General features: G+C 47.5%; 40 protein-coding genes (1 of these 40 running past the window's edge). 32 read left to right on the plus strand and 8 right to left on the minus strand.

Annotation, left to right across the window (positions count from 1 at the left end; all coding sequences use genetic code 11):
* Positions 1 to 798: 798 nt before the first annotated feature.
* Positions 799 to 7,764: a chitobiase/beta-hexosaminidase C-terminal domain-containing protein gene (locus ACX93W_RS17820; protein ID WP_459393727.1), complete on the plus strand. Its 6,966-nt coding sequence runs from the start codon at positions 799 to 801 to the stop codon at positions 7,762 to 7,764.
* 104 nt (positions 7,765 to 7,868) lie between these two features.
* Positions 7,869 to 8,537, plus strand: coding sequence for a phosphorylase family protein (locus ACX93W_RS17825; RefSeq protein ID WP_459393728.1), 669 nt, complete (start codon positions 7,869 to 7,871; stop codon positions 8,535 to 8,537).
* Between the two features lie 271 nt (positions 8,538 to 8,808).
* Here the strand turns inward: ACX93W_RS17825 and ACX93W_RS17830 are convergent, their stop codons facing one another.
* Positions 8,809 to 9,723, minus strand: coding sequence for a poly(ethylene terephthalate) hydrolase family protein (locus tag ACX93W_RS17830; protein ID WP_459393729.1), 915 nt, complete (start codon positions 9,721 to 9,723; stop codon positions 8,809 to 8,811).
* 211 nt (positions 9,724 to 9,934) lie between these two features.
* Here ACX93W_RS17830 and ACX93W_RS17835 point away from each other — a divergent pair, with 211 nt between their 5' ends.
* The 3 genes from ACX93W_RS17835 to ACX93W_RS17845 all read left to right on the plus strand — a co-directional run bounded on the left by ACX93W_RS17835 (position 9,935) and on the right by ACX93W_RS17845 (position 15,485).
* The gene (locus ACX93W_RS17835; RefSeq protein WP_459393730.1) at positions 9,935 to 10,504 is read left to right on the plus strand and encodes an SF0329 family protein; all 570 of its coding nucleotides are present in this window, start codon (positions 9,935 to 9,937) and stop codon (positions 10,502 to 10,504) included.
* A 301-nt stretch (positions 10,505 to 10,805) separates the two neighbouring features.
* On the plus strand, positions 10,806 to 13,298 hold the full coding sequence (ligD, locus tag ACX93W_RS17840; protein WP_459393731.1) for a DNA ligase D: 2,493 nt from the start codon (positions 10,806 to 10,808) through the stop codon (positions 13,296 to 13,298).
* A gap of 288 nt (positions 13,299 to 13,586) precedes the next feature.
* Complete coding sequence (locus ACX93W_RS17845) at positions 13,587 to 15,485, plus strand: leucine-rich repeat domain-containing protein (RefSeq protein ID WP_459393732.1); 1,899 nt, start codon at positions 13,587 to 13,589, stop codon at positions 15,483 to 15,485.
* Between the two features lie 110 nt (positions 15,486 to 15,595).
* Here the strand turns inward: ACX93W_RS17845 and ACX93W_RS17850 are convergent, their stop codons facing one another.
* Positions 15,596 to 16,261 (minus strand): hypothetical protein, encoded by a 666-nt coding sequence (locus ACX93W_RS17850; protein ID WP_459393733.1) that lies wholly within the window; start codon positions 16,259 to 16,261, stop codon positions 15,596 to 15,598.
* A 201-nt stretch (positions 16,262 to 16,462) separates the two neighbouring features.
* Between ACX93W_RS17850 and ACX93W_RS17855 the strand changes: the two genes are divergently transcribed.
* Genes ACX93W_RS17855 through ACX93W_RS17865 form a run of 3 tightly spaced genes read left to right on the plus strand, consistent with a single transcriptional unit; the run spans position 16,463 to position 20,155 of the window.
* The gene (locus ACX93W_RS17855; RefSeq protein WP_459393734.1) at positions 16,463 to 17,383 is read left to right on the plus strand and encodes an ABC transporter permease subunit; all 921 of its coding nucleotides are present in this window, start codon (positions 16,463 to 16,465) and stop codon (positions 17,381 to 17,383) included.
* The gene (locus ACX93W_RS17860; protein ID WP_459393735.1) at positions 17,380 to 18,348 is read left to right on the plus strand and encodes a carbohydrate ABC transporter permease; all 969 of its coding nucleotides are present in this window, start codon (positions 17,380 to 17,382) and stop codon (positions 18,346 to 18,348) included. The genes ACX93W_RS17855 and ACX93W_RS17860 overlap by 4 nt, the downstream gene beginning before the upstream one ends.
* Positions 18,349 to 18,391: 43 nt before the next feature.
* Entirely contained in the window at positions 18,392 to 20,155 is a 1,764-nt protein-coding gene (locus ACX93W_RS17865; protein WP_459393736.1) for a type 2 periplasmic-binding domain-containing protein, read from the plus strand.
* Positions 20,156 to 20,273: 118 nt separating this feature from the next.
* Here ACX93W_RS17865 and ACX93W_RS17870 read toward each other — a convergent pair whose 3' ends face one another.
* Complete coding sequence (locus ACX93W_RS17870) at positions 20,274 to 21,098, minus strand: helix-turn-helix transcriptional regulator (RefSeq protein WP_459393737.1); 825 nt, start codon at positions 21,096 to 21,098, stop codon at positions 20,274 to 20,276.
* Positions 21,099 to 21,385: 287 nt separating this feature from the next.
* Positions 21,386 to 22,912, minus strand: a complete 1,527-nt coding sequence (locus ACX93W_RS17875; RefSeq protein WP_459393849.1) for a carboxylesterase/lipase family protein — start codon at positions 22,910 to 22,912, stop codon at positions 21,386 to 21,388.
* Positions 22,913 to 23,230: 318 nt separating this feature from the next.
* Here ACX93W_RS17875 and ACX93W_RS17880 point away from each other — a divergent pair, with 318 nt between their 5' ends.
* The 13 genes from ACX93W_RS17880 (at position 23,231) to hemG (ending at position 39,714) form a co-directional block, all read left to right on the plus strand.
* Positions 23,231 to 24,973: a sensor histidine kinase gene (locus ACX93W_RS17880; RefSeq protein ID WP_459393738.1), complete on the plus strand. Its 1,743-nt coding sequence runs from the start codon at positions 23,231 to 23,233 to the stop codon at positions 24,971 to 24,973.
* Positions 24,970 to 26,607: a response regulator transcription factor gene (locus ACX93W_RS17885; RefSeq protein ID WP_459393739.1), complete on the plus strand. Its 1,638-nt coding sequence runs from the start codon at positions 24,970 to 24,972 to the stop codon at positions 26,605 to 26,607. The genes ACX93W_RS17880 and ACX93W_RS17885 overlap by 4 nt, the downstream gene beginning before the upstream one ends.
* 100 nt (positions 26,608 to 26,707) lie before the next feature.
* Positions 26,708 to 27,508, plus strand: coding sequence for a transglutaminase-like domain-containing protein (locus ACX93W_RS17890; RefSeq protein ID WP_459393740.1), 801 nt, complete (start codon positions 26,708 to 26,710; stop codon positions 27,506 to 27,508).
* A 1,164-nt stretch (positions 27,509 to 28,672) separates the two neighbouring features.
* A complete protein-coding gene (locus tag ACX93W_RS17895; RefSeq protein WP_459393850.1) occupies positions 28,673 to 29,542 on the plus strand; it encodes an ABC transporter permease in 870 nt (289 codons plus the stop codon).
* A 12-nt stretch (positions 29,543 to 29,554) separates the two neighbouring features.
* Positions 29,555 to 30,448: a carbohydrate ABC transporter permease gene (locus tag ACX93W_RS17900; protein WP_459393741.1), complete on the plus strand. Its 894-nt coding sequence runs from the start codon at positions 29,555 to 29,557 to the stop codon at positions 30,446 to 30,448.
* Between the two features lie 72 nt (positions 30,449 to 30,520).
* A complete protein-coding gene (locus tag ACX93W_RS17905) occupies positions 30,521 to 32,056 on the plus strand; it encodes an ABC transporter substrate-binding protein (protein WP_459393742.1) in 1,536 nt (511 codons plus the stop codon).
* A 22-nt stretch (positions 32,057 to 32,078) separates the two neighbouring features.
* The gene (locus ACX93W_RS17910; protein ID WP_459393743.1) at positions 32,079 to 32,948 is read left to right on the plus strand and encodes a sugar phosphate isomerase/epimerase family protein; all 870 of its coding nucleotides are present in this window, start codon (positions 32,079 to 32,081) and stop codon (positions 32,946 to 32,948) included.
* 33 nt (positions 32,949 to 32,981) lie between these two features.
* The gene (locus ACX93W_RS17915; protein WP_459393744.1) at positions 32,982 to 34,073 is read left to right on the plus strand and encodes a Gfo/Idh/MocA family protein; all 1,092 of its coding nucleotides are present in this window, start codon (positions 32,982 to 32,984) and stop codon (positions 34,071 to 34,073) included.
* Between the two features lie 293 nt (positions 34,074 to 34,366).
* Positions 34,367 to 35,281, plus strand: a complete 915-nt coding sequence (locus ACX93W_RS17920) for a GNAT family N-acetyltransferase (protein ID WP_459393745.1) — start codon at positions 34,367 to 34,369, stop codon at positions 35,279 to 35,281.
* 23 nt (positions 35,282 to 35,304) lie between these two features.
* Complete coding sequence (locus tag ACX93W_RS17925; protein WP_459393746.1) at positions 35,305 to 36,081, plus strand: helix-turn-helix domain-containing protein; 777 nt, start codon at positions 35,305 to 35,307, stop codon at positions 36,079 to 36,081.
* Between the two features lie 18 nt (positions 36,082 to 36,099).
* Positions 36,100 to 36,822: a transglutaminase-like domain-containing protein gene (locus ACX93W_RS17930; RefSeq protein ID WP_459393747.1), complete on the plus strand. Its 723-nt coding sequence runs from the start codon at positions 36,100 to 36,102 to the stop codon at positions 36,820 to 36,822.
* Between the two features lie 180 nt (positions 36,823 to 37,002).
* Positions 37,003 to 38,091: a TIGR04053 family radical SAM/SPASM domain-containing protein gene (locus ACX93W_RS17935; protein ID WP_459393851.1), complete on the plus strand. Its 1,089-nt coding sequence runs from the start codon at positions 37,003 to 37,005 to the stop codon at positions 38,089 to 38,091.
* Positions 38,092 to 38,121: 30 nt separating this feature from the next.
* Positions 38,122 to 39,714 carry a protoporphyrinogen oxidase gene (hemG, locus tag ACX93W_RS17940; protein ID WP_459393748.1) on the plus strand — a complete coding sequence of 531 codons (1,593 nt, stop codon included), beginning with the start codon at positions 38,122 to 38,124 and terminating at the stop codon, positions 39,712 to 39,714.
* A 33-nt stretch (positions 39,715 to 39,747) separates the two neighbouring features.
* Here hemG and ACX93W_RS17945 read toward each other — a convergent pair whose 3' ends face one another.
* On the minus strand, positions 39,748 to 40,077 hold the full coding sequence (locus tag ACX93W_RS17945) for a hypothetical protein (RefSeq protein ID WP_459393749.1): 330 nt from the start codon (positions 40,075 to 40,077) through the stop codon (positions 39,748 to 39,750).
* Between the two features lie 212 nt (positions 40,078 to 40,289).
* On the opposite strand from ACX93W_RS17945, the gene ACX93W_RS17950 reads away from it, so the two are divergent.
* The 5 genes from ACX93W_RS17950 to ACX93W_RS17970 all read left to right on the plus strand — a co-directional run bounded on the left by ACX93W_RS17950 (position 40,290) and on the right by ACX93W_RS17970 (position 47,788).
* Positions 40,290 to 41,834: a GGDEF domain-containing protein gene (locus tag ACX93W_RS17950; RefSeq protein WP_459393750.1), complete on the plus strand. Its 1,545-nt coding sequence runs from the start codon at positions 40,290 to 40,292 to the stop codon at positions 41,832 to 41,834.
* Between the two features lie 97 nt (positions 41,835 to 41,931).
* Positions 41,932 to 42,525 carry a YdeI/OmpD-associated family protein gene (locus tag ACX93W_RS17955; protein WP_459393751.1) on the plus strand — a complete coding sequence of 198 codons (594 nt, stop codon included), beginning with the start codon at positions 41,932 to 41,934 and terminating at the stop codon, positions 42,523 to 42,525.
* Positions 42,526 to 42,830: 305 nt separating this feature from the next.
* Positions 42,831 to 45,980 carry a DEAD/DEAH box helicase gene (locus ACX93W_RS17960; protein ID WP_459393752.1) on the plus strand — a complete coding sequence of 1,050 codons (3,150 nt, stop codon included), beginning with the start codon at positions 42,831 to 42,833 and terminating at the stop codon, positions 45,978 to 45,980.
* A gap of 13 nt (positions 45,981 to 45,993) precedes the next feature.
* Positions 45,994 to 46,368, plus strand: coding sequence for a (deoxy)nucleoside triphosphate pyrophosphohydrolase (locus tag ACX93W_RS17965; protein WP_459393753.1), 375 nt, complete (start codon positions 45,994 to 45,996; stop codon positions 46,366 to 46,368).
* A 49-nt stretch (positions 46,369 to 46,417) separates the two neighbouring features.
* Positions 46,418 to 47,788, plus strand: a complete 1,371-nt coding sequence (locus ACX93W_RS17970; protein ID WP_459393754.1) for a hypothetical protein — start codon at positions 46,418 to 46,420, stop codon at positions 47,786 to 47,788.
* Between the two features lie 180 nt (positions 47,789 to 47,968).
* Here the strand turns inward: ACX93W_RS17970 and ACX93W_RS17975 are convergent, their stop codons facing one another.
* The 3 genes from ACX93W_RS17975 to ACX93W_RS17985 are packed head-to-tail and all read right to left on the minus strand — an operon-like array spanning position 47,969 to position 49,898.
* A complete protein-coding gene (locus ACX93W_RS17975) occupies positions 47,969 to 48,652 on the minus strand; it encodes a hypothetical protein (protein ID WP_459393755.1) in 684 nt (227 codons plus the stop codon).
* A gap of 2 nt (positions 48,653 to 48,654) precedes the next feature.
* The gene (locus tag ACX93W_RS17980; RefSeq protein ID WP_459393756.1) at positions 48,655 to 49,524 is read right to left on the minus strand and encodes an ATP-binding cassette domain-containing protein; all 870 of its coding nucleotides are present in this window, start codon (positions 49,522 to 49,524) and stop codon (positions 48,655 to 48,657) included.
* A 5-nt stretch (positions 49,525 to 49,529) separates the two neighbouring features.
* Complete coding sequence (locus tag ACX93W_RS17985) at positions 49,530 to 49,898, minus strand: GntR family transcriptional regulator (RefSeq protein WP_459393757.1); 369 nt, start codon at positions 49,896 to 49,898, stop codon at positions 49,530 to 49,532.
* A gap of 288 nt (positions 49,899 to 50,186) precedes the next feature.
* On the opposite strand from ACX93W_RS17985, the gene ACX93W_RS17990 reads away from it, so the two are divergent.
* The 6 genes from ACX93W_RS17990 to ACX93W_RS18015 all read left to right on the plus strand — a co-directional run.
* Complete coding sequence (locus ACX93W_RS17990; protein ID WP_459393758.1) at positions 50,187 to 50,891, plus strand: ABC transporter ATP-binding protein; 705 nt, start codon at positions 50,187 to 50,189, stop codon at positions 50,889 to 50,891.
* Between the two features lie 2 nt (positions 50,892 to 50,893).
* A complete protein-coding gene (locus ACX93W_RS17995; protein ID WP_459393759.1) occupies positions 50,894 to 53,218 on the plus strand; it encodes an ABC transporter permease in 2,325 nt (774 codons plus the stop codon).
* Positions 53,219 to 53,376: 158 nt separating this feature from the next.
* A complete protein-coding gene (locus ACX93W_RS18000; protein ID WP_459393760.1) occupies positions 53,377 to 54,690 on the plus strand; it encodes an MFS transporter in 1,314 nt (437 codons plus the stop codon).
* Between the two features lie 228 nt (positions 54,691 to 54,918).
* On the plus strand, positions 54,919 to 55,389 hold the full coding sequence (locus ACX93W_RS18005; RefSeq protein WP_459393761.1) for an RNA polymerase sigma factor: 471 nt from the start codon (positions 54,919 to 54,921) through the stop codon (positions 55,387 to 55,389).
* Positions 55,383 to 55,655 (plus strand): hypothetical protein, encoded by a 273-nt coding sequence (locus ACX93W_RS18010; RefSeq protein WP_459393762.1) that lies wholly within the window; start codon positions 55,383 to 55,385, stop codon positions 55,653 to 55,655. The genes ACX93W_RS18005 and ACX93W_RS18010 overlap by 7 nt, the downstream gene beginning before the upstream one ends.
* Positions 55,656 to 56,052: 397 nt before the next feature.
* A protein-coding gene (locus ACX93W_RS18015) for a cadherin-like beta sandwich domain-containing protein (protein ID WP_459393763.1) crosses the window boundary here: on the plus strand, positions 56,053 to 57,671 show its beginning. 6,538 nt of this gene lie beyond the right edge of the window; 1,619 of the gene's 8,157 nt are visible here — the first part of the coding sequence; it begins with the start codon at positions 56,053 to 56,055; its stop codon lies off the right edge, out of view.

A 57,671-nucleotide genomic window follows, 5' to 3' on the forward strand; every position in this document is an offset into this window, starting at 1 on the left:
TACATCATGGTCTACTACAACAGGCAGCGAATCTATACCTCTAATCCAGGGGGCTGGCCCCCAGCTATTTATCGCGAAAGAGTGCTATCACAAGCAGCCTAGTAACGGGATTTCTGTATGAGTATGTTTTCAAACTGCACTTTTATTGACAACTCCAACTAAGGCTGCAGAAAACAAGAAAAAACCCATCACAATTGAAGAATAGCTGAATTCCATTTATGCAGCCTTATGAGCCTTTTAGCGGTGATACATAGGAATCAATATACCTTTCAAGTTAAAGAAACAGTCGTCGGTAAAAAAACTTCGGCTGGCTATTTAGTTTTGTTTGAATACAGATTTGAGTTTTAAACGAAATTTCTGTTGGATGAAAAGTGCTGCTAGACTAAAGCAGCAATAGAATATCTAAAAACTGCTAGAACACTACAATGCCAACCACCTACACTACTACTGCTCTTCTATTATTCACTTCCCTCTTAACTTTCTGTTACAGCATTCTTTCAGAATTCCGACACTATTTTACAAAAGAAAAACTTGTATATTCATGTGATGCAAGTTAACATGATAATAACGTCAAGGGCAATCTTGAATTTTTTGCGTCCATTTTTATTGAAGAATGATAGGAGGTGCCTAGTAATTAAACAAGAAAGAGGGCTTCAAGAAAAGGTTTAGGGCTTAACGCATTGGGTGATGTTCCAATGCTGTTGATGACTTTACCCCAACATGTGAGAAGTATGCGGTGCTGTTGTGTAGAGGTAGCCTATGATCCACTATGAGAGTATAGATTTAGGAGGAATGAAATTGTATAAACTAACTCGAAAAACGGTTTCGGCCTTTTTAGCGATAATGCTGTTATTCATGAGTCTCATTCCAACGGGAATGACCGGGGAATTGAAGGCGTACGCGGCAACCAATGCTGTGGCAAATGAAAATTTCTCGTCGCTCAAAATTGAAGCGACAACGGGCCTTCCTGAGAACTGGAAAGTTAGCAAAGAAGCAAATGTGAGGACAGTTGGCAGCTACAGCACTGCGTCTACTGCTACGGAAAGGCTTGGCGGCAAGGGTTTAACGGGCTCGGCAAGTAATGGTATTTATAACTTTGGAGCAGGGGCAGCAGAAAATGAACCCCGCGCAGTCGGTTTTATATCATCCGGCAGCGCTACGAAGAGTGGCAACTTGTATTATAAATGGACCAATGAGACCGGAAGCGATATCAGCAGCTTTACAATTAGTTATGATGTGGAAAAATACAGAACGGGTAACAATCCCGCAGGCTATTCAATTAAGCTTTATTATTCCCGCAATGGCGAAGAATGGACGGCAGCGGGAGACGAGTTCGATGTTAAGTATGCTCCGGATGCAGTCACTGACGGTGCGGAAATCGTTCCGATAGATAAAGAAATGGTACAAAACCAGGAGACAACCCTTAATTTGTTGAATGGAGAGTCCATTTATTTCGCATGGAACTATTCGGTGACAAGCGGAGCAGTTACGTCGAATGCACAGGCATTAGGGATTACAAATGTACATATAACGGCTCAAAGCAGTGAAGGACCTGCTACGGTTAGCAGTGTCGTCGCTTCGCCGAATGGCGGAGAGGTTGCCAGCGGAACTTCAGTGTCCCTGAGCACGTTAACTTCTGGCGCTACAATTAATTATGTCGCATATAGTCCTGATCTTCTGAATGAGATCGATCGCGGCATCTATTCAGAGCCGTTCGTTCTGAATTTCAATGGAACTGATCCGATCATCATCAAGGCTATTGCTGCGGCAGAGGGTATGACAAGCAGCAATGAAACGACCTTTACCTTTAGACAGGCTAAATCGGCTAATGTTACTGCTGCACCTGCAGGCGGTGAAGTTACGGCAGGCACAGCGGTCGCACTGAATGCAGCATCAGGCGCTACGATTTATTACACAACCAACGGTGATACCCCGAGCACAGATAGTAATGAATATACAGGAAGCATCACGATTCCATCGCTTCCCTATACAATAAAGGCGATCGCCGTGCAGGAAGGCTACGTCGGCAGCGAGGTAGCTACCTTCACCTACCAACAGGCCAAAATGGCCAACGTAACTGCTGCCCCTGCAGGCGGTGAAGTTGCGGCAGGCACGGCGGTTGCGCTGAGTGCAGCATCAGGCGCAACGATTTATTACACAACCAACGGCGATACCCCGAGCACGGATAGTAATGAATATACAGGAAGCATCACGATTCCGTCGCTTCCTTATACAATCAAGGCTATCGCCGTGCAGGAAGGCTACATCAACAGCGAGGTAGCTACCTTCACCTATACTGCTGTTCCCGAGCAGAATTACAGCCTTGACGGCGAGACCGGCACAGCAGTGGAGTGGGCAATATCTGCGGCAAGCAACTTTACCCAGCCAATTCCGGCCACAGGCGGTGACCTGAAGGAAGTATCGGGTCTGAAGCTGTTGCATGGCGGCAGTGAGAGGGTCATTAACTGGGGCTCCAATGGAGCCAACTCCACCGGCTGGGATAATGGCAACGGTACTAAATACTGGACGATTAACACCTCGACCAAGGGAATGGCGGATTTGAACTTGTCCTGGCGAATGCGCTCATCCGGTTCGGGACCAAGAGACTTCAAGGTGCAATACAGCACGAACGGCAGCACATGGAGTGATATTCCCAATGCTGCGATCCAGGTTCCAAATGCAGTCTCTCTGCTGGATGCAGCCAGCCGATTCGAGGTTGCGCTTCCGGAGAACTTATCTAATCGTGAGAACCTGTCTTTCAGATGGGTCATGACTTCCAACCTATCCGCTAGCGGAGGCACCGTCGGCAGTGGCGGTACCCACCAAATCAACAATATTGCCATAACGGGTGCATACGTGATCGGAGCGAATCAGGCCTATGCCGTCACTTCCAACCTGGTCGACAAAGTTCCGCTGCAAGCCGTTGTAACATTTAACTCCAGAACAACCGATGCTGATATTCTGTACAGCACAAATGGAGGAAGTACGTATAACACGGCAGTTGACGGAAAAGTTGCGCTGACGGCTCTTCCGGCTACCCTGCATGTTAAGGCCGTAAAGGATGGCATGGACGACAGCCGTGTGAAAAGCTTCCAATTTACACAAGCCAAGGTGGAAACGGTAAGCACTACCCCTGGTGCGGGAGCTATTCCCTCTAATGCAAATATTACGTTGAAGACCGATCCAACTGACGCTGTGATCACCTATGTCATCACGACAAAAGCCGGTACGGAGGATGAAAGCGTCTTGCCTGAGGCAACCTTCACGGCGCCTATTGCTTTGTCGGAGGAAATGTTCCCTCTCCGCATTACGGCAAAAGCGACGAAGGAAAATTATCTGGAAAGCGACGCTATCACCTTTAATTATTCGGCAAGAAAACCGACTGGCGGAGAGAAAAACTACTTCGGCATGCTTCACGGGCACACGATTAATTCCGACGGCGCAGGAACGTTAGAAGAAGCCTTCGCCTGGGCGCGTGACGAAGCAAAGCTGGATTTCTTCGCTTTGACGGATCACAGCAACTCTTTCGATACCGCGCCTGCGAGCGATAAAGCGGGAACCTATAACCTGGGTGCCTATAACAAGGATAATGCGAGATGGCAAAGTGGTCAAAATGCCGCTGCCGCTGCTGCCGTTCCCGGCGAATTTGTCAGCTTCTATGGATATGAAATGACCTGGTCCGGCGGCCCGGGGCATATTAATACCTTTGGCACGGAAGGTTTTGTCAGCAGGAACAATACAGAGCTAAACAACAAAACCAATGATGCCGGCTTAAGAGCGTATTATGAGCTTCTGAAGCTGCACCCGGAGGCAATCGGACAGTTCAACCATCCGGGCACTACATTTGGCAATTTTAACGGCTTTGCGTATTTGGATCCCGTTATCGATGAGCGGATCAGCCTGATTGAAATCGGCAATGGCGAGGGCGAAGTCGGAAGCGGGGGATATTTCCCTTCTTATGAACAATATAACATGGCGCTTGACAAGGGCTGGCATTTGGCTCCAACTAACAATCAGGATAATCACAAGATGAAGTGGGGCAACTCAAATACGGCTCGCACCGTAGTATACACCAATGACTTTACGCTTCCGGGCATCCTCCTGGGGTTGAAGGAAATGCGTGTGTACGCAACGGAAGATGTCAATCTGGACATTGTTTATACACTAAATGACGAGCAACTGGGAACCATTCTGACCGATGTGCCTGATACGGCAAGATTTAAGGTTGATGCCAAAAATACGGCAGGCAGCAACAAGGTCGCTTCTATTGCCATCATTACAAACGGCGGAACCGAGCTGTACAAACAGAACTTCGGAACGACGGATGCGGTGCTTGATTATGAGCTGCCTAATCCGAAAGCAGGCTATTATTACATCAGAGTGATCCAGACAGATGGCCGCATTGCGGTGACAGCACCGGTATGGCTTGGTAAAGCAGAGAATGTTGGAATCAGCGAATTCACCTCCAGCACGCCAACTCCTGTAACGACGGAGGAGCTTACCTTAACAACCGAGGTGTTCAATAACGAAGATCGCGCCGTAACATTGAATTCGGTCAAATACGAGACGACGGATGGAGATTTGATTGCGAATGTTCCATTAAGTAAATCCATTGCAGCGTCGTCGAGCGAAAAGCATAACCAAAGCTTTATACCGACTGAGGCCAAAAAAATGACGGTTGTCGTGACGGTTAACGTAACGATAAACGGCGAGGACAAGACGTACACCAAAGAGATCGAATTGAATGTGAAGGATATTACGAAGCTGAATTATATCGGCATTGACGCTTCACACTTGAATGAATATGTCGCTGGCAATTACAAGGACAGCATGAAGAACCTAAGCACTCTTGCCATGCAATACGGACTTCGTACCGTAAATCTGACTACCAGTGAAGAATTCATAGCGGCAGCGGCTGACCCAAGATATAAAATGATGATCATCACCGCTCCGACAAGAAGACTGAATCCATCCACGGGCATTACGCATAAGTACTACAACGATGAGGAGATTGCGGCCATTGCAGCCTATGCAAAGCAAGGCAATCCCGTCATCATAACAGGCTGGGCCGATGTTTACGAAAACTATGCCTATGTGACTGCCGGATTGGACAATCACATGGCTGGTCAGCAGAACAAGCTGCTCGCTGCTATAGGCTCAACCCTTCGTATTGCAGACGACCAAGCGAAGGATGACGTAACGAATGGGGGGCAGCCTCAACGACTATACCTTGAGGATCATCACGATTTGATCAATCCGTTACTGGCAGGCATGCTGGAAGGGCAGAAGTTTAGTCAATACGGCGGCTCTACCGTATATGCTGTTCAGGCTGACGGTACTCCAGCCACTATTTTGCCAACAAGCGTAACCCCGATAGTTAGCGGCTTTAATACCACGTATTCAAGCGATGATGATGGGGACGGCTACGGATTTGAAGACAAGGAAACCAAGGTTCCGAGATATGGAGACAGTCCCGATGCAGGAAAAGGTACCGGGAAGGTGCTGCTGGCTGCTTCCGAAGCGGTCCAGCATGACGATGATGTCGTTTCTCAAGTCGTCGTGGCCGGCGGAGCTTTTATGAGCGATTTTGAAATCAAAAATACAGCGCTTGATAATCCGGCTGATGCTTACAGCAATGAAGTGATTGTTCGCAATCTGCTGGAGTCGATTGAGAATGTGACAATTACGCCAATCGCCGATATCAAAGCGGCGGAAGAGGGAACTGAGTTTACAATAGAAGGAATTGCCACGGTCAGCGTATATGATGGAAACAGCGATAACAATACAGGCTTCTTCGATTCCATCTATGTGCAGGATGCATCCGGCGGGATTAATCTCTTCCCGGTTGCAAGTGATGTGCAAGCTGGCCACAAAATACGTGTGACAGGCGTTGTCAGCTCCTACCAGGGAGAGAGACAGCTTGCTGTCAACAGCGTCAGGATTATGGATACTGCCATCCAGCCGGCGGCGCCGCAAGTGCTTACGACGGTCGAAGCTATGGCGCCTGGCAATACAGGTAAGCTCATCGAGACGTCAGGCATAGTCAAGAGAGTCGTGGCTGAGCCAAACGGAACGGTCAATGAAATCACCATCGACGATGGTACCGGTGAAGCGATCGTATATATCAATGCTTATATTACTCCGAATAAGAGCCTTTCCTTCGTCGAGGTAGGAGCTGAAATATCCGTAATAGGATTAGGCTCGATCGGAGAAAACTTTACATCTACAACGGAATTTTTGCCGCGGCTTCGTGTCCGTGACAGAGGAGAAATACAGCTAATCAACGCGTCGAACCTCTTTACGGTGACATTCCAATCCGAAGGCGGCACGGCAGTAGAGGCAGCGACAGGAATTGAACCAGGTTCCACCATCGCGCTTCCGACAGCGCCGACAAGGGCGGGATATGCTTTTGCCGGATGGTATACTGGGAAAAGTGGCACGGGAACGGCCTTTACGGCTGATACGATTGTCACTTCCAGTGTGACGGTATACGCGAACTGGGTAGTGTCCGGCGGGCAAGGATGGTCAGGCGGTCCGATCGTGACTTCGCCGCCAGCTGTGATTAATACATCTACGGATGGACAAACAACGGTCGTAGCCGCAACGGTCAAGCCAACGTTCAATACAGCTACCGGAGAAGCTAAAATAGTTCTTTCGAGCAATGAAGGATCGGCTATTGTCGAAGCAGCGAAGAAAGCGGAGGCGGCTGGACAGCAGTCGGTTGTACAGATTCATGTGGAATCGGCAACTGGTTCACAATCAATCGCAGTGGAGCTGCCAAGAACCGCAATCGATGCATTGGCGAATGATACAAAATCGGCGCTTGTTATTCAGACGGGGTTTGGAGAAGTAATCCTTAACGAGCACGCGCTTCAGACGGTCAGCAAAGCTGCTGATGCAGGGGCGGTAATCATCACCATAAACAAGGTGGACAGCTCTGCCTTTACCGGTGAGACTCAGTCGAAGGTCGGCGACAGACCGGTATTCGACTATACGGTTAGCGTCGGGGATACTGAGGTAACCGATTTTGATGGACCAAATGTAAAGATAATCATCCCGTATGTACTGCGTGACGGGGAGCGGGAAAATGCCGTTGTTGCTTATTACATCGATGGTCAGAACAGGCTGCAAATCATGCGGGGCTTGTATAACTCCGAGATGAAGTCGGTTATTCTGACCGTATCCCATTTTTCCAAATATGGGGTGGGATACAATGAAGTGAACTTTGCGGATGTGGCGTCCGGGTCATGGTATAATGAAGCCGTCGGCTTTATTGCGGCAAGAGGCATTACTGTAGGAACAGGAAACAATCTTTACAGTCCTGCAGACAAGTTGACGCGCGGACAATTTATGGTAATGGTGATGAAGGCATTTGGCATAGCGCCTTCCGCCAATAGCGCAAGCAACTTTGCTGACGCAGGCGACACTTATTACACCGGATATCTGGCTGCCGCCAAACAACTGGGATTAGCAAATGGCATCGGAGGCAACCTGTTTGCTCCGGAGAGAGAAATTAGTCGTCAGGAAATGGTAACCCTGCTGTACAACGTGCTTCGCTCCATCGGCGAATTGCCGAATGCTGCGGTGGAGAAACCGTTATCGGACTTCAGCGATGAAAGTCAGATAAGCTCCTGGGCCAGGGATGCAATGGAATTATTTGTAGAGACAGGGTTGATCATTGGAGATGCCGGCAAGCTCTCTCCTGAGAGAAGCACAACCAGAGCAGAGATGGCGCAAGTCTTCTATAACCTGTTGTCGAAATGATAATGTCCTAAACAATCCGAGGCAGAGGCGAGGGGGAATAACTCTCGCTTCTGTCTTTCTTTCGCTTTAGGGAGCCAACTTACAAAAGGGGAAGGGGCGCTTCGATGAGCGCATTTCTTGATATACCAAAGGAAGGCTGTTTACCAGCCTGCGCAATTCTTACGGATGATCCGATGCGAGTGGAGATGTTTACGGCTCACTACCTGGAACAAGCCAGGTTATATACCCGGCAGCGTGGCATGACAGGTTATATAGGAAGCTACGGGGGGACGGAAATCACAGTACAGGCTGTGGGGTATGGAGGAGCATCACTGACTGCGTATTTGCATGAAATGGTATCGTTGTACAGGGTACAAACGGTTATTTACGCAGGCGAATGTATATCCCGGGAGGCGTCCGTTTTATTGAGGGATTTGGTCCTTGCGCCAATGGCTTATACCTGTAACAGACAAGATGATTCGGCAGCAAATGACGAGATGCTCGCCATATCAACATTGGCAGCCAGTCGATGTTCGCTCTCTGTGCAAGCAAAGGCGGTTCATAGTAATGACCTTTACGGAACACGGGAATTAGAGGCCTGCTGTGCGCAAGCGGGAATAATCGACTTTGCCACGCACGCGCTTTATGACTACGCCAACAAACACGGTATTGCGGCAATATCACTCTTGAGTGTATCAGAGTGCTTCAATGAACAGATCGCCCCTGCTGAGAGGCAGAGTCAGATGCACGGATTGACAAGATTGGCATTTGAGACGGCTGCAATGGCGAATTAGCCACTCTAGTGTTGGATGATGGAAAGCGAGGGACAACATCTGCAATTGCAGATGGGATGTTCCAAGACGTCCTCTTTGTTTCGGATTCCTTTTAGCCGATGGGAATTGTCTAGAAAAAGTCCTGTTTATTGAATGCTCAGACATCTGGAAAAATGATAATCTGGCGGCTTATACGCCTTAAGTGTATGGAATGGGAGTTAGTAGCCGTAACCGGGCGCATTTATGCAAATAAAAAAACGGCAGAAATGCCGTTTTTTCTTATGTATCAGCGTCAGTTTGCCCCCATATTTGCCTGCAAAACATTCTCCCAGTTTGGATTATGCATCATCTCGGAGGCTTCCCCATGAAATGCCCCCATGGCTTCTTGATCATCCATCAGCCGATACCTCATCCAAGCCGTCAAGTAACCTCTATGATTGTTGCCGTTGCCTTCGATTGCTGTATGGGCGGCGCCTTTTGCCATTCCCATCATAACAGGCGTGTCAGCGCCAGTATTTTGCAAGGCTGATTGATTGCTTGATGCCGGTGAAATTAGAAAATCCCGCGTTCCGCCCATAATAAGGAACGGGACGGTTATACGCGCCGTATCGTACACATCCTCCGGATCGCAATATTTCAAATCGGGGAGAGCTATGGATACAACCGTTTTAATCAAGAATCCGCTTTCGTAGTTGGTATGGGCGTTTATGACCCCGGTAGAGCCTTGGGAATGTCCAGCTACGCCGATATTTTCAACTTGTACCCTTTGATAAAACAAGCTGCTTTCTTGCTGGTTTTCATTGCTCAAATAATCAATAGCCGCCACGATTTCTTTGCCTGTTCCTGTTGTTTTGCTATAGGAATCGATGACGATGAATCCCCAGCTGGCCAGATGGGTTAAGAGCTCGTTATAAGGATCCGGCGTGGCATCCGTTCCATTCCCCCACGAAATAATGGGATAGGTTTCGTCTTCGTGAAAATCGGGATAGTAGATTCTAAATAAAGGCTCTCCGATCGTGTCTTCAACTTCCTCGACCTTTACCCCATAGCTCCCTTGCTCTGCGTAACGCTGCTCAATGCTTCCTTCGGCCAGTGGTGGGACATCAGAATGAATAAGTATTTGCATGAAAATAGTAACCGAAATAGCAAGGACAAGGACGATAGCTGACAACCATAACAGCCATTTTCTTTTTTTCAAAACCGACATAGGCGCGACCTCTACGATAGTCTATAGATTTCTCTACCGCTTTCCTTGGGAAAATATGAAACTGAAAAATTATACGTGATATATATCGTTATGTTTCATAAACCCAAAAGCACATGATATTTTGTGCTGTATTTTGTGCAACACTAAAGTATGATGGATAGAAGAACAACTGCCTCAATTGGCATTTACGACATAAAACTTAGGAGGTTCCATGTCCTGGAGTAAAATGAAGCAACAACTGGAGAGTTTTCTCTGTCCTGCGTTAGAGGGAAAAGTGGAGTACCGTGCAACCAGCTACCGTTATTTGCCCGATAAAGCCGGGCAGTGTTATATAACAGTCGATAAAAAGAACATCCTCAATATGAATGATGCAACTACCTCAATCAGATGGTACCAGGCGGAGCTGGAAATCAAGAATGACCCCAATATCCAAATTTCGGTTAGTGATGAAGAAATTGAGACAATTAAAATGGAAACCAAAGGAGCTGTGCCGGAGGAGCGTATAAAAGTGATTGCCAGAGGCCGTAAAATAACTATCCATGCAAAAGAGCTTTTTTTGGCTCAGTCGGCATTAAGCAAATCCAATTTTGCCGTTGTCGCTAACAAGTTTTTATCTACACCGATAGAGGAAAGCCTGGAGAGCCATGATATTTTATTGAATATCCTGGCGCTGGTGGACAGGCGGGTCGGGAAAAAACGAATTTTAAATCTATCCCAAAAGATCAAGTTAAAGCATCCGAGCGTACAGTATTTTTACGAACTGCGGCTGAATACGGTATAGACAAAATTGAGTACTACTTGGCTCTAGACAAGGGGGTAACGCTGAATCCTTTTCCGCAACTGACCTTCAAATCAGGATTTATTGCTTAATGGTGAAGTCCGGGTACCTTTTCGCCTGGGCTTTTTTTGTGCTCCCTTTTAATGGAAAGTTGGAGAGTCTGCCGAATACGATTACCCGACCTATGGAAACAATATCCAAGATGATTTGAAGAATAGAAAGCAGCTACAGGACGGAGTGTGTGGGGGGCCGGGGAGCTTATTCAACTTGTATGGTTCACATGAACAGGAAACGGCGTGATGACATGGCTGATAAGCTTAAGGAGTACAACCAAAAAAGGAATTTTGACAAAACGTTGGAGCCGGAAGGAAACGGCGAGTTTTCGGGGGATGGCTTGAGGTTTGTTGTTCAGCACCATATGGCCAGAAGAGAGCACTACGATCTGCGTCTGGAATGGAAGGGCGTTCTTTTGAGCTGGGCGGTGCCTAAAGGTCCCTCTTACAATACCCGCGATAAGCGGCTTGCCGTTATGGTGGAGGATCACCCGATGGAATACCGGAACTTTGAAGGGACGATTCCAAAAGGACAATACGGCGGCGGAGTTGTGATGTTATGGGACGAAGGCTTTTGGGAGCCGCAAGGCAATGTGGAGAAGGGGCTTTTTAAGGGAGAACTGAAGTTTGTTCTGATGGGCAGGCGGCTGAAGGGGAAATGGGTGTTGGTCCGTCTGAAGGCAAAACCGGGCGAGGATCGGGATAATTGGCTTTTGATCAAGGAAAAGGATGAGTATGTACAATCGGATAGCGGAATCGAGGAGCACAACGCCAGCATCAGGAGCGGGCGGTCAATGGATGAAATCGAGAGGGGCGAGGAGGAAAAAATAACAAGGAATCCCTTCAGCAAAGTGGAGGTGCAGCTTGCAAAACTCGTGCAGTCGGTGCCCAAGGAGGGAGAGTGGCTCTATGAGCTGAAATACGACGGCTATCGAATCGTTGCGTTTGCAGAGGAGAACCAAGTCCGGCTAATGACCCGCAACGGCAATGATTTAACGGGGCGGTTCCATGTCATTGCTTCATCCCTTATGGAGTTGGCTGCTGGCAGGGCGATGGTGCTGGATGGCGAAGTTGCCATAACGGACGAATCAGGCAGGACGGATTTTCAGGCTTTGCAAAACTATATGAAAACATCCGGCAACGTAAGCTTAACCTATATCGTTTTTGACCTTCTTGCGCTGGACGGCGTTGACCTTCGGGTGCGTCGACTAATTGAGCGAAAAGAGATGCTGGAAAATCTGATGGCTAATGCTCCCGGCAACCTTCACTATAGCCGTCATATCGCGGGAAGCGGGAAGGAAAGTTTTGCCGCGGCCTGTGAGGCGGGGATGGAAGGAATTATCGGCAAAAAGGCGGATTCACACTACAGCGGTCTCCGCAATCAGAACTGGATCAAGCTGAAGTGTGATCGAAGACAGGAGTTTGTCATTGGGGGATATGTGCTAACGGACAAAAAAACCAGCGGGGTCAGTTCCCTTCTCCTGGGTGTCTACGAGGGCGATGATTTGCTCTATGCAGGACGTGCCGGAACTGGCATCAGCGAAGCCGAAATGAAAGTGCTGGCGAATAAGTTCGAACCTATCAAAAGAGCGGATGCTCCTTTTAACATCGCGCCAAAGCCCGGTCCCAAAGAAACGCTAACGTGGCTTGAACCCAATCTGGTCGCGGAAATCAAGTTTGCTGAATGGACCAAGGAAGGCCAATTAAGGCAGGCTAGTTTTAAAGGCTTACGAACGGATAAGGAGCCCAAGGACGTCAAACGAGAAACGGCAGGGGACGACTTGCATTCTGAATTTACTGAAGAAGAGGGGGTATCCATGCCGATCACAACAACCCAGACATTCACGAAAAGCAAGACAACATCTGGGGCAGCCAAGTCAATCAATACGACTTCCAAGGCAACAAGCTTGGTAATCGAGGGGGTAAAAATCACTAACCCGGGCAAAGTGCTTTTTGATGATCCTCACGTGACAAAAGAAGACGTAATTCGCTACTACGTAACAGTAGCGGAGCGCATGCTGCCTTACATAAGCCGCAGAATCCTCACCAGCGTGCGCTGCCCAAAGGGCGTATCGCAGAATTGCTTTTACAAAAAACATCCCGGTCCGGAGAGCAAAGGCGTCATCCCTTTCCCCGTGACAAACAGCAGCGGGAAAACGGAGGATTATTTCTACATCGAGGATGCAACAGGGCTGGTATACGAGGCGCAGATGGGAACGCTGGAGATTCATACATGGGGCAGCAGCATCGACGCATTGGAGACGCCCGATATCATGGTGTTTGATCTGGACCCGGACGAAGGAATGGAGCTGGACAGAATACGCCAGGGCGCAAAGGATATGAGAAGCATTCTGGAGGAGCTGTCACTGAAGTCTTTTCTCAAAACGAGCGGCGGCAAGGGATACCATGTGGTGGTTCCTTTTAAGGCGGCTATGAACTGGGAGGCGTTTAACGGTTTTGCCAAAACCGTTGCGCAAGTGATGGAGCAGAAGTGGCCTAATCGCTATACAAGCAATGTCAGAAAAGCCAAACGAGCGGATAAAATATTTATCGACTGGATACGGAACGGCAGAGGCGCTACAAGCATCGCCCCATATTCACTCCGGGCAAGAGCGGGAGCGAGCGTGTCCATGCCAATCGCATGGGAAGAGCTTGATACCATTGCTCCGGGAGGCATCAAAATGCAGGATGCGCTGCGCAGGATTGGCGGCAACGATCCTTGGCGGGATTTTTTTAAGGGATAAATGCCTATAGAAAACAGCTCAAGCGCCGGGCTTCCCTGACCGATGCTTGAGCTTATTTGTTTCCTGACTATTATTTTCTCTTATACCATTTTGCCCAATCGTTTAAGACCTGTGCTCTAGTCAGCATTCGGTCACTGGGCCATAGGGACGTTTCCCATTCATTGTTTTACATAATGAACTTCTCGACACAGAAGGCATAACTTGCTATCTTAAGTAAATCATGCTACCAGTAGTAGTGATGAAACGTATATCATGTCATACAACTGGATAAGTACAGGAGGGTGACCAGTGGCTTTTATACCATTGATATGTCCCAATTGCAACGGACAGATCGAGCATAAAAAAGAGCGAACGTTCAAATGTCCATTTTGTGAAACGGAGCTATTATTGAAGGAAAACAACGTGTATTATGTGGACCAGTCGGTGCATCATTATCATGGGACCGCGCCAGTTCCAACCCGGGGGCCGGCAGCGGCGCCTGCTAAGCCGAAGGTGAAGGCGATGTTGGGGGTCTTGTTTCTCTTCTTCATTATTGCTATTGTTTTTGGTTACTTCGCATGGAACTCGTTATGGACCACGAATCTGACGGGCAATACGGGGCTACCCGGTGCTGGACACGTTGTTCGAACAGAACCGGAGAGTGAAGTACTGCAATCTTTTTTGAAGGATATTTTTGGAAAGACTAATGCCGACCCTACAGCAGAAGAGTTAGCCAGCATTCGCTACTTGTCCGTTGGCAAAATCGACGACAAGTGGCAGTTTACCTATAGTTTCGATGATCCCTTCAGTAATGAGCAAGCGGAGCTGGTGAATTACGCCGTTGAAGATAAGCTGTTGAATAACCAGAGGATCGAACAAAAAGATTTTGAAGCGTTTACTGGTTTGACCGTTCTTAAACTGAATAACGAATATGAAGTTTCCCAAACCAGTGATGTCAGTTTCAGCCATATGGAGGATCTGAAGAGCTACTCCGGCGGATTTAATGAATCATTCCGTGCATTCTCCCAATATTTCGGGGAACCCTCGAAGATTCTGGAGTTAACTACTCAGATTCGAAGCAACGCGGAACTAGCCTTGTTGCTGGAGTTTACACATTTGCGTTCCTTATCCATTACCTATGTGGATGAATCCGTGACGGATTTCCATCTATTGCAGCAGTTGCCCTTGAAGGCGCTGACGATCGAGACAGTGGATAATCTGAACTGGCTATCTTCGCTTAGTTCACTAGAGTCGCTCACCATTTTGTATAGCGATGCAACGGATTTTAACAGTCTCTATGCGCTTAGCGGGCTGCGGGAATTGACATTCCAGGCGGTACCGAATTTGAAGTCGATCGAATTTATCAAAAATATGCCGAGCCTGCATCGATTGGATATGGACCGCGTGGATGTCGTTAGTCTTGAAGCGCTCAGGGATAAGGGATCCCTGACAATATTAAGGCTCGCCAGTTTGACCTCGTTGGATTCATTGGATGTGGTCAACAGCTTGACCTCACTGTCTGAATTGGCGATATCTAGTTATTATGGGACAGAGCCATCGCTATCGCTTCCCCTTGTAACGCAAGCCGAGCTGCCGGGGTCATTACTTCCCGATTTTGAGGCGCCTGATCTCCAGTCGCTTACACTTCGCCCCGGCAGCTCCGGAATTTACGGAACGGAACTGGTCAAATTCCCGAAGTTAACGCAGCTTTCTTTGGTTGACAGCGGAAGTATGTATCAGGTCGAGGCTTTGAACGAACTACCGGCTCTTGAAGTGATTAACGCCAGTGAAACATCGTTTTATGAAGATACCCATGCATTATTTCAATTGCAAAACGTAACCACGTTGATCTGTTCGGAATGTACTTTTTCCATGCAAGGAAACGAGCCTTTTAGGAACGACACGCTGGAACATTTGACGATAAACGATTCCTATTATTTGGTAAACAACGAAAATGTGCAGAATCTTGACAAGGTGACTCCGTATCTCGCCGGGATGTCGGCCTTGCGCTCTTTCACGCTGCAGGATGAGTCCATTCAAAATCTTGACTTTATGGGAGGCTGGAAAAACCTTGAGGTGCTGCATGTGGAGAATAACGCCATCTCGAACCTAGATCCGCTAATCCCTTTGCAGAATCTGAAGAGGGTATACATCACTGGAAATCCTGTGCAAAACGGGACGGTGTTAGGCGACGGAGTAGTCTATTAGAGCTGCTTGTTTCAGCCCGTTTTGAGGCCGCGAATAGGTGAACGGTCAGAGAAGCTTTTGCAGCGGCCCAGGAATGCTCGTTCTCGGCATTCCTGGGCTACGTGCATACCCTATTCTTTTCCTACGCCTGACAACACGAATGATGTCGGATAACCAATAACCTTATTATCATGGGTTTGATACTTAAGCCCCAATATTCCCTCTTCCATTTCCTCTGTTGCTTGCTCGCTTCCATGAGACAATTTATCTTGCTCTACGCCGGTAATTAACCAGTTCCCGTTAATCTTCTCCAATGAATATTTCTTAGTCGTTGTGGTGAACGGCTGATCCTTCAGCTCTTTTGTTTCAATCGTGTAAATATGGACTTGACTAGGCGTGCTCCCTTCATACACATCACTGATTTGTACCGATGCGCTCAGTTTATCCATTCCCATTCCATGAATGATATTGAGCATTTGTTCCTTATGCCTGGCGTACTCCTCTTGGGACATGTTCGCCAAATCATCATGGTCGTATGATTTATTGTCATACCCAAAAACAAGGTTATCGCTGACCGATGTCCAGTAGTCATCGCTTACCATTTCATTTACAGCTTTATGATATTGGTTATATGACTTGTTAAAATAGATGAGATCAAATTCGCTTTCTTCAAGTGTCTTTACATTTTCAACAAGCTGCTGTTTCTCCGAACGTCCCATCCCTGAATCAGACGTACACGCCGTTAAAACAACGGCAAACAATAGAAGCAATCCACATGAAAGTTTTATGAATTTCATTTATATCCCCCTTTTCCCTGTATTTGTTTAAACGAAACCAAGCCAATTAAGGTTGCGAATTTTGGATCAAATCATGGCAGGATTCCATCCATAAGAATAGATCAATAAGACATAAGGATAAGTCATTGTTTTGCGAAATTTGATGCCGTATGATAGCTTCATGCTACTGAAAGCGCTATCAAATCGCGGAGGAGTGACACGGTGCGCCCACAAAAACACGGCTTAAAAAGCTCGTCGATTGTGAAGTTTCTCTACATATCCCCCTTTATGATTATGCTTGCCGTTTTTGCATATTTTCCGCTGTATGGATGGGTTTACGCCTTCTTTGACTACACGCCGCCTATTCCTCTGTCCCAATCGCCGTTTGTTGGCCTCAAGTGGTTTTCTTCCTTGGTTGAAAATGAAGTGAAAGTGAATCAGCTGCTGCAAGTCATTAAAAATACGTTTGGGATGAGCGGTCTGGCGCTGCTTTTTTCTTGGCTTCCCATGATTTTTGCCATCTTTTTGACGGAGATCAAGGCCGTGAGGTTCCGGAAGTTTATTCAGACGGTTACAACCTTGCCCAACTTTATTAGCTGGGTACTGGTCTACTCGTTGGCCTTCTCTATGTTCTCCAGCGAAGGCATCGTCAATGGTTTATTGCATCAATTGGGCGTTATCGACTCCCCGATCCTGTTCCTTCAGAAGTCCGATCATGTGTGGCTGACGATGTGGATGTGGATGACCTGGAAGACACTGGGCTGGGCGGCTATTCTGTACATCGCGGCCATTATGGGAATAGACGATTCCTTGTACGAAGCAGCTCATGTGGACGGGGCTACCCGAATGCAGGTGATCCGCCATGTTGTGCTGCCCAGTATGCTGCCGACCTATTTTGTCCTGTTGATGCTCCAAATCGCCAGTTTCCTGAACAATGGCCTGGAGCAATATTTCGTGTTTCAGAATGCGTTTAACAAGGAGACGATTCAGGTTCTGGATTTGTACGTGTACAACCTTGCGATGAGCGGGGGCAGCTACTCTGTATCGGTCACGATTAGCATGCTGAAAAGCCTAATCAGCGTAGTTTTGCTATTTTCGGTGAACGGGCTCTCCAAATTGCTGCGGGGGGAAAGCATCGTATGAGCGATAACACGACAGACCTGACGCCTAATGAGGCTGTGGGGAACAACCTTCCGTCCAAACCGATGAAATTCCGGACCAGTCCGGCCGACAAAATGATTTCCGTGCTGATCTACATCCTCTTTTCGCTGTTTGCCTTCATTTGCGTTTTTCCGTTCTACTCGATCATCATCAATACGATCAGCGCCAACGATATAAGCGCCAGAGGCGATGTTATTTTTTATCCCAAGGGGATCCACTTTCAGAACTACTTTGATGTGTTCAAAATACCGGGATTGCTGAATGCCGCCATGATTTCTCTTGGGCGGACGGTGATTGGCACAACGCTGACCGTTGGGGCCTCCGCCTTTCTGGGCTTTATGTTTACCCAGGAGGACCTGTGGAAGAGGAAGTTCTGGTACCGTTTTACGATCATCACGATGTTTTTTAACGCGGGCATCATCCCTTGGTACCTCACCATGAAAACACTGCATTTGACGAACAATTTTTTGGCTTATGTGCTGCCAACGGTTGTTGCTCCCTTTTTTATCATTCTGGTCAAAACATTTGTGGAATCCACGCCAAAGGAACTGCAGCATGCGGCAAGCATCGACGGAGCCGGAATTATGACGTTGTTTTTTAAGGTGATGCTGCCGATCTGCAAGCCGATTTTGGCTACGGTGGCTATATTTGCGGCGGTTGATCAGTGGAATTCCTTTCAGGACACGCTGCTGCTGGTGACGGACAGCAATTTGTACAGCTTGCAGTTTATTCTCTACAACTACATCAATCAAGCCAGTTCGCTGTCAACCATGGTTAATTTGCAAAACGCCGGTTCAACCGCAATGGCAAGCCTGGCAACGAAACAAACGACAACCTCCATTCGCATGACGGTCACTATTATTGTTGTGGCGCCAATTTTGCTGGTGTATCCGATATTCCAGCGTTTTTTTGTAAAAGGGATTATGATAGGCGCGGTCAAGGGGTAAGCTGCGCCGTTATAATACATTAACCGTAATTGGGGGATTGAGAATGAGCAGAAAAACAATGAAAAAACCGTTGTTGCTCCTGTTGGCTTGTTTCTTGGCGAGCGCAGCGGCGCTGAGCGGTTGCGATACCGGCTCCAAAAGCGCTTCCCCGTCGAATGAGCCGGGCGGAGCGTCCGGGTCCGGCAACGCGGGGGATCGGAAACCGTTAACCATTACCGTTTTCAACAATGCGGCTAACTATCAGGGGGAGCAGACGGGCTGGTATGGAAAGCTGGTGAAGGACAAGTTTAATCTTACGCTGAATATTTTGGCTCCGCAGGTTGCCGGCGACCAGCTGTACAAAACCAGAACGGCAGCGGGCGATCTTGGCGACCTCCTCATTATCGACAACAGCCAGTTGGAGGAGCTGCTGCCCGCAGGCCTTGTTTTGGATATTACAGATCGGATTCAAAACACGAAGTATTTGTCCGCTTATGCAGAAAATCATTTTAAACCTTTTAATGCGGCGTTCGACAAGGTCAATCCAGAAGGAAAAATCTATGCATTGGCGACCTTCCAAGCGGATACTTCGCCAACAACCTTTTCAGAGGAAATCCCGTATTCCAGCCCCATTATGCCATGGGATTATTACAAGGGCATCGGAGCTCCCAAGCTGAATAATCTGGATGATCTTTTGGCCGCCTTGAAGCAGATGCAAGCGAAATATCCCAAAACGCCGGACGGCAAGCCGATCGTTCCAATCACCTTATGGAAGGATTGGGACGGCGGCAGCATGGAAAATGTGCGTTGGCTGAGCAACTGGTACGGCTTCGAGCATCCTGACGGGACTTCGACGATTCAGTTGAATGCCAAAGGAGACATCGTTCCTCTCATTGACGACAACAGTATGTACAAAAAAATTCTGCAATTCTATTTCAAAGCCAACCAGATGGGATTGGTCGACCCGGATTCGCCTTCCCAGGACTGGAACAAGGTTGCGGAGAAATTAACGAACAAGCAGGTGCTGCTGCTGTGGTATTCCTGGCAGAGAGGGTTTTACAACAGTATTGAGCGGGGAAGAAACGGCGACGGCAATGTCGCTGTACCAATTGCGGATACGCGTATCCTCCAGAGCAGCGACGCCTTTTACGGCAACGGAAGAGTATTTGCCATCGGCTCCAAAGCCAAAGATCCCGACAGAATTATAGAGTTTCTGGATTGGATCGTTTCGCCGGAAGGCTTGCGTTATTATACGAATGGCTTCGAGGGCTTTAACTATGAAAAAACGGAGGACGGCAAATTCAGGCTGACTGAAATCGGGCAAACCGCGTTCCAGAATAATACGCCGGTGCCTGATGAATACGGAGGCGGCGGTTATCAGGATGGGCAGAGCAAGATCAACAGCATGATCATGAGCGATTTTGTCGTTGATCCCGACACGGGGGAATTTTACAACAACAATTATTGGAGCTCGACGATCGAGGCGAACAAGACGGTTCTCACAACGGAGTGGCAGAATGCTTACAACGCAACTAATCCAACGGACTACTACATCAAAAACAATATGATCGATATTGTGCCTAACATTAACACAAGCCTAGGCAGCGATTCTTCGGAGATCAAAAACAAACGCAGTCAAATCTCGGATTATGTGAAGAATACGTCATGGAGGATGATTTTTGCCAAAAACCAGGAGGAGTTTGATGGGCTGTGGGCCAAAATGAAAAGCGATGTCGTGGGTCTCGGCTGGGAGGATGTCGTAGCCGAAGATTCGGCCAAGGCGCGGAAAATCATTAAGCTGCGCGCCGAAGCAATTGGAAGCAAGTAGGGCAAAAAAGCCAAGCAAAGCAGGCTTGGCAGGCTGATATAGAAGGTTTGTAAGGCAAGCGTGATAAACAACGCTGCGACGAAGCAAGTTTGAGTAAGCAGCCAGGTCACCTCTAGTTTCAAGGGAGGCCTGGCTGCATTGCGTTGTGCGCAGCCACCTGGCGTGCAGCGCTTAATTCTCCGGCGAGAAGCTGGTATTTTCTTGGCGTGCTTCCGGTTACCTTTTTGAATTGTCGGCAGAAGTGTTCCACGTGATGATAGCCGCATTGAAAAGCAATTTCCGCTATGCTGGGAGAGCCTTGCAGCAAATATTCTTTGGCCAGCCTGATTCGGCAGTTGATGACATCTTCCATGGGGGAAATTGCGAATGTTTTTTTGTAAAGAATCTGCAGATAGCCGGAGCTGATACGGAGGAAATCCGCCATTTTTGCCACGGTCCATTCATCCCCCGGATCGCTTCGGATAGCTGCGCGAAGCTTAAGCAAATGGTAGTATTGCGCGTTGAAGCCTGTATGAAAATAGGATTCCAGAAGCTTGTTGAACAGAGTGTTAAGCAAGCAATCAATGGAGGATTCCTTGTAATCGCGATGAAAGTTGTGCTCGATAATCAACAGCTCGAACAAGGCGTTGCAGTAGTCGGGGTCGTCCAAGGCAAAGGGGATGCCGAACGGCAGAGAGGTTTTGGCCACGTAAGGCTCGTTGGAGTCGAAACGAAGCCAGTTGTTGATATATCGTTCTTCGCAAGCTCGGTAATAAATTTTTTGATGCGCACGATAGAGGACGGCGCTGTGGGCAGGGTAGAGCTTAAGCTCTCCGGCTACCCAAAATTGGGCAGGCGTTTTGGTGATGACGAGAAGCCAGCACTGATGGCCTTGAGGAATATCAAACACAAAATTGCTTGTATGCGTCGCATCGCATTCCACATAGTAAATATGGTTCAACACGTTCTCCCCCTAGCCTTAGCCTAATGTTTCCTATCAAAAAAGCTTGACTAAACGGATGAGCTTAGCTATGAAGGTTCCTGCTGCATGGAGATTCTGCTTAGGAGAGAATGAACGTTTTGTATGGCGTGGGAAGGGGGACTGTCCGAAAGCCAAGTGGAACGTATAAATATTCAACAGAGAGGACCGGACGGGAACCGGTTTTGCTGAATAATTATTCACCGTATCAGACTTTTCGGACAACCCCCTCATTGCGGCAAATCAGGACCATGGCGCTTACTCATAAACCATTAAGCGACAGGTAATTTGGTTTGCTTGAAATAGTGCTGCACCAGAAACGCCAGCATAGGGTTGTCATCCGCTTTTTGCAATCCGGCTTGATCGGAAAATTCCATGAGATAGGGCTGCTCCGTTGTGCATGGCATCCAATACGGCATTGGTTTACCGGTTGTATCCAGGCCGTTTGGATTCCCTGTTTCAATAAAATTGGACAAATAATTGCACATGTGACGGGCAAGATCGTAATGTTTGCCAACAAAGGGTCGCCAGCATTTGGCCAGCGTTTCGAAGAAAAACCACAAATCAACGGAGTGGAAGGTGCCCGGCTGGTCCCAACCGGGAATTTCGGCGTCGAAGTTATAATAATACAGCGGCGTTCCGGAAGGATGGCCGCTATTTGCGCGAACGGCCAGCAGGATGGCATGCTGAATCATACGGACGGATGCCATATGCAATGCATGCTCCAAATCCCCCTCATCAGCTTCGCATAGCTGCAAAAAGGCAGGGGCTTCCTCTCCAAACAGCTCGACTGCCATATCCCGCAGCTCCTCCAGACTGCCCGCGACGGGACGGGTCCAAAACTCGGAGGAGGTATGTCCCAGCATAACCGGGACGAGCTCTCGCTTATGCTGAATAAAACGGGTAAAAGGATCTCCTATGCAGAATTGGCCATCAATAACTGTCCCCCAGAACCCTTTGTACTCCAGCGCTTTATCTCGCAGGTATTCAGCATCCAGCCCCCGGGCTTCGGCTAGAGAGGATACCCCCAGGAAACGGAAAAATTCCACGCCTTCCCGCTCTGCATCCTTTAATAATGTGCGAACTGCCGGCACTCGCACCTTCGGGTACAGCTCGGTAGCAATTCCGCTCATAATGACGGCGCGCTGGAATAAAGCGTTATTTTGCGGAGAGGTCAACTGGCCCAATACGCTGCCGCCGCCTGCCGATTGCCCGCCAATCGTAATCTGGTCTGGGTCGCCGCCGAAGGCTGCAATGTTGTCTTTGACCCAACGTGTGCCTGCCTGCTGATCGAGATGCCCGAAGTTGGCTGGCGCACCTGGGGATTCAGCGCTAATCTCCGGATGGCACAGAAAACCAAAGGCATTTAATCGGTAATTGATCGTAACGACTACAATGCCCCGGCGCGCGATCCGTTCCCCGTCAAATTCCATTTCCGCGGTGTGCCCAACCTGCAAACCTCCGCCAAAATACCAAACAAATACGGGCAGCTTCTCGTCTTTATTTTTGGCGGGCGTCCAAACGTTCAAATAGAGGCAGTCCTCGTCCATCGGCAGATCGGGATCAACAGCCCATTCGCGGGTGTAGATGTTGTTGTCGTCAATGACCGTTTTGGCTTGCATGGAGGTTGGGGCAAAATCAAAAGCTTTCAAAATTCCGTTCCAGGCGGGCAGCGGCTGTGGAGCGCGCCAACGATTCTCGCCTACAGGCGGCGCGGCAAAAGGGATTTCTTTAAAGCTGGTAATACGCGGGTCTGCTGCGGGCAGTCCCTGCACTTGTCCGTGTTCCACCGTAACCATTCTAAGCAACGCAACATTCTCCTCTCAGTGTTTAGCGTATATGGACTACGCCAATCGGGAACTTTGGATGCGCTTACATGAATGTGAAATGGCGTGTCCATGTCATCTAACTCCATTTTAAGAAAACCTCCGTAAGGATTCCATGGGTCAAAGAATAGCAGTTGGAGGATAAAAATACTGCAATTAGACGGGTTGTTTTGGCGAAAAACAAAAATAGAGGAGCACGAGATGTAACCGATGGAAGCACAATCTAGTTGAAAACGTTTTCAAGGCATAATATACTTTGGTAAAGCAAGCGGCAGAGGAGAGGGGTAAGCCATGAGATTCCGGCATCCATCATTTTATCGCACACTCCGCTTTAAGCTTATATTCGGTTTTTTGCTGCTTGTTATTCCGATTTTTTCATTCATGATCTACAACAACTTGTATGCGATTAATGTCGTTCGCAATGGGGTGGCCCAGTCCAATAAAAATTTAATCATTCTGTACATGGGCCAAATTGACCGCAATTTGGAGGAAGCGGAGAAATATCTGTATAATGTGGCGGCAACAGAGACAGGCCTGCTGGTGCTGGAGCTGCCGCGCGAGCAAAATGCCGACAGCTATTCTTTTGAAAAAATCCAGTTAAGAAATCAATTGAGCAGTGAATTGCCCAATTATAAGTCAATGGATCTGTTCTTCATTTATTCGCCCAAAAACGATGATTTAATGAGCGTGTTTGGCGTTGCGCCTGATTACGATACCCGAACCGAGATGGAGAAGGACATTGTTGATACGATTAAGCTTGCCAATAAGCCGTTGCAGAAGGAATGGTTCGTTCAATCTATGGCGGACGCTAATTACTTGACCTACATCCTTCAATATGGCGACATTTATATTGGCGCGATGGGCAATGTGGAGCAATTAATGGTGCCGCTGCATTTGATTGACCTGGGCCAGAACGGGAGCGCCTTTCTGACGGACGACCAGATGAAGCCGATTGTAGAAACGTCGATGAATAGCGACATATCGATTGAACTTAGCAGCAGCGATGAGGGCTACCAGTTGACGGGCAGCAACGATCAGTTTATCGCAGTTGGCGAACGCTCCTCGCGCGGCCGTTTTGGACTTGTCGCTCTCATTCCCGATAGCGTCGTGCTGCAAAAATTGCCATTTTTGCGCAGAATCGTTTCCCTCATATCCTTTGGTGCCATTATTATATTGCCGATCATATTGCTGATGCTGCGCAAGCTGGTGCTAGTTCCGGTCAACCGCATCATTTTGGCGATGCGCCGGGCTGAAGACGGCAATCTGGATATCCGGATCACAAAACCGTCCTCCACCTATGAATTTGAGCTGATTAACGTTTCATTCAACCGTATGATCACCCAAATTCAGGAGCTAAAGGTTAATGTGCTGCGAGAGCAGCTGAATTACAAAAAAGCTCAACTCAAACATTTGCAGCTGCAGATTAATCCGCATTTTTTCCTTAATTCGCTAAACATTGTTTATAACCTGGCGCAGGTGAAGGATTATCGCCTCATTCAGGAAATGACTCACTGCCTCGTACAATATTTCCGTTTTATGTTCCGCAGCAATTTGTCCTTTGTGTCTTTGTCAGACGAGCTTGCCCATACGATGAATTATTTGCGCATTCAGGAAATGCGTTTTCCGGGCGATCTGACCTTCGCTATCCATAGCGATGAAAGTCTTGGCAAAATTCCGATTCCGCCGTTAATCATTCAGTCATTCGTGGAAAATTCCATTAAGTATGCCGTCAATACGGATACGCAGGTTCACATCGCCGTTACTGCGCGAGCGCATAATGAAAATACGCTGTATATCCGCATTGAAGATACGGGAGAAGGTTTCCCGCCGCAGGTGCTGGCGCTCCTTCAGCGGGATATGGAGCTGAGCAATGAAAAAACCGATCATATCGGAATTCAGAATGTGAAGCAGCGGCTTGGGCTTCTGTATCATGATGCAGCCCGCATAGCTTTTAGCGGCAGCTCCAGCCAAGGCGCAGTCGTGGAGATGTGGCTTCCGATGCAAGCAGAGGAGACAGGAGGACAAAAACAATGAGGCAGCTGTTGATTGTGGATGATGAGCGGCATGCGGTACGAGGCATTAAAGCAGGCGTCGAATGGGAATCGCTTGGCATTTCGGTTGTGCATGAGGCGTACAATATCCGCACCGCCAAGGAAATTATGAGCGACAGCAAAATCGATGTCATTATTTGCGATATCGAAATGCCGCAGGGAAACGGTTTTGAGCTTCTGGACTGGGTGAAAATTCACTATCCGGATACGGAGGCTATGTTCCTTACCTGTCATGCCGACTTTTCGTATGCTCAAAAAGCGATCCAACTGGGCAGCTGCGACTACATGCTCAAGCCCGTTCTTTACCCCGAACTGGCTAGTACGGTCAAGCGGGTTTTGGACAAGTTGACCAAAGCCGAGCTCGACCGCGAGAAGCTTCAATTTGCAGATATGTACGAGCATTATTATCGGCTGTGGGAATCGTATCAGCCGATGTTTATGGAACGCTTCTGGCAGGATTTGCTCAGTCATTCCATTTCTTCTACGAAGGAAGCCATTCGTGAAGCGCTGCTGAAGCATAATCTCGCCTATGGGGAGCTGCCGCACTATAAACCTGTGCTTATCAGCGTCCAGCGTTGGTATAAGGAGCTGACAACGCGCGAGGAAAAAATTATGGAGTATGCGCTGCGCAATTCCTTTGAGGAAATGATTTTGAACAAGTCCGGGCTCGGCAGAATTATTCAGGTCGGCAGCGGGGCGCTGTTAGCTCTGCTGCCTATTGACGAGGTTGACAGCGGGCAGTTGAAGGAGAAGCTCGATTACTACATTGAAGAATGCAATCGGTATTTTTTCTGCGATCTGTGCTGTTATAAGGGAGATGCGGTGCCTGTTGAGGAAATATGCGGTATGTATGAGCAGCTTCTGGAGCTGGAGTCGCGTAATGTGACGCGGACAAATGTGCAAATTGCCTTGAGCCAATGTGGCGAATGCCCGGATGTTGCGCCTCTCCCGGTTATGAGCGGCTGGGGAGAAATGCTTAAGCTTGGCTGCGGCAAGGAGATGCTCCAGGAAATTGAAAAGTATTTGGGCGAAGTCAAGCAGACGGGACAGGCCGATGCCCGCTGGCTGCGCGGCTTCTATGAGGATTTTTTGCAAATGACGCATCAGGTGCTGCATGCCAAGGGACTGCGGGCGCATCAGGTATTCTCCGCTACAGCGCTGATGAAACGGGCGGATACGGTAACCCGTTCCATTACCGACTTGTCGGAATGGGTAGGGGTGTTGATCAAGGAGGTCAGCGGCAATCTGACTGTCAGGGATGAAACGCAATCCGTTGTGGACAAGGCCAAGCATTATATTGCCAAACATATGAGCGAGGAGTTGTCTCGCGAGGATATATCCAGCCACGTATGCCTGCATCCCGATTATTTGGCGCGGCTTTTCAAAAAGGATACAGGGCTGACGATCTCCGAATATGTGCTGAAGGAACGGGTAGCGCTTGCCAAGCAAATGCTTGCGAAGACGGAGCTGGCCATTACGAGCATTGCCTATGAGCTGGGTTATGGCAACTACTCGCATTTTTCAAAAATGTTCAAAAAAGCAACGTCGGTTGGGCCGCAGGAATATCGCAAGCGGCAGCAAAGCGCTTTTGCGCAGGAGAACCGAAGGGGCAACTAGAGATAGCAGCGCAGAGGTGGGGTTTAGCGTCAATTACAGTGAAGTGAAATGATAATGTAGGGACTTTATGATGTTTGATGTTTATTCCGGAATACTCAAGATGACGGAAGATTTCCGCGATGATGGTATGGATATTACAATCAACTATTTATTGGACGCTGATTATACTGTTTTAAGCGAAAGTTATAAATTAAAAGAAATCGCAGGTACAGGAGCGGATTTCCAAAAAGCGATAAATATGTTGAACTGGATTTCATGTCATGTCCACCACTACGGCAATTATGACAACCATGTTTCGAATTCAGCAATGGAATTGTTGGATTATGCTTTTGGAAAAGGGGAGAGCTATGGCATCAATTGCCGCGCTTTATCCCTTGCTTTAACGGAATGTTTGCTTGCCGTAGGTATAAAGGCTCGAACGGTTTATATCATGCCTTTTTCACCATACGACTTTGACAATCATGTTGTCTGTGAAGCCTGGATAAGCGAAATAAACAAATGGGTTATGCTTGACCCAACCTATAATTTGTATGTTGCTTTCAATGACATCCCGTTAAATCTATATGAACTACGGAGAGCTTTGGCAAATCAAGAGGACGTTGTTTATATCAATGGAGCAAACCATAACGGCACTCCAATAAATGTAGATGAAATAGCCTCGTATTTTGCAAAGGACTTGTTCAGATTTATGATCACTGATATTCAGGGGACCAATTCCGAACATATGGATACACAAAGAACAATCAACATTACGCCATGTGGATTTGATGTTAAACAGAATACGTTGGCTAATATCGACTACCGCATTAAAAAATGGGGCGATAATGAAAATTTGCAGCAATGGAGAAAAGAGTCGGAAAGCGATGAGTTGATTTATAAAGGATTGGACCTTTTATATTAACTTTCGTTGAGGCTCCACCTTATCATCAGCGTTTGATTTCATGAAGCAAGCGTGTTAAATACGGAAGACGGTAACCTTTTTTCGAAATGGACATGGACATTGACAGGGAAATGGACATGAAAATGGAAATGAAAAGGGGAATGTACATGAAGATGTAAATTTATAGGTAAATGGACATGAAAATGGACATTGAAATTGACATGGAAATGGACATTGAAATTGACATGAAAATGACGAAGGGCAGCTGCTCTTCGCCTGCCTAGCGGTCACGGATGACCGTTAGAACCCCAAATGGATGCATTGGCTTGAGCTAACGGTCATCCGTGTCCTTTAGAATCTCAAAAGCCTCGTTTTGGGGATGCATGTAAGCTTTAACGGTCATGGATGACCTTTAAAGTTGGACATTGCATCCAAACAGGGCTTTAACGGTCATGGATGACCTTTAAACATGAACATTGCATCCAAACGGGGCTCTAACGGTCATGATGACCATAGAATACAGAAAGACCATAGCGTGCAGGATGACCATAGCGTACAGAAAGACCATAGGTACAGAAAGACCATAGCGTGCAGCCCAGCTTCCGGCTCTGGCGCTCCACAAAGACGCCGCGTACGGATTACAAACTGAGTCCGGCAATCGAAAGCCCCTGGTCCCGCAGTGTTTGAGATCTATCGAAGTCAAGCGCTAATTTCAGTTTTGCTCCTCGTTGTTCATGTTTTTTACGGTTTGAAAATCATTACTGCAGCCCTCCAATTCCGCAAGCAGCGTGACGTCAGGCAATAAGCCATCGTCCGCCCATTGCGGAACGGAGGGTTTGTTTGCTTTTCAGGACAAGGTGTGTCAAGCCCGTTTCGCTGTATTCCCAAGATGTCGGAAGACGACAACGAAGAAGTCGGATTAGTCGTAGTGTGCTCCCCCCGCAAGAAACTAAGATAAGGATACAAGAGGCGAAAGGGGGAAGCGCAATGGAAACAACAGCAAGCTCGATGGAAACAACAGCAAGCTCGATGGAAACAACAGCAAGCTCGATGGAAACAACGGCAAGCGCAATGGAAACAACTGCAAGCGCGGCGACAGCGAAACAAGCGGAGCGGGGGACAGAAGTAAGGCGGGCGCAAAGTCCCGTATTGAAAAAACTGAAACGTTTCGCGCCATTATTCATAATGATCATACCCGGAGTCATCTATTTGTTTATCAACAATTACCTGCCGATGCTGGGTTTAATGATTGCCTTCAAGGACGTTAACTTTGCAAAAGGCATCCTGGCCAGCGATTGGATCGGTTTTAAAAACTTTGAATACCTGTTCAAAACGGAAGATGCCTGGATTATTACCCGCAATACGCTTCTGTACAACATAACCTTCATCATTTTGAACCTGGTTATAGCGGTTGGCATTGCGGTTTTGCTTAATGAAGTAAAGAAAAAAGTGGCCGCCCGTTTTTATCAAAGCATTGTTCTGATTCCTTATTTGATCTCCATGGTTATCGTTGGTTATTTGGCGCTGGCGATGTTGAGCGGCGAAACCGGCTTTATCAATAAGCAGATTCTTCCGCTCTTTGGAATCGACCCTATCTCATGGTACAGCGAGCCTAAACATTGGCCGGTCATTCTGGTTATCGTGAACATTTGGAAAAACGCCGGCTATCTCTGCATTATCTATCTCGCCGCTATTATCGGTATTGATCCGGAGTATTACGAAGCCGCTACGATCGACGGAGCGGGCAAATGGCGCCAAATTACGCACATTATGATTCCGCTGATTATGCCGGTGATTACGATTATGACGCTGCTGCAAATTGGACGTATTTTCTACTCGGATTTTGGTTTATTCTATCAAGTGCCTCTAAATACAGGCGAATTGCTCTCAACGACAAACGTAGTCGATACGTATGTGTACCGCGCGCTCATCAACCTCGGCGATATCGGGATGTCCTCTGCGGCCGGCTTGTACCAATCGATAGTTGGCTTCGTGCTGGTGCTGCTGTTCAATTATGTGGTAAGCAAACGAAATCGCGACAATGCGTTGTTCTAGGAGGGGATAGCCATGGAAAGAACAAAGGACAAACTATTTCAAATCGGCATACACGTCTTTTTTATCGCCCTTGCACTGATGTGCCTCATGCCGTTTGCGCTGCTGCTGACAACATCCTTTACAAGCGAAGCCTCCATTGTAAAAGAAGGCTATTCCTTAATGCCAAGTCAATGGAGCCTTGAGGCTTACCGCTTTTTGTGGAGCGATATTGAAAATATTGCCCGCTCGTACGGCATTACGATCGTGGTGACGCTAGTTGGCACCTTCGTTGGTTTGTCCATCTCGGCGCTGCTCTCTTATCCGATGTCGCGCAAGGATATGCCACTGCGCAAGCAGCTTGCCTTTTACGTCTTTTTCACGATGCTGTTCAACGGCGGACTTGTGCCGACCTATATCATTTACACCCAAGTATTCGATATGAAAAATTCTCTGCTGGCGCTTATCATTCCAGGCTTGCTGACCAATGGCTTTTTTGTCCTCATTATGCGGACGTTTTTCCAAAATTCGATACCGCATGACATTATTGAATCCGCTTCCATTGACGGCGCAGGCGAATTCAAAATTTTCTTCCGAATGATTTTGCCGCTATCGCTTCCGATTCTTGCAACGATTGGCCTTATGCAAACAATCGGTTATTGGAATGACTGGTTCAACGGGCTTATCTACATTACCGACAGCAAGCTGTTCAGCTTGCAAAACCTGTTGAATCGGATTTTGCTCAACGCTCAATTTATCCAAAACAATGCCTCAACGCTGAATGCGGGTGAAGTCGCAAACGCGTCCATACCGCTGGAAACGGTAAGGATGGCCATGGCAGTCATTGGCGTCGTGCCTCTATTATGCGCATACCCGTTTTTTCAAAAGTATTTCGTCAAAGGGCTTGTCATTGGCGCGGTCAAAGGTTAATTACGGCAACAGTTGCTATACACGGCTTTCAGCCGGTTGGCATAGAAGCTTAAAAACAGGGAGGTTGCAAAGGTGAGCAAACGGACAAACGGTATAGTGGCGATGCTGCTGGCGGTTATGCTGGTGCTTGCGGCATGTGGCGGCAATAATGACGGTAACGCACCGAATGCCGGGACAACGAACAGCGCCGATGGAGATGGGGGCAAAACGACTGATTTAAAGCCTTATGAAATGACGGTCGCTTTTCTGAGCATCGGCCAAATCAAGGATTTGCCTGAGGTTCAAGCTGAGGTCAATAAAATTACGCAAGCCAAAATCAATGCAACCGTTAAATTTCTGCCGATTGATATCGGGGCTTGGCAGCAGCAGATGAATCTGATGCTGGCCGGCAATGAGCCGCTGGACATTCTTGTTACCAGTACGGGACTTAACTTTGGCACGCAGGCTGCTAAAGGACAACTCGTAGAAATGGATAAGCTGTTGGAGGAATACGGAGGAGATATATTAAAGGTTGTTGGCGGAGATGTCATTAAAGCCGGGTCTTCGGCCGGAAAAATCTATGCGGTTCCAAGCGTGCGCGATTGGGCGGCAGATTATGGCCTCGTTATGCGCAAGGACATCGTAGACAAATACCAAATTGATGTTGACGCGATTAAGTCGCTGGATGATATGACCGCTGTTTTTCAAACCATTAAAGACAATGAGCCGGGGATGGCAGCTGTTTTGCCCGAGGGTCCAAGCTTTTCGGTTATTCAATCCATCGTTGGCAGCGTCATCGACCCGCTAGGCGACGAAAATGGCGTATTGGTTGGGTTTGACGGCGAGCTAAAGGTAGTCAACTGGTATGAAACGCCGGAATATGCAGACCTGGTGAAACAAGCGCGAGACTGGTACAATGCAGGCTTTATTCCTAAAGATATTTCGACGAATCAAACCACTTCCGAGCAATTGATCAAAGCAAACAAGGCATTTGCCTTTATGGCGCATATGAAACCCGGCTATGAGAGCAAGGAGTCGCTCTTGGCAGGCACGCCGCTTGTTGCAGCGCGTATATCTCCTGCGATCTCGACAACTTCATCCATTGCCAACATTATGTTCGGCATCGCAAGAAACTCGGAGGACCCTGAGCGTGCGATGATGTTCCTGAACTTGCTTTATTCGGACGCGGACCTCGTTAACCTGATCGACTACGGGATTAAAGGCAAGCATTATGAAGTAAAAGAAGATAATATCATCGGCTTCCCTGCGGGCATAGATTCCTCCAATGCAACCTACAATCCGACGCATGGCTGGATGTGGGGCAATCAATTGCTCTCCTACATTTGGGAGGGGGATAGCGCAGACCTATGGACAAAGCTGGATGAGTTCAACAACTCGGCGGTGAAATCCAAAGCGCTTGGCTTCAGCTTTACAGCGGATCCTGTCAAAACAGAGGTAGCGGCTGTTCAGAACGTGAAGGATCAATTCAAGATCGGGCTGGAAAACGGCACGCTTGACCCCGACAACTATTTGCCGGAATTTATCGCAAAGCTGAAATCCGCAGGCATGGACAAAATCGTTGCCGAGAAACAAAAGCAATTGGATGAATGGGCTGCAGCCAATAAATAAGAATTAAAGGAGATGTTCCGGCATGAGCATTACAGCAGGCATTAACATTTATTCGGTCCATAAGCAGCTGGCTCAAGATTACTACGGCACCTTGCGCCAGCTTGCGGAAGCAGGGTATACCCATCTGGAAATGCTGGGCTTCAATATGGCGAAAATGACGCGTTTCAGCGATGAGTTTCCGGCCAAGGAGGTTGCGGCCGAGCTTGCGGCATCCGGCCTTAAAGCCATCGCTGCCCACGAAGGACCTATGCCCGGCGAAGAGTTGCTCGCGCACTCCTGGGATGGGCTGATGGACTATTACGAGCAGCTTGGCTGCATGTCGCTTGTGCTTCCATCGGTGTGGATGGATGATCGCGACAGCACGCTGCGACTCGCCGAACAGCTGGAGCAGCTTGGCAACAAGCTAACGCGGCGCGGCTTTCAATTGTATCTGCATAATCATGCCCATGAATTTAAGTCGGATGGGGATACAACCTTGTTTGATCTTCTTGCTCAGCATACCGATTCCAAACATTTGAAGTTCGAGCTGGACCTTGTATGGGTAATGCGTGCCGGCGTTGATCCGATTGCGGTTATGGAGGCAGCAGGCGACCGCTGCGATATGATTCATCAAAAGGATTACAGCAATCAGCTGTCCGGCCCTCTTAATCTGTTTGAATCCATTAAGGCGAACGGCGACGAGGGACTTGGATTGATGGATGTATACCGCAAATATATTGTACCTTCGGACTTTGTTGATCTGGGTACTGGCGCCTTCGATTTTGCCCATGTGTACGGGAGGATCAAGGAGCTTGGACATGTGAAATATGCATTGGTTGAAAATGAAGGGGATTCTGCGGATAAGCTTGCAAGCGTTCGTAACGATCTGGCTTATTTGCGCAAATTCCTTTGAATGACATACATTCATTTAGGAGGGTTATAGACCATGGAGAAGTTGAAAGCTGGCATTATTGGCTGCGGAGGCATTGCTTTTCAGAAGCACATGCCGTCCCTTAAGCAAAATAGCGATTTGGTAGACATGGTTGCGTTCTGCGATATCATCCCGGAGCAGGCAGAAAAAGCGGCGCGGGAGTTTGGGATAGAACATGCTAAAACGTATACCGACTACAAACAGTTGCTGGAGGATAACACAATTGATATTGTGCATGTGCTGACGCCTAATCTTCAACACTCCTTCATAACAGTCGACGCTTTGGAGGCTGGCAAACATGTGATGTGCGAAAAGCCGATGGCAATTAATTCGGCAGAAGCGCTTAAAATGCTGGATGCCGCCAAACGAACGGGCAAAAAGCTGACCATCGGCTACCAAAACCGGTGGAATGACGATTCGCAAACCTTGCATCAGGCTTGCAGGGATGGCGCCTTGGGTGAGGTGTATATGGCGAAAGCCCATGCCATCCGAAGGCGGGCTCTCCCGACATGGGGTGTATTTGCCGACAAAGAGCAGCAAGGCGGGGGCTGCCTGATTGATATTGGCACCCATGCGCTTGATCTGACGTTATGGTTTATGGACAACTACAAGCCCAAATCCGTCAGCGGTTCGGTTTTCTACAAGCTGCGGGATAAACCGGAGGGCAATATGTTTGGCCCATGGAAGCCGGAGGAGCTGGAAGTCGAGGATTCTGCATTTGGGCTTATCAAGATGGAGAATGGCGCAACCATTTTCCTCGAAAGCTCCTGGGCGTTAAATACGACGGATGTGAAGGAAGCAAAGTCATCGCTATATGGCACAAACGGCGGAGCAGAGATGAAGCAGGGCGCCGACTATACGGGCGAGCTGATCTTCAACAACATCCAGTTCGGGAAGCAGATGGAGACAAAGGCGGCTGGCGGTCCCGGCATCGCTTATTTTGGAGCAGGGGCGAATGATCCGGGAGTGAAGGAAGCCCGGCAATGGCTGGAGGCGGTCATCCATGATACGGAACCGCTGGTTAAGCCGGAGCAGGCTTTTGTGGTGACGCGGATTTTGGAAGCGATCTATGAATCGTCAGCAACGGGCAAGGAAGTTTATTTGTAGCAGGCTTCAGGGAAATTTCTTGAAGGGATGGACACTGTTCATGGATACATGTACTGAATAATGACGTTTCCATAGATTATAATGGCAAACCTGTAGTTATCAAAGGCAAAGAGGTCTAATTGATGGAATGGTTAGCGAGCCAGATGAAATAACAATAAGGCCTTTTGTTCTCCTCTCCTCTGTTATCTGCGTTTCAAGATAACAGAGGATTTTTTTAGCTTCTTCTCATTGTTGTCTGCACGGTATAATAAATCTATAGCAGGATATCGTGCCGTGGGCAAGGAGGAGAAGCTATGATTACATACCGTTTTCTTGAGGGTACCCGCATCGAAACATTGCATGAAGCCTTTCTTGGCGTTTTTGCCGATTATCAGGTGAAGATGGATATTCCGTTGGACAGATTTAATGAAATGCTCCTCAGAAGAGGTTATGATGAAAACATTTCAATTGGGGCGTTTAGCGGCGAGCGATTGGTCGGCGTCGTGCTGAACGGCCTTAGAAACCGGAACGGGGTATGGACGGCTTATGATCTCGGCACGGGTGTTGTGCAGGATTTCCGCAGACAAGGTCTGACGAGCGAAATGCTGCGCCTTGTACTCAACAAGCTGCAGAAAGATTCCGTCAGCCGTTATTTGCTGGAGGTGCTGGCTGACAACTCCTCAGCTATTGCCTTGTATACCAAACATGGCTTTCGCAAGGAACGGGTGCTGAACTGTTACCGGAAGGACCTGAGTGAACCCGCATCGGAGGCCACCCGGACAATGGATGCACCAGGGTCATCATCGGAAACGAACGTGGATATTCGCGCGACTTCATCCACATGGGAAATCCGCAAGATGGAACACGTTGAACCAGAGCGCTTTATGACATTTTGTGATTTCGTGCCTTCATGGCAAAATGATTCCGGAGCGATCAACGCGATTCCCGGCATATTCCGTTGTGCCGCAGCCTTTGATGGCGATGATATTGTTGGTTACGCCATCCTTTCACCTCGCTCGGGAGACGTTCCGCAAATCGCGGTGCATCGGGATCACCGGAGACGGGGGATTGGGACGAGCCTGCTAGAATGGATGGCCCGCAACACGGAAGCGCCGAGAATCAGCATCCTGAATGTAGATGCGGATTGTCAGGCGGCAAACGAGTTTTTGCGAGCTTCCGGCTTTGACCTATATGTCGTGCAGCACGAGATGGTTTGGACCCATTCGTAAGTACAGAAACGAGATGATCACACATGATGAAGCTGTACGGAGCGGAGCATCACCTGATGGTCGTTTCCGACGCCATTGATGCGGAGGAGCACGGGCATTCTTTTGTACAGGTCGCCATTTCCCTGGATTCCGTATTTCAAATCGAAGTTGAGGGACAGCCGATAAGCTGCGCCGGCATCGTTATCCAATCGAACGTTGCCCATAGCCTTAATGGAGCGGGGCATCCGCTGCTTATGCTGCTTATGGACGGTACCTCCGATTTGGCCGCAAGCTTCAAGCGGTTTATAGGCGAAGACGAATACGGTCTGATTCCGCGGGACTTGGTTAAAGAGGCAGCCGGGTTTGCTCGGAATCATCTCTCGGACATTGTAGACGGATTGAGCTATCAAGCCTTTCTGGATCAGCTTTTAAAGCGGCTTGGCGTTCAATACATGCAACCGGCCATTGCGGATGAAAGGATCGAGGAGCTGATTCAGCTGGTCAAAGAATGTACCGGTTCCGAGCACTCCGTGGGCCTGTATGCAGGACAACTGGGTTTGTCGAACAGCCGTCTCTCCCATCTTTTTAAGGAAAACACAGGTACATCGCTGAGCGGATACATTCTGCTGCACAAGCTTCAGAAGGCCTGTTACCTTATTTTCAGAGGGGTCAGCATTACGGATGCGGCTATGGCAGCCGGTTTTGACAGCCCGTCCCATTTTGCCGCCACAAGCAAAAGGCTTCTGGGCATGACGGCGAAGGACATTCGCAAAGATAGCGTCTTTTTGCAAGTTTCCTGTCTGCATGGAGTTGTAGAATAAAGGCAGGAGGTGCTTGAGATGAAAGCAAACACAGAAGGATACGTAAAAGGATACATACAAGAAACGGATTTGTTGAACTTCTCCCATTCCGAGATTGCGGGGCTCATTCGAAGCCGCGGGTGGGCCGGCTTGCCCGTGAAGGAGCAAATTCTCGGCATTTACAACTACGTCCGTGACGAGGTTCAGTTTGGATACAACAGGGCGGATGATATACCGGCATCTGAAGTGTTAGCGGATGGCTACGGGCAATGCAACACAAAAGGCGTATTGTTCATGGCGCTGCTTAGAGGCGTAGGCATTCCCTGCCGCATGCATGGTTTTACAATCGACAAAAGCTTGCAGAAAGGTGCCATGAGAAGCTGGTATTACCTTCTGTCGCCACGGGAAATCCTGCACAGCTGGGTGGAAGTGTCGTACGAGGGCAAGTGGCTGAATATCGAAGGGTTTATTTTGGATCTTCCTTACCTCAACAAATTGCAGCGTAAATTCGAGCAATGCACAGGCTCGTTTTGCGGCTACGGTGTTGCAACGGACAATTTCCAAAACCCCGAGGTTTATTGGAATGAAAACAATACGTATGTGCAAAAAGAAGGCATTGTGCAGGACCTTGGCCTTTTCGATAGCGCCGATGATTTTTTCAGCAAACACCGGCAAGGCTTGGGTCCGCTCAAAAGAGCCATCTTCAGCTCAATTGTAAGGCATCTCATGAATCGGAATGTTAGACGGATCAGGAAGGGATAACCCTAGATGAAGAGGGCTGTTTTGTCTATACCTTTTATAATTAGATCGTTGTAGATCAGGCGCTCCAAGCGGATTCCCTATTTAAAGTAGGGATGTGATCCATCTCACTCCCAAAACCGCGCATCTACTTTACTATAGGTAGACTGTGTGTGGGGAGGAGAATGTGGATTGATGCCTCAAATGAAACCTCAAATGAAGCCGCGGGATTATGGACAATATCCATTTATCGTAATCTGGGAGGTAACGCGGGCATGCGCATTGAAATGCCTGCATTGCCGGGCTGAAGCTCAATATAGGGCGGACCCCAGACAGCTGACGACGGAGGAAGGCAAAGCGCTAATCGACGATATTGCGGCGATGGAGGAGCAGCCGTTATTCGTTTTTACGGGCGGAGACCCTCTAATGCGTCCGGATTTGTTCCAACTTGCGGAATATGCCATTAAGGAAAAAGGACTTCCGGTTTCCATGACGCCAAGCGCCACGCCAAAGGTGACGAGATCCGCGATAGAAAAAGCAAAGGATGTTGGGCTATCGCGCTGGGCATTTAGCCTGGATGGCTCCACGGCGGAGATTCATGATCATTTTCGCGGCACAAAGGGCTCTTATGATATGACGATGAGGGGCATTCAATACCTGCAGGAGTACCAAATTCCATTACAGGTTAATACAACCGTATCCCGTTACAACTTGCACGACTTGGAGGCCATCAGCCGCAAGGTTAAGGAGATGGGAGTGGTGTTGTGGAGTCTGTTTTTCCTGATTCCGACGGGAAGAGCCCAGCAGATGGATATGATAAGCCCGGATGAACATGAGGACGTCATGAAATGGCTTGTCCGACTTTCGACAGAGATGCCGTACGGCATAAAATCAACCGAAGCGCCCCATTATCGCCGGGTGATGCTGCAGGAGCGCGGAGCGGAAGCACCGGGCAGCAGCAGCCCCTTGAAGCGGGCCGATATGCTTGGAAGAGCTCCAAAAGGCTTAAATGACGGAGATGGTTTTGTATTCATCAGCCATACCGGCGATGTTTACCCCAGCGGCTTTTTGCCGGTGGCCTGCGGCAATGTAAAGGAGCAATCTTTGCTTGACGTTTACCGGAATTCGCCGATTATGAATACGCTGCGCGACAAGTCGCAATTGAAGGGCAAATGCGGGGTGTGCGAGTTCAAGACGTTGTGCGGGGGATCGCGGGCGAGAGCGTATGGAATGACGGGAGATTTTATGGAAAGCGATCCGGCATGCTCGTATGTACCGGTTGCGCTGCGGTAAGGCGTATTTTGGGCGAAAGTGTGGACAGAGATGAATAAACAACAACGAAAACAGATTGTGATAGCCGGCGGAGGCATTACGGGTTTAAGTGCGGCCTATTATCTGGAGCAGCTTTGCAAAACACATAATGTTGATGCGGATATAGTAGTGGTAGAAAAAAGCAGCCGTTTCGGCGGGCATGTTCATACAGGACGGAAGAATGGCTTTGTCATTGAACGGGGCCCGGATTCTTTCCTTGCTCGCAAAACCTCCATTCTGGAGCTGATGCAGGAGCTTGGCATGGGGAACGAGGTGGTTGGAACAAGGCCGGAGGCGTCGCATAGTTATATCGCTTACCGCAATCGGCTGCATCCTATCCCCGATGGCTTTATGCTAGGCGTTCCCACCAAGTGGAAGCCGTTCATCACAACAAGACTGTTATCGCTTCGAGGAAAAATGAGAGCTTCGCTAGATCTTGTTTTGCCGAGAAGGAGCGATATGGGAGATGAATCACTGGGCGGATTGCTGCGCCGTAGATTGGGAAATGAAGTGCTGGAGCAAATTGCGGAGCCGCTGCTTGCGGGCATTTATGCGGGAAATGCGGATTCGCTTAGCGTAAAAGCCACCTTCCCAATGCTGCAAGAAACGGAACAGAAGCATCGTAGCTTGATTGTTGGCATGCTCGGCGTCAAAAAAAGCAGGATGTCTATGTCGAAGCCAAAGGCTTCCGGAGCAGTAGCGACGTCAAAAACAACAACAAAAGCAGTAGCGGTGCCGCAAGCCTCCCAAGAGCAAACGGGGGCTGAAGCGACAATGAAGCCGTCTGCATCCCAGGAGCAAGCAGCGGCAAATACAGCCAAGGCGCAACAAGCGCCAAAAGCGCCAAAATCCAGCATGTTCCTGAGCGCCAAAGGCGGACTAGAAGGCATCGTTGAACGGCTTGAAGCTGCTCTGGCTGACAATGCAAGTTTGATGAAAAATACGGAGATATCCGGGATTGTGCGAGAGGGAGAGCTTTATGCTGTGCAACTGACGGATGGTTCCAGCCTGTATGCGGACGCGATGATTATTGCAACGCCCGCGCATGTTGCAGCCAGGCTGATTCCGAATGAGAGGATATCCATCGTGCTGAGCTCCATTCCGTATGCTTCCGTAATGAATGTCGTGCTCGCTTATCGGGAGCAGGATGCGGGGATTTCCTTGCAGGCATCGGGTTTTGTTGTGCCGCGCAAGGAGGAACGGACAGTAACGGCCTGCACCTGGACATCGTCCAAATGGGCGCATACCGCTCCGCAAGACCATATTCTGCTGCGGGCTTATGTCGGAAAATACGGACGCAACGATGCCAATGCGCTTTCGGATGATGAGTTGATCACGCAAGTGCGGGATGAATTAAAGGACATGATGGGGATTTCCGCAACGCCGATATTTACCGAAGTTAACCGCCTTCCACACTCTATGCCTCAGTATCAGGTTGGCCATCTCGATCGGATGGATGAGCTTGAAGTGCAACTGGCAGAGGCAATGCCAGGGATTTATCTTGGCGGCGGAGGCTACCGTGGAATTGGTGTGCCGGACTGCATATCGCAAGGCAAAGACATGGCCAATAAACTGTTGAAGGGGCTTTTAGCTTCCCAACTATAAGGTTAAAACTATGAATTCATAAAGCTGTGGAAATCATCCACGGCTTTTTGTGTTGCTTTTAACGATAAATTCCAGATTCCGATAAAAAACGCCTTCCGCGCCCCAAGCGTGATAAGGTTCCGGCACCTTTACTGGGTTGATGGCAAAAGACTCGTCGCCTTCTCGCATTCCTTTTTTACAAATGTCGATCATGTCGGTCAGCAAAAAGCGGATGATTATTGGTAGAAGCAATATCCCGGCAAAAATGATAGATTCCTGCGGCATATAAAGAATGGAGTCGACAGGTTTCCTCAGCAAATCCCAAGCGGCAGCTTTTAAATCTTCCCTTACCTCGCTGATTGTAAAATGCTTCGATTCAAACATCCCGTCCCCCTCCACTCTATGTCTATATACGAGGATAGTTTACTATGCTTCGGTATGACAAAACTGTTTTGAATTTGTGACGAAATAAAACAGTTTGTACAAGTTGACGCATTAAATAAAATTGAAACCTCCTCTCGACAAGAAGTGCGAACGTGATAGAATGAGTACAGATATGGACAAAATGTGAGCTAGCTACGAAGGAGAAAACAACTTTGAGCCCCTCAGAAGTTTGGATACCTGTCGTTTTTTACTGGCTTCCCATGCTGATTTTTTTCTATATGGGAGCCGATGTATTATTGCGAAATCCGAAGAAGAGCGAGCATATTTTGGTCAGCCTTACGATTCTTTGTTACTTTCTTCTCTTTCTGGAAGAATACATTCGTTACATGCTGCCTATAGAGTATAGTCCTGCGCTGTCCGCTCTTTGGTTTGCCAATGTTGGAATTGCCATCCCGGGATTGGGCTTTCATTTGCTAGCCAAACTGATGGGATTGGACAAACGTTTTCCAAGGCCATGGTATCCGTATTTGTTTCATGTTTTACTGCTAGCTATTCCCGCAGGATTCTTCAGTCATCGCGAGCTCATTTCCGCTCAGCAGTTTGTCGACACCGGCTTTTGGAAATGGCCGGTGGCCAACGATGCCTATTACGGCACGCTTACAGCAAGTCTTGTATTAAGCCTGATTCCGATTATTTGGCTGCGTATTGTACGCAAGAGAAAAGGAAGAGCATCCCTGGCGGGGCATTACGGCATATTCCGCTGGCTGGAATACGGCAGCCTCTTGACTGTTTGCTGGGTAGTCGTGTTCGGTTACTTCCGGTTTAACGAAGTCATTCCCCCTTATTCATACTTGTACGCCGGACTGGTCTGGTGTTTTATATTGCGAATGGTCATGCGAAAATATGAATTTCTTAATTTTTCGAGCCATCGGTACGAAAAGCTGTTCCATTTGAATCCCCAGCCGATCCTGCTGGTCTCCATGTCGGGGGATATCAAAGAAGCAAACCCAAGCGCAAGGCAGATGTTTGATAATGTCGATCTTGATTCCGCAAACCTTTCTATTTTGGGAGGGCACCAACTGGTTGACCGATTGCAGGAACAGGACGAAATAGGCGAGTTAGAGATTGTGCTTTACAATGGCAGTTACGAGATTGATTCGTTGCTTAACGGAGACTATGTTACGGTGAACAACGAACCCCATGTGATTGTGCTGATTCGGGATATAACGGCAAGGAAAGAGCATTTACGGCAAATTGCGTTTATGGCGTATCATGATCCGCTGACCGAGCTGCCGAACCGGAGACATTTTTTTGATAAGCTGGAGCAAGCCATTACGGACTCGCGGGATAGCGGGGATGAGCTCATCGTCATGCTTATCGATCTCGACGACTTCAAAGTGATTAATGACCGGTATGGACACGAGGCCGGGGATCTTGCGCTGCGACACGTCGCTGCTGTTATGTCCAAAATTGCGGGAGAATCGGGCTTAGCAGCCCGGCTTGGCGGTGATGAATTCGTATTGTATTGCCCGCCGCCCAGAATAGGGATCTCTGATCACGAGATGGTCCATCGGATGGAGGAAACGCTTGAAAGGGACGTGCTTGAATATGGCGGGGAACGGTTAACGGTCAAAATGAGTATCGGCGTCAGCCGATATCCGCAAGACGGGACCGCTATCGATCAATTGATCAAGCATGCTGATAACTCCATGTACGGAATTAAGCGAAGCCGCAAGAGCATGCTTTTGTCCGGTTAAGCAACGAAAGACTTTTAGGCCTTTTATCAATTGGCCTTTTAACGAATTGAGCCGGAGGGAATACTTCATTTTTATATGGATGAAAAGGGGTCTGGACATGACGGAACGTATCGTAAATCCCAAGGTAGACAGCTTTTTGGGCAGAGCCGACAAGTGGCGTGATGAATTTGCGGAATTAAGAAGAATTGTTCTGGATTGCGAGCTTGCCGAAGATTTTAAGTGGGGCGTTCCTTGTTATACGGTGCAATCAAAAAACGTCGTGCTGATCCACGGCTTCAAAGAATATTGCGCGCTTCTATTTGTAAAAGGAGCGTTGCTGAAAGACACCCATCATCTGTTGATTCAGCAAACGGATAATGTGCAGGCGGCACGGCAAATCCGTTTTACGGGGGTTCAAGAGATTTTGGATCAGGAGGATAAGCTGAAGGATTACATTCTGGAAGCAGCGGACAACGAAACATCTGGCCAGAAGGTTGAAATGAAAAAACCAATGGACTTCCAGCTTCCGGAGGAGCTTCAATTCAGATTTGAAGCGGAGCCGGCTTTTAAAGCCGCGTTTGAGGCTTTGACGCCAGGACGACAAAGAGCTTATCTCCTCCATTTTTCGGCTGCCAAGCAGGCCAAAACTCGAGAGGCGCGAATCGATAAGTATCAAAGTGCTATTTTTGAGGGGAAGGGTTTGAACGACTAGGGGCGTGTCTGAAAACTCACACGTCCTAGAAATTCCTTTCCCCCCTTTAAATAATTTGCTTTCAGGTTGTTCTTGAAACACTATATAGAATTGCATATGTTTGTTTCCACCACTTCAGTAGTTCCTGGACCTGCTGAAGTGTTTTTTTCTTGGGCGGGGATGGCCTTGCGCAGGACTCCATGCTTATTTTGTCGAAACATATCTGGAAATGTATAGTAGTTGAAGCCAAGGGTAGAATCGATTCGGAAGATATCCATTACAACTCTATCCGATATTAAAGGCTTAACATTGGAGCTGGTAAATTCATGAAACAAGGCCTGTATGAACAACTAATTAATAATGTAACCATGAAGCAATTGGCTGAACTAGATCCGGCTCTGTACGAAATAGGGAAGGAATCGTTAGACGCCGAAGAAGCGAGAAAGCTGCTATCCAACTACTTGGCGTTGGTTATTCGCAGAGCCCTAAAGGCTGTACGTGATCAAAACAGCAATGATGAAGACGCTATAATAGCACAGGTGCATACTTGTAATGAAATGATCGCAGTGCTTAAAGATAGCTTGGGGCAAACGGAATATGAGGAGCTTCAACTAAACGAACAAGGTGAGATATTAACCTATGTTTATTCGAAGCTGAACCATATACGAGGCATGCGTTCCGAGAAAGTAATTCGACCAGCAACTCCCTTATCACAAAGTTCTTTATTAACAGGGGCTCATTCGGAACCGAATATGATGAGTGAGTTGAAAAATGAAATTCTCTCCTCCGACAAGATTGATTTTCTTGTTTCATTTATTAAATGGAGCGGTCTTCGCGTATTGATGGAGCAGCTTGAGAAATTCACTTCGAACGGTGGGCATTTGCGCGTCATTACAACGACTTACATGGAAGCAACGGATTATAAGGCGATTATAGAATTAAGCAAGCTTCCAAATACGGAAATTAAAATTTCCTACGATACGGAACGGACAAGGCTTCACGCCAAAGCCTATATGTTTAAAAGGGATACTGGTTTTACAACAGCATATGTTGGCTCTTCAAACTTGTCCAATCCAGCTCTTACGAGTGGTTTGGAATGGAATGTTAAAGTGACGGAGAAGGATTCCTACGATGTTTTGAAAAAAATCGAAGCCACCTTTGAAAGTTACTGGAACGATAGGGAGTTCAAGCATTTTCAACCAGCCGATGAAGAGCATGAGCAACTGTTAAAGCTTGCGCTGAACAAGAAGAAGGAAGCAAAGAATGATCTAACGTTTCGTTTTGACATAACGCCATATGACTATCAGAAAGAAGTGCTTGAAAAGCTGGATGCTCAAAGAACTTTATATGGCAGGATGAAAAACTTGCTTGTTGCTGCGACCGGTGTTGGCAAAACCGTTATTTCAGCATTTGACTATAAAAGATTTGCACAGAACCATCCTAGAGCCCGGTTACTTTTCGTAGCGCACAGGGAAGAGATTTTGAAGCAGAGCTTGGATACGTTTCGTTACATTATGAAGGATTTGAATTTTGGCAGTCTTCATGTTGGTGGTTATCAAGCGGAGTCGATTGATCATCTGTTCATTAGTGTTCAAAGCTTTAACTCCATGAAGCTAGCTGAATTGACTACACCCGATTTTTACGACTACATGATTGTTGATGAGTTTCACCATGCGGCTGCTCCTTCTTATCAAAAGCTGTTGTCCCATTACCAGCCAAAAATCTTGCTTGGTCTAACGGCAACGCCGGATCGGATGGACGGCAAAAGTATTTTGTCCTACTTCGATCATACTATTGCTGCGGAAATCCGCCTGACGGATGCGATTGACCGCAAGCTGCTAGCTCCTTTTCAATATTTCGGCGTGACAGATCATGTGGACCTCTCCCAAGTAAAGTGGAGTAGACGAGGTTATGACCTGCAAGAGCTTGAACATTTGTATACGCATAACAAAATACGCTCGACCCAAATCCTCAATAGTATGAAAAAATATATAACGGATCTGGACGATGTCAAAGGTTTGGGTTTTTGCGTGAGTGTAGATCATGCCTTATATATGGCTAAAGTGTTTGTTGAAGCGGGAATACAGGCGATTGCCTTGCATGCCGGATCAAGCGAGGAGGACAGGAAGCTCGCGAAAAGCAAGCTTGTAAACTCCGATTTGAAAATGATCTTTGTCGTCGATCTTTACAACGAAGGGGTAGATATTCCAGAGGTTAACACGGTTCTATTTCTACGGCCAACAGATAGTTTGACTGTTTTCCTGCAGCAGCTTGGACGTGGATTGCGGCTTGCCGAAGGAAAAGAGTGTTTGACGGTGCTTGATTTTATCGGTCAGGCCCATAAAGACTATAACTTTCAAGATAAGTTCCGAGCGCTTCTGGGCAAAACGAAACATTCGGTTCAGTATTACGTGGAAAATGGCTTCTCAAGCCTTCCCAGAGGCAGCTTCATCCAGTTAGAGAAACAATCCAAGGATTATATTCTTAGTAATTTAAAGCAGTCTGCTACAAGCCGTAAACGCTTGGTCGCGAAAATGATTCATTTTGAGGAAGACACGGGAATCAAGCTAACGCTTGAAAACTTTGTCCAACATCATGGTCTTGCTTTGAGTGAGTTTTATGGCGGACGAACCGGGAATCGGATGTTTCGAAGGCTGATGGTGGAAGCTGGATTACGGGAAGACTTTTCTTTTGATCGCGAAGAAGAATTGACGAAACGTATTCCTGCCTTGCTGAGTTTGAATTCTCGCAGGCTCCTAACGTTTATAATCGCTTATTTGGAGAAAAGGGCAAGAGCAACGTCGGTAGAAGAGCAGTTAATATTGTCGCTATTTTACTATACCTTTTATCGTACTGCTCCTCCTAAGCTTGGTTTCGATGGAATTGAAGATGGCATTCAAGCCATTATCTCCTGCGGAGACTTTAAAGATGAGATATTGGATATCTTGAACTATAACTATGCGCATTTGGATTTTGTTGATCGAAGGAATGAACTACCCTATGCATGCCCTCTTGATATTCATTGCAAGTATTCGACGGATCAGGTGCTCGCTGCGTTTGGTTATTGGAATGAAGAGAAGGCACCGAGCTTTCGGGAAGGGGTCAAATATTTTGATGACAAAAAAACCGATATTTTCTTTATTACATTGAACAAGTCGGATAAAGACTTTTCTCCCTCAACCTTGTACGAGGATTATGCGATTAATGAGCGGCTTTTTCATTGGCAGACTCAGAGTCGAATTTCAGAACAGACGGGGACGGCTCAACGATATATTCACCATCAAAAAACGGGGAACAGAATTCTTCTATTTGTGAGGGAATTCAAAGAAGAGAACAGCTATACGGCACCGTTCCTGTTTCTAGGCGAAGCTGAATATGTAAGGCATGAGGGAAGCAAGCCGATGAGTTTTATCTGGCGATTAAAGCATGATATGCCTGCTGCGCTCGTGCCAGCGGCCAATAAAGCGATTGTATAGGATGTGGAAAAACATGATAGAAGTTGCCGCTGCAATGATTGAAGATGGTGATGGGCGTATCCTGATCGCCCGGCGAGCACAAGGAAAATCGCAGGCCGGATTATGGGAGTTCCCGGGTGGCAAGCTAGAGGCGGGAGAATCGCCGGAAGAGTGTCTGCGAAGAGAAATGCTGGAAGAGATGGGCATCACGATCGAGCCGTATGCTTTTGTAGGAGTAAACGAGCATGACTACGGAACGGTTGCCATTCGGCTGATCGCTTATAGGGTCAGGTTTGTGGACGGAGTGATTTCATTAACGGACCATGATGATTTCCGCTGGGTAAGGCCGGAGGAGTTTGGCGAGTTTGAGTTTGCTCCTGCAGATATTCCGTTTTTGAAGATGTTTTGAGCTACTCAGAAAACGAATCTAAATCATCTTTTCATAGGAGTGAACCCGAATGTCCAAAAAGACGGAGCTGGAGAAAATATTGAATGGTGTGCCTGTAAATGAATTAATCGAGATTATCGTTCAAGTCGCGGAGAAGGATGATTTCTTTAGAAATAGTCTTCTCTTAAAATACAATAAGGACACTTCGAGTCATCAACTGCTAGTCATAAGAAGATTAATCAAGTCTATTGTATCGAAATATACAGGAAGAGAAGATTTCATACCTTATAGACAAACAAGCTCTTTTGCAACAGAAATGTTGGATTTATTGGAAAATACGATTCAGGATAATGATGATGTATTGCATTCAATTGAGGTTGCCCTATTGGTATTGGAGGAGGGAGTAGCGGCTTTTCAATATAGCGATGATTCGGACGGCGACATCGGTATGCTGGTAAATGGAACCTTACATCATATTTCAGAACTCACAAGTGAACTTGGCTCAGAGGAGGCCACAGTGCAAGAAGCCGTTTTTTTGCGCATAATTGCTGAATCAGAAAAGGATATTTTTGATGGCTGGGAGGATTTTCAGATAACTATGTTCCACATTTGCGCTGAGTTTGGAAATGTGGATAAGTTTAGAAAGCAATTAATATCTGTTATTGAAAAGCAAATCGGTATACAATCTGCGAAGGAATATGCTCAATATACAGTTGAGGCTTTATTAGGTATTTTGTATGAGCTTACAACAAAATACGGCACCAAGGATGAAGCTGATCGGTTTCTTCAGGAACATTTGCATTTTCCTTCCTTCAGGGAGTTGGCTATTCAGAAAAATATGAATGCCGGGGACTTCCAGCATGTCATTAGGTTGGCTCAAGAGGGGGAACAGAAAGATGTACACCTTCCCGGTCTCGTATCTAAATGGAAGTCAGCCCGGTACGAAGCTTATAAATTATTGTCTCTAAAAAAAGAGCAGGAAATATTGGGGAAAGAGCTTTTATTGAATGGAAATTATAGTTACTATCAAGATCTTGAAGATTTATTTGCCGGAGATAAGGAAGAATTCTATCGCAGTATCCTTGAAGGGTTGAAGCAGGAAAATGGCTGGGGAAGCCGAAATGTGTATTTAAAACTGATATCGGATAAAAACGATACAGAAGAAATGATGAATTACGTTAGAAGGAATCCTTCCGTAATCGAAGAATACGCACCAAAGCTGATTAACCTTTATGCAGAAGAAATCGAGCGTATGTATGAAGCACATATTCTTCAAGCTGCGGATGCTTCATCCAATCGCAAAGCATATCAGAAAGTTTGTGGAAAGCTAAAGCAATTTAAGAAAGTGATCGGGAAATTGGCGCAGGAGAAAATAATTGAAGATCTGAAAACGAAATATAGTAACCGTCCTGCTTTTGTTGATGAGTTGTCGATGCTGTAAGGAATAGTGGCTTATAGCTTTTATTTATCATTATTTGATGCAAAACAGGTCAACTATGGAGGGTGAACTCCTTAGCTGACCTGCCATACCAACCTCGGAATATATGGATTTTTTTCCTTCATGAAGTAATTTGAGTACAACATGCTCCCTATTTGCCGTCTCGACGTTTTTGAGGTTGTTTCAATGCCCCCGAACCCTCGTAAACAGCCACCCGCCTGCCACGAAAACAAGATAAAGCAAAAAATTAAACCAAACCCCCAGCAGAAGCGAATCGTTGAACAGCAGCGTTTTGAAAAAGGAGACAACGTGAACCCGCAGCGAAGAAATAGCCGTTCCAAGCGGGATTGCCATGATGATCAGAGCGGACAACACCCAGCCGACAGGGGTGGAATAGCCCGATACCAGCATGCTGAGAAGCGCCATGCTCATCAAGTAAAAGATGAACTGATAAAGGAATGAGCCTGCTAAGCCAAAGTCGTTCCAATGAAAGGCTGCGACTAAATCGACGGCGTTTTCATAATTTTGAAAGACATGAACCTGAAGCATGATCCATAACGAGTTGATCAATGCGACGGCCGCCGCCCAAACGGCAAAAACGGCATGTAGTCCTTTAAAATATTGCTCTCGGCTAGCGCCTAAATGAACGATTCGTTTGTAGTAGCTTAGCGGCAGCGCGATGGCTAACATCGGCAACAGGATAACCAGCATGTTGGCTTCCGAGAGGCGGGATATGTTGTTTATTTCTGAAAAAGAGTTAACAATCAATTCGGCACCTCTGCCAAGCACGATAATCGTCAGGACAAACCAGATGTACATTTTGAGCTGTCTGTATGTTGCCTTTAAATGAACGGCCAAAGCATCCAAGTTCAGAGACCTCCTTCGATCAAATACAGAAATAGCTTTTGAAGACTTAATGATTCGATCGAAATGTCCTGCTCGCGAGCTTGCCGCATTTCTTTATCATTCAGCTCTTCGTAAATAGCCGCAAGCGTGCCACGACCATAAGCCTCTTGATATAAAACGCGTTTGCCAGCCGTAAAAGAAGCTACAGCCTCAGCATTTCCCCGAATCAGATAAGCAGACATGAAAATTTGCTCCATATCATCCTGCAGCAGCAGGGAGCCGGATTCAAGGATGATTATTTTTTCCGCAACCGGCGCAATTTCGTCAATCAAATGAGTGGACAGCAGGATCGTGCGGGGATGATTGGCGTAATCCTCCATAAGCGTCTTGTAGAACCGCTCCCTCATCAAAACATCCAGTCCGAGCACCGGCTCATCGTACAAGGTCAGCGACGCCCGGCTGGCCAGTCCGATTATATTTCCGATTAGAGATTGCGTGCCGCTCGAAAGCTGGCGGATCTTTTTGTCCGGATCGATTAGAAAAAGATGAAGCAGCTCCCGAGCGTAACTCCAATCCCACTGGGGATGGAAATTCGCGGCAGACTGCAAAGTCTCGATGACTCGCGCTCCCCCGAAATGCCGATATTGATCCCTGACATAACAAAAGTCCTTTGGCAGCTCTCCTCTGCCCAGTTTCTTCCCGTTCACCTCGATCGTACCGGAATCCGGCGAGATTCCCCCTGCAATGGTGTTTAGCAAAGTGGTTTTGCCAGCGCCGTTTCTCCCAAGCAAGCCGTAAATCACGCCTTCCTCCAACTGCAAGTCCAAACTTTGCAGCGCACGGGTAGAGCCGTAATTTTTGGTTAAATTGCCGCAAGCCAAAGCTATACTCACGGATTTCAGTCCTTTCTCAGCTGTTGGATCATGTTAATGATTTCATCAGTTGTCAAACCTAGCTTTTCAGCCTCGCTCAGCAGATCGGACAGGAGCTCCTTCGTAAAACGCTCCCTTCGCTTCCGCTGAATTCTCTCTTTTGCATCGGCCGCAACAAACATGCCAAGTCCTCTTTTTTTGTACAGGATCTCCTCCGTGACGAGCAGGCCAATCCCCTTGACCACAGTTGCCGGGTTGATCTGAAACAGCTGGGAAAACTGGGCAACGGAAAGAATCTGCTCATCCACGGAGAATGTGCCGTTCAGAATGTCATCTTCGATTATATGGGCGACTTGCTGGAAAATCGGTACATTATCATCAAAAGTGATGGTCATGGCTTCACCATTTGTCCTTTTAGTATGTTACTCATCTAACATACCACCATAAGGGATGGCGGGACAATTGTCAATGAGCGGGAAAAGTGAAGCCCACTCAGTTTTGCCAAAGCCGTATTTTGATCGCCCATTTTGGAATATCTGAAAAAAATGATGCGTATTGACAACCCAAAAACGATGTATTACAGTATGCTACATGAGTAACATACTAACATGCTTGAAGCGATAATAACAGCCCCCATTCATGATGATAGGCAATCAAGCAGAAAATCGAAGGAGATGGAAGAGATGAAAAAGCTGATTGAATTTAAAAATGTAGCAAAAGAATACAAAGTAGGAGAAGTGCCGATCAGAGCGCTTGACGGTGTGGATTTTTCCATATCGGAAGGGGAATTCGTGGTTGTTCTGGGGGCAAGCGGAGCAGGCAAAAGCACGATACTCAATATATTGGGCGGTATGGATACGGCCACATCGGGCCAGGTTTTGGTTGGCGGTCAGGAAATCACGAAAATGAACGAAAAGAAATTGAACCGGTATCGCGGCGAAAAGATTGGATTTGTTTTTCAATTTTATAATTTGATCCCCAATTTAAACGCATTGGAAAATGTTGAATTTGCCGCCGAGGTTTGCAAGGATCATCTGGACGCCAGCGATATTTTAAGAAAAGTGGGATTAAGCGGCCGAATCAAAAACTTCCCTTCCCAGCTCTCCGGCGGCGAGCAGCAGCGGGTGGCGATAGCCAGAGCCGTTGCCAAAAATCCTCTGCTTCTGCTCTGCGACGAACCAACCGGGGCATTGGATTATGTGACGGGCAAGGCCGTGCTGAAGCTGCTGGAGGACTTAAACAGGGAAACAAAAAAATGCGTTGTCCTGGTCACCCATAATTCGGCAATCGCCGGGATGGCGGACAAAGTCATTAAAGTAAAAAGCGGAAAAATTGAAAGCATTACGATCAATGCGAACAGACAACGCGCGGAAGGGATTGAGTGGTAGACATGAAGCTTTTTTTCAAATTACTCCGGGATATTAGACAGTCGGCAGGACAATTTCTTTCCTTCGTGCTGGTTATCGCGGTAGGCTCTTTTTTCTACACGGGACTAGCCACCTTAAGCAATGATTTGAGCGCTTATACAGAGACTTATTTTGAGAAACATAATTTAAGCGATTTGAATGTCTTCTATCATGTAATCTCCCAAGAGGAGATCGCGGAGATCAGCCAAGCGGAAGGTATTCAAAAGGCGGAGGGCCGGTATACCTTCGACGCCGCGGAAGCTTTCGAGGGCTACGTCGCATCCTTAAAAATTCACTCCATTCCCGAAAACAACGAAATCAATACGCTGGCTATGACGGATGGCAGTCTTCCATCGGGCAAAGGCGGAATTGTTTTGGATTCCCGCTATGCCGCAGAGCATGGGTATGCAGTTGGCGACGGAATCACCCTCCTCGTCAATGACAAGGAGCTGGCGTTTACGATTAGCGGCTTTGGCGAAAATGTGGAGCATGCAAAAAAAAACAATACGCAGGATCATAAACACGCTGGAATTGCCTATGTTTCAGAAGAAGTCATACCGGAGGCTGCAGGCGATTTTTTTTACAATGAGTTATTAGTGGATGCGAAAGAAGGATTCGATATCGGCCAGTTAGGGAAGTCCATCGAGGAGTTGTCCAGGGGGCTGTCCTACCTGGGCCAGGAGAGCAAAGAACGGTCGTTCAGCTATTCGCTTCTGATGGCGACGCTCCATAATAACGGGCTGATGAGTAAAGTTATTCCTCTTGTTCTTTTTTTGATCGAAGCTATTATTTTATTTTTAGCCATGTCCAGAATGATTGAATCCCAGCGGAGCCAGGTAGGCATTATGAAAGCTTTAGGAGTGAAAAATAGCAGCATTATGCTTCATTATATGGGTTATCCCGTATTGGTCGGCATTGTAGGGGCAATCGCAGGTTATGCGATGTCGGCTTTGGTATTTGTCCCCTTTATCGAGGTGTCGAATGCAAGGTCGTATTCGCTGCCGGGCATTCAATTTGCTATAACATATGATCTCATTGTGCCGCCAATCATCGTTTCCAGCCTGTTTGGGATGCTTGCGTGTTATTTAAGCGGCAGAAATTTGTTGAAGGAACGGGCGGCCCAAGCCATGCGCCCCAAACCGCCAAAAGTGATGAAAGCCATATTGATCGAACGAATTCCCGGTCTGTGGAGCCGCTTGCCGTACAATTATAAGCTTATATTGCGAAACATTTTCCTGAACAAAAGAAAAGTTTTGGCAAGCTCGATCGGTGTCATGGTCAGCTCCATTTTGTTAATTACAGCCTTTGGCACTCAAGCATCCCTGCAGAAGGTGGCGGACCAATTCCAGCAGGTGTATACCTATGATTTCAGGGTGGATTACAAGGCGGGAGAAGCCCTGGATGAAACGGTGCTCCCCGCCGGCATCAAAAGCCATCACACTTTATCCGCTATGCCTATCGAATTGAAAAAGGACAACCAATCCGAAAAGGCATCGTTGATTGTAACGGCAATGGATAATGACCTGATTCATTTCTATGATGAAAAAGATAATACGCTGCAACTGGATAATAGCGGTGTTTCTGTGCCAAAATCGTACGCCGATCACTATGGGATTACCGCAGGGGATATCATTCAAATTACGTTTACGGCACCAGAAATGGGCAATAAAACGGTAGAGATGAAAGTGCTGAACGTTTCTACGCAATATTCCAGTCCTTCTTTTTACATCACGCCAGACTATCTGGCCAGCTTTGGACTGGCTTATAAGCCAATGACCCTTTTGGTGGAAGCCGATTCTTCAGCGGATTTGGGGAGCATTCGGGACTATTTTGGGCAGAATCAAAGCGTAGTCGCCATTTACGATACGGATGATCTCCGGAAGGAAGCCCGTTACATCCTCCAGCAAAATAGTTTCGTCTTTATCATGTTTATCATCTGTGCGGTGATCCTTTCCTTTGGCGCGATTTACACCATTTCGTCAATTAATATCTTCGAAAGAAACCGTGAGCTTGCTACGCTTAAAGTATTGGGCTATTACAGAAACCGGATCAACCGGCTTATCTTTTTTGAAAATATAATCATTACGACGTTGGCTGTGCTAGTGGCCTTTCCGATCTGCGGATATGTGTATGAAATGGTGGTAGGCGCGTTGTCGAGCACTCATCAGCAAATCCCGGATCAATTAAATATCGGAATCGTGTTGCTGTCTACGCTGGTTGCTTTCTTGCTCACGATCTTGGCTAACCTGCTGCTCAGGCGAAAAGTGTCCCGCATCGATATGATCGAATCTCTGAAAGCGCTGGAATAGATGATGCGGCCGATTTTGGCAACGGCCTCCGATTGAGAACCGGGCATATCCCAAATTTGAGGGATTGATGAATGATAGCGAACATCGCTATAATTCAGATATTGCTTGAGAGAGCATGGAGATATGTGGCATAGATGCTGCCGAAAGGGATAACGCTTATGAACAAACAAACATCGCTTGCCCCAAAACGGCATAATAGCCATTCCGATAGGGTCAAAGAGTACGTACAGTCACCTCGGAAGCAGCGCCAGCTGTACAAAAAAACGTTATGGATCGTGGTCGCTTCACAAATATTCGGGGGCGCCGGCTTGGCCGCCGGGCTTACCGTCGGAGCGTTGCTGGCGCAAGATATGCTTGGGAACGACAGTCTTGCCGGGCTCCCATCCGCCTTGTTTACGTTAGGCTCAGCGGCTGCTGCGTTAATTGTGGGAAGGTTATCCCAGCGGCTGGGGCGCAGAGCCGGCTTGGCCGCCGGGTTTCTAGCGGGCGGAGTTGGGGCGGTTGGCGTCGTATTTGCCGCGCTTTGGGATCAAGTCGCTTTGCTGTTTTTGTCCTTGCTCATTTACGGAGCGGGCACCGCAACCAATCTGCAAGCGCGATACGCAGGCACGGATCTGGCACTTCCGAATCAGCGGGCCAAAGCGGTTAGCGTGGCAATGGTATTTACGACAATCGGCGCGGTTGCCGGTCCCAATCTGGTGGAGCCGACCGGTCGTATGGCGTCTTTAATAGGCGCCCCCGCCTTGTCGGGGCCGTTTATGCTGGCTGCGGCCGCTTATTTGCTTGCCGGTCTGGTGCTGCTACTATTTCTCCGGCCTGATCCTTTCATTGTTGCCAAAGCAATTGCGGAAGAGGAGAGCGTCAGAGAAGGTTTATCGGGCCAAGCCTCAACCAGCCGTCCGGAGACATCCCTTAACAAATCTGGTTTGATTGTAGGAACGACGGTTATGGTGCTTACGCAAATCGTGATGGTTGCCATTATGACTATGACCCCCGTTCATATGAAGCATCATGGCCATGGACTAGGCGATGTCGGCTTAGTCATTGGCATCCATGTTGCCGCGATGTATTTGCCTTCCTTGCTTACCGGCATGCTGGTCGATAAGCTCGGGCGTACGTTTATGTCCTACGCATCCGGCGTAACGCTGCTGTTGGCCGGTTTGACGGCGGCTTTTGCTCCCGGCGATTCCATGCTTTTCCTCATACTGGCGCTTGCGCTGCTGGGCTTGGGCTGGAACTTTGGCCTCATTAGCGGAACGGCGGCTATTATCGATGCTACAACGCCAAAGGTTCGCGCCAAGACGCAAGGCACGGTCGATGTCCTGATTGCCCTCGCTGGAGCATCCGGCGGCGCGATATCCGGCATGGTTATGGCGGAAGCCGGTTATTCCGTGCTTTCCCTTGCGGGAGGTTTGATGTCCCTGCTGTTGATTCCGGTAGTGGCCTGGTCGTGGAAAAAGAATAAGATTTAAACTATCAATTACTCATTATTCTGGTCAGGAGCCCTCAAACCGTTTGCAGAACGGTGCGAAGGCTCTTTACATGGCTTATGTACAATACTCATCAGGAAATGACATCGCTTCGAGTGAGCAATTTCATTGGTTTTGGTATGCATTTTGATATTTTGTATTAATTGTGGGATTTTTTTGACAGCAGGATCGTGTTTATGGAAGAGAGGTGAAAAAATGGAGGGATCTTTCTTGACGACTTCGGTGTTGAATCAAAAATGGGCCGAAGTTTATACGCGCCATGTCAACCTGGTTTACCGGCTGTGCTTTGTTTATTTGAGAAATACGGCCGATGCGGAAGATGCTGTTCAAACTGTTTTCGTCAAGCTCATTCAATCGGATGTGCAGTTTAATGGTTCGGAGCATGAAAAAGCATGGCTGACTGTAGCGACACGAAATCATTGCAAGGATCTGTTAAAGCATTGGTGGAAGAGACGGCGTGTTTCGTTGGATACCTTGCCGGAAATTCCAGATTGGCCAGTGGGCGGGTCTTCGACGGAGGTATTGGGGAGATTGCTGCAGCTGCCCGAAGTCTATAAAAGTGTTCTATATCTCTATTATTACGAAGAATATTCTGTCAGAGAGATATCAGGTTTGCTGGGCTGGAAGGAAAGCACGATACAAACGCGTCTAGCGAGAGGGCGCCTATTTCAATTATGTTGATTGCCGAAAGCGGCCACTTTAAAGAAATTTATGAAAATGCTGACGGGGCCATCAAGGACATTGGAAACAGGCAATCCTTGGATCAGTTCCCGATCACCATCCATTACAAGGATGGGATATCAGAAACAACGAAATTGTTTACGGGAACCACATTGACAGAAGGTTATCAGATTATGTACACGCAAAAAGTATTTGAACAGGTCATTAACGATAAAGAGATCAAATCCATCGTATTTTTTGATAGGGAGATTCTGATAGATAATTGATCGGGGTATCATTTTTTCCGTGATGCCGTAGAAAAATTCGTATCAAGATCCTAGATGTAAGACTAGAGCGAGTTTCCAGACACGCCCTAAATAATTGAAATAATCCTCATTTGAATTTAATCTCCTGTGACAGGAGGTTGAATTTTCATGAGGATTTTTTGAATCCAAAAAAATACATGCCAAAAACCATTACTTTCTATTCCATAACGGCAAATTGTTTAGAAAGTGTCCAGTGGTCTTTTTTATAATGGTAAATAGAGTGTGATAAGTATCATGAATAAACAAGGATTCATGCAAAAATAGGGAGTCTTCGAGGGGGAGTTTCCGAGATCGGACAACAGGGTAGGCGGAAGGAAGAGCAGAGCAGGCAGTCATTACATTAAAGCGGAGGCAGACTATGAAAGCAGCACGATCGAAGGCGACTTTTTTCAAAGCGTCCATGTTCCGTAAGATTATTAATCTAGTATTAAGCTTTATTCTGGTGTCATCTCTTTTTCTGACAAGCGCTGCGCCGATAACGCATGCGGACAATGGAACTATTGCAACTGGAACTGGTCCTTATGGCATCACCTATCATAACGGCTATATTTACACTGCGCATCGCAATTCCGACAGTATAACAAGGACATCGCTGGCGGACCAGACGGTGGAAACGGTTGTAACCAATGTCTCCAGCGTTATGACAGTTGCGCTGAATAGCGGAGGAGATCTTTTCTATACGAGGGACAGCGGTCGAACGATACAAAAAATTCCCGCGGCATCCCTGAACAGCTTGCCGGTGAATGGAGCAAGCTCGCAGGCTTTTGCTTCGGTTGTCGATGACAGTGTATTTTTGTATGGCATGACATTTGATGAAAATGACAATTTGTACTTGTCTAATTTTAACATGGGACTGCTCAAGATTGCCAAGGGCAGCACAACCCCTGTCAAATTAGGGGGTTCAATATCCAAGGTTTACGGTATGACGTTTTCCCCTATTGGCGACATGTACTTCACTAAGGATGACAGAAAGCTTTACAAGATTTCTCAGAATGAGCTTGAGTCATCTAATGAGCCTGTAGCCCAGCTAGTGGATGGCGCAACCTTCAGTGACAGAACCTATGGCATTGCCGCTTTGCCGGATGGCAATATCGTCTTCTCCAGACTTTCCAATTCTACAATCGAATATTTGGGATATGAAATACCGCCCACTCCTCCAGGCATCGAGCTTGTAGGCGACCCGGTCATTTCCATCGACCCTGCTCATGTGAATGATACGGTAAGCGTAGTGTCCAGCGTGTATACGATTGGCAGCAAACCGATTATTTCCCGTGGCGTCGAATATCGTCCTTATTCCGAAACCGCGGAAGAGGCATGGATACAGGTGCCGAATACAACAGGAGACTTGCAGGCAAAAGAATCATTTACATCCGTGCTGACAGGTCTTCAATGGCAGAAAAAATATGAAGTTCGCGGCTATGTGAATAGCGACGCAGAATCCGTATTTACGGAGATTAAATCCTTTGTGCTGGAGGACGATCCAACAATTGGCGAACCGGATGTCCGCTTTGACCGCGTAGGTCCCTCCGTGGTGCATGTGAAGGATAAAAAGCGGATTGTCACTGTCGGAGAAGGCATGATGAATCTGTTCCGCAAGCCGCTTAGCGAAATCAACTACTATCTGGACAATGGCACAACGCAAGTCCCGCTGTCTTATAACGTCAAAAATAATAACCAGTTAGAGCTTACATGGACTGCCGACCTGGAGCCGGGGCCATATGAGGTTCATCTGGAGCATCAGACCTTTACGGACTTCGTGCTGGCGGATGATCCGCTGACCGAAGAATTGGAAGGCTTGACTATTGTGCTTACCGACTTTTACAAGCCACGCTCCTTTGAAAAAATCGATGTGCCAAGCACATCCTCCGAAAATATGCTTGAAAGCTTGTCCATTCAGGGGCCATTTACGGAGAGACCTTCCGCTCCCGGCGTATACACGCTGGACGATACGTCAGAAGCAGTCGTCATTAACGGCAA

The sequence above is a fragment of the Paenibacillus sp. CAU 1782 genome (genome assembly GCF_054551715.1).

Excerpts from the sequence above, each read along its gene's own strand:
- ACX93W_RS18000 (WP_459393760.1), top strand. The coding sequence starts at position 53,377 with ATGAACAAACAAACATCGCTTGCCCCAAAACGGCATAATAGCCATTCC.
- ACX93W_RS17860 (WP_459393735.1), top strand. The coding sequence starts at position 17,380 with ATGAGCGATAACACGACAGACCTGACGCCTAATGAGGCTGTGGGGAAC.
- ACX93W_RS17995 (WP_459393759.1), top strand. The coding sequence starts at position 50,894 with ATGAAGCTTTTTTTCAAATTACTCCGGGATATTAGACAGTCGGCAGGA.
- ACX93W_RS17945 (WP_459393749.1), bottom strand. The coding sequence starts at position 40,077 with ATGTTTGAATCGAAGCATTTTACAATCAGCGAGGTAAGGGAAGATTTA.
- ACX93W_RS18010 (WP_459393762.1), top strand. The coding sequence starts at position 55,383 with ATGTTGATTGCCGAAAGCGGCCACTTTAAAGAAATTTATGAAAATGCT.
- ACX93W_RS17830 (WP_459393729.1), bottom strand. The coding sequence starts at position 9,723 with ATGTCGGTTTTGAAAAAAAGAAAATGGCTGTTATGGTTGTCAGCTATC.
- ACX93W_RS17965 (WP_459393753.1), top strand. The coding sequence starts at position 45,994 with ATGATAGAAGTTGCCGCTGCAATGATTGAAGATGGTGATGGGCGTATC.
- ligD (WP_459393731.1), top strand. The coding sequence starts at position 10,806 with ATGGCTGATAAGCTTAAGGAGTACAACCAAAAAAGGAATTTTGACAAA.
- ACX93W_RS17920 (WP_459393745.1), top strand. The coding sequence starts at position 34,367 with ATGATTACATACCGTTTTCTTGAGGGTACCCGCATCGAAACATTGCAT.
- ACX93W_RS17885 (WP_459393739.1), top strand. The coding sequence starts at position 24,970 with ATGAGGCAGCTGTTGATTGTGGATGATGAGCGGCATGCGGTACGAGGC.
- ACX93W_RS17825 (WP_459393728.1), top strand. The coding sequence starts at position 7,869 with ATGAGCGCATTTCTTGATATACCAAAGGAAGGCTGTTTACCAGCCTGC.
- ACX93W_RS17985 (WP_459393757.1), bottom strand. The coding sequence starts at position 49,898 with ATGACCATCACTTTTGATGATAATGTACCGATTTTCCAGCAAGTCGCC.
- ACX93W_RS17925 (WP_459393746.1), top strand. The coding sequence starts at position 35,305 with ATGATGAAGCTGTACGGAGCGGAGCATCACCTGATGGTCGTTTCCGAC.
- ACX93W_RS17890 (WP_459393740.1), top strand. The coding sequence starts at position 26,708 with ATGACGGAAGATTTCCGCGATGATGGTATGGATATTACAATCAACTAT.
- ACX93W_RS17900 (WP_459393741.1), top strand. The coding sequence starts at position 29,555 with ATGGAAAGAACAAAGGACAAACTATTTCAAATCGGCATACACGTCTTT.
- ACX93W_RS17835 (WP_459393730.1), top strand. The coding sequence starts at position 9,935 with ATGTCCTGGAGTAAAATGAAGCAACAACTGGAGAGTTTTCTCTGTCCT.
- ACX93W_RS17910 (WP_459393743.1), top strand. The coding sequence starts at position 32,079 with ATGAGCATTACAGCAGGCATTAACATTTATTCGGTCCATAAGCAGCTG.
- ACX93W_RS17955 (WP_459393751.1), top strand. The coding sequence starts at position 41,932 with ATGACGGAACGTATCGTAAATCCCAAGGTAGACAGCTTTTTGGGCAGA.
- ACX93W_RS17875 (WP_459393849.1), bottom strand. The coding sequence starts at position 22,912 with ATGGTTACGGTGGAACACGGACAAGTGCAGGGACTGCCCGCAGCAGAC.
- ACX93W_RS17970 (WP_459393754.1), top strand. The coding sequence starts at position 46,418 with ATGTCCAAAAAGACGGAGCTGGAGAAAATATTGAATGGTGTGCCTGTA.
- ACX93W_RS17850 (WP_459393733.1), bottom strand. The coding sequence starts at position 16,261 with ATGAAATTCATAAAACTTTCATGTGGATTGCTTCTATTGTTTGCCGTT.
- ACX93W_RS17880 (WP_459393738.1), top strand. The coding sequence starts at position 23,231 with ATGAGATTCCGGCATCCATCATTTTATCGCACACTCCGCTTTAAGCTT.
- ACX93W_RS17960 (WP_459393752.1), top strand. The coding sequence starts at position 42,831 with ATGAAACAAGGCCTGTATGAACAACTAATTAATAATGTAACCATGAAG.
- ACX93W_RS17930 (WP_459393747.1), top strand. The coding sequence starts at position 36,100 with ATGAAAGCAAACACAGAAGGATACGTAAAAGGATACATACAAGAAACG.
- ACX93W_RS17895 (WP_459393850.1), top strand. The coding sequence starts at position 28,673 with ATGATCATACCCGGAGTCATCTATTTGTTTATCAACAATTACCTGCCG.
- hemG (WP_459393748.1), top strand. The coding sequence starts at position 38,122 with ATGAATAAACAACAACGAAAACAGATTGTGATAGCCGGCGGAGGCATT.
- ACX93W_RS17865 (WP_459393736.1), top strand. The coding sequence starts at position 18,392 with ATGAGCAGAAAAACAATGAAAAAACCGTTGTTGCTCCTGTTGGCTTGT.
- ACX93W_RS17935 (WP_459393851.1), top strand. The coding sequence starts at position 37,003 with ATGAAACCTCAAATGAAGCCGCGGGATTATGGACAATATCCATTTATC.
- ACX93W_RS17915 (WP_459393744.1), top strand. The coding sequence starts at position 32,982 with ATGGAGAAGTTGAAAGCTGGCATTATTGGCTGCGGAGGCATTGCTTTT.
- ACX93W_RS17990 (WP_459393758.1), top strand. The coding sequence starts at position 50,187 with ATGAAAAAGCTGATTGAATTTAAAAATGTAGCAAAAGAATACAAAGTA.